At 38.4% G+C, this 57671-nt stretch carries 52 protein-coding genes, 1 pseudogene and 1 other annotated feature (2 of these 54 only partly in view); of the genes and pseudogenes, 7 read left to right on the top strand and 46 right to left on the bottom strand.

The window, feature by feature from the left end; all coding sequences use genetic code 11:
- From IGL80_RS02650 to efrA, 9 genes are all read right to left on the bottom strand, one after another.
- Nucleotides 1–778, bottom strand: partial view of a sensor histidine kinase gene (locus tag IGL80_RS02650; RefSeq protein ID WP_002365182.1) — the 5' portion only. The gene continues 326 nt to the left of window position 1, outside the view; the window shows 778 of its 1104 coding nt (coding positions 1–778); it begins with the start codon at nt 776–778; its stop codon lies beyond the left edge, outside the window.
- Nucleotides 775–1506: a cell wall-active antibiotics response protein LiaF gene (liaF, locus tag IGL80_RS02645; RefSeq protein WP_002381168.1), complete on the bottom strand. Its 732-nt coding sequence runs from the start codon at nt 1504–1506 to the stop codon at nt 775–777. Before liaF ends, IGL80_RS02650 begins: the two co-directional genes overlap by 4 nt.
- A gap of 150 nt (nt 1507–1656) precedes the next feature.
- A complete protein-coding gene (greA, locus tag IGL80_RS02640) occupies nt 1657–2136 on the bottom strand; it encodes a transcription elongation factor GreA (protein ID WP_002355133.1) in 480 nt (159 codons plus the stop codon).
- Nucleotides 2137–2396: 260 nt separating this feature from the next.
- Nucleotides 2397–3782 (bottom strand): endolytic transglycosylase MltG, encoded by a 1386-nt coding sequence (mltG, locus tag IGL80_RS02635; protein ID WP_002404387.1) that lies wholly within the window; start codon nt 3780–3782, stop codon nt 2397–2399.
- A 207-nt stretch (nt 3783–3989) separates the two neighbouring features.
- Nucleotides 3990–4667, bottom strand: coding sequence for an HAD family hydrolase (locus tag IGL80_RS02630; RefSeq protein WP_002386325.1), 678 nt, complete (start codon nt 4665–4667; stop codon nt 3990–3992).
- Between the two features lie 74 nt (nt 4668–4741).
- A complete protein-coding gene (gene wecB, locus IGL80_RS02625) occupies nt 4742–5893 on the bottom strand; it encodes a non-hydrolyzing UDP-N-acetylglucosamine 2-epimerase (protein WP_002404388.1) in 1152 nt (383 codons plus the stop codon).
- Nucleotides 5894–5906: 13 nt separating this feature from the next.
- Nucleotides 5907–6398: a gamma carbonic anhydrase family protein gene (locus IGL80_RS02620; protein WP_002355129.1), complete on the bottom strand. Its 492-nt coding sequence runs from the start codon at nt 6396–6398 to the stop codon at nt 5907–5909.
- Between the two features lie 97 nt (nt 6399–6495).
- Nucleotides 6496–8265 (bottom strand): multidrug efflux ABC transporter subunit EfrB, encoded by a 1770-nt coding sequence (gene efrB / locus IGL80_RS02615; RefSeq protein ID WP_002365186.1) that lies wholly within the window; start codon nt 8263–8265, stop codon nt 6496–6498.
- Nucleotides 8262–9989, bottom strand: coding sequence for a multidrug efflux ABC transporter subunit EfrA (efrA, locus tag IGL80_RS02610; RefSeq protein WP_010708444.1), 1728 nt, complete (start codon nt 9987–9989; stop codon nt 8262–8264). Before efrA ends, efrB begins: the two co-directional genes overlap by 4 nt.
- Nucleotides 9990–10217: 228 nt before the next feature.
- On the opposite strand from efrA, the gene IGL80_RS02605 reads away from it, so the two are divergent.
- The 3 genes from IGL80_RS02605 (at nt 10218) to rnjA (ending at nt 12810) form a co-directional block, all read left to right on the top strand.
- Nucleotides 10218–10604, top strand: coding sequence for a YbaN family protein (locus tag IGL80_RS02605; protein ID WP_002355126.1), 387 nt, complete (start codon nt 10218–10220; stop codon nt 10602–10604).
- Nucleotides 10605–10910: 306 nt separating this feature from the next.
- Nucleotides 10911–11123 carry a DNA-directed RNA polymerase subunit epsilon gene (locus tag IGL80_RS02600; RefSeq protein ID WP_002355123.1) on the top strand — a complete coding sequence of 71 codons (213 nt, stop codon included), beginning with the start codon at nt 10911–10913 and terminating at the stop codon, nt 11121–11123.
- Between the two features lies 1 nt (nt 11124).
- Nucleotides 11125–12810 (top strand): ribonuclease J1, encoded by a 1686-nt coding sequence (rnjA, locus tag IGL80_RS02595; RefSeq protein ID WP_002355122.1) that lies wholly within the window; start codon nt 11125–11127, stop codon nt 12808–12810.
- Between the two features lie 105 nt (nt 12811–12915).
- Here the strand turns inward: rnjA and IGL80_RS02590 are convergent, their stop codons facing one another.
- The 4 genes from IGL80_RS02590 to IGL80_RS02575 all read right to left on the bottom strand — a co-directional run bounded on the left by IGL80_RS02590 (nt 12916) and on the right by IGL80_RS02575 (nt 15989).
- Nucleotides 12916–13116 carry a cold-shock protein gene (locus IGL80_RS02590; protein WP_002355121.1) on the bottom strand — a complete coding sequence of 67 codons (201 nt, stop codon included), beginning with the start codon at nt 13114–13116 and terminating at the stop codon, nt 12916–12918.
- Between the two features lie 153 nt (nt 13117–13269).
- Nucleotides 13270–13968, bottom strand: a complete 699-nt coding sequence (radC, locus tag IGL80_RS02585) for a RadC family protein (RefSeq protein ID WP_010784349.1) — start codon at nt 13966–13968, stop codon at nt 13270–13272.
- 55 nt (nt 13969–14023) lie between these two features.
- Nucleotides 14024–14683, bottom strand: coding sequence for an HAD family hydrolase (locus IGL80_RS02580; RefSeq protein ID WP_002385286.1), 660 nt, complete (start codon nt 14681–14683; stop codon nt 14024–14026).
- The gene (locus IGL80_RS02575; RefSeq protein WP_002355117.1) at nt 14667–15989 is read right to left on the bottom strand and encodes a bifunctional folylpolyglutamate synthase/dihydrofolate synthase; all 1323 of its coding nucleotides are present in this window, start codon (nt 15987–15989) and stop codon (nt 14667–14669) included. The genes IGL80_RS02580 and IGL80_RS02575 overlap by 17 nt, the downstream gene beginning before the upstream one ends.
- A 248-nt stretch (nt 15990–16237) precedes the next feature.
- Here IGL80_RS02575 and IGL80_RS02570 point away from each other — a divergent pair, with 248 nt between their 5' ends.
- Entirely contained in the window at nt 16238–18802 is a 2565-nt protein-coding gene (locus tag IGL80_RS02570) for a YfhO family protein (protein ID WP_430598469.1), read from the top strand.
- Nucleotides 18795–19394: a TVP38/TMEM64 family protein gene (locus IGL80_RS02565; RefSeq protein ID WP_430598468.1), complete on the top strand. Its 600-nt coding sequence runs from the start codon at nt 18795–18797 to the stop codon at nt 19392–19394. Before IGL80_RS02570 ends, IGL80_RS02565 begins: the two co-directional genes overlap by 8 nt.
- Nucleotides 19395–19467: 73 nt before the next feature.
- Here the strand turns inward: IGL80_RS02565 and IGL80_RS02560 are convergent.
- The 8 genes and pseudogenes from IGL80_RS02560 to IGL80_RS02525 all read right to left on the bottom strand — a co-directional run bounded on the left by IGL80_RS02560 (nt 19468) and on the right by IGL80_RS02525 (nt 29505).
- Nucleotides 19468–20870, bottom strand: a pseudogene (locus tag IGL80_RS02560) (IS3 family transposase).
- A gap of 86 nt (nt 20871–20956) precedes the next feature.
- Nucleotides 20957–23599, bottom strand: coding sequence for a valine--tRNA ligase (locus IGL80_RS02555; protein WP_002359160.1), 2643 nt, complete (start codon nt 23597–23599; stop codon nt 20957–20959).
- Between the two features lie 102 nt (nt 23600–23701).
- Nucleotides 23702–23941 (bottom strand) — a binding site (T-box leader).
- Nucleotides 23942–23990: 49 nt separating this feature from the next.
- Entirely contained in the window at nt 23991–24479 is a 489-nt protein-coding gene (gene tpx, locus IGL80_RS02550) for a thiol peroxidase (RefSeq protein WP_002367321.1), read from the bottom strand.
- 63 nt (nt 24480–24542) lie between these two features.
- Nucleotides 24543–25190 carry a redox-sensing transcriptional repressor Rex gene (locus IGL80_RS02545; RefSeq protein WP_002365189.1) on the bottom strand — a complete coding sequence of 216 codons (648 nt, stop codon included), beginning with the start codon at nt 25188–25190 and terminating at the stop codon, nt 24543–24545.
- Nucleotides 25191–25319: 129 nt separating this feature from the next.
- Entirely contained in the window at nt 25320–26534 is a 1215-nt protein-coding gene (thiI, locus tag IGL80_RS02540) for a tRNA uracil 4-sulfurtransferase ThiI (RefSeq protein ID WP_002359156.1), read from the bottom strand.
- A 158-nt stretch (nt 26535–26692) separates the two neighbouring features.
- Nucleotides 26693–28006, bottom strand: a complete 1314-nt coding sequence (locus IGL80_RS02535; RefSeq protein WP_002355107.1) for an NCS2 family permease — start codon at nt 28004–28006, stop codon at nt 26693–26695.
- A gap of 180 nt (nt 28007–28186) precedes the next feature.
- Nucleotides 28187–28924: an SDR family oxidoreductase gene (locus tag IGL80_RS02530; RefSeq protein ID WP_002359155.1), complete on the bottom strand. Its 738-nt coding sequence runs from the start codon at nt 28922–28924 to the stop codon at nt 28187–28189.
- On the bottom strand, nt 28924–29505 hold the full coding sequence (locus IGL80_RS02525; RefSeq protein WP_002355105.1) for a DapH/DapD/GlmU-related protein: 582 nt from the start codon (nt 29503–29505) through the stop codon (nt 28924–28926). The genes IGL80_RS02530 and IGL80_RS02525 overlap by 1 nt, the downstream gene beginning before the upstream one ends.
- Nucleotides 29506–29612: 107 nt before the next feature.
- Between IGL80_RS02525 and IGL80_RS02520 the strand changes: the two genes are divergently transcribed.
- Nucleotides 29613–30497, top strand: coding sequence for a LysR family transcriptional regulator (locus IGL80_RS02520; RefSeq protein ID WP_002370030.1), 885 nt, complete (start codon nt 29613–29615; stop codon nt 30495–30497).
- Between the two features lie 19 nt (nt 30498–30516).
- Here the strand turns inward: IGL80_RS02520 and rbsU are convergent, their stop codons facing one another.
- From rbsU to rbsR, 4 genes are all read right to left on the bottom strand, one after another.
- The gene (gene rbsU, locus IGL80_RS02515; RefSeq protein ID WP_002359154.1) at nt 30517–31404 is read right to left on the bottom strand and encodes a ribose/proton symporter RbsU; all 888 of its coding nucleotides are present in this window, start codon (nt 31402–31404) and stop codon (nt 30517–30519) included.
- Between the two features lie 20 nt (nt 31405–31424).
- Nucleotides 31425–31820 carry a D-ribose pyranase gene (gene rbsD / locus IGL80_RS02510; RefSeq protein WP_002359153.1) on the bottom strand — a complete coding sequence of 132 codons (396 nt, stop codon included), beginning with the start codon at nt 31818–31820 and terminating at the stop codon, nt 31425–31427.
- Nucleotides 31821–31835: 15 nt separating this feature from the next.
- Nucleotides 31836–32753, bottom strand: coding sequence for a ribokinase (rbsK, locus tag IGL80_RS02505; protein ID WP_002404607.1), 918 nt, complete (start codon nt 32751–32753; stop codon nt 31836–31838).
- A gap of 91 nt (nt 32754–32844) precedes the next feature.
- Nucleotides 32845–33840: a ribose utilization transcriptional repressor RbsR gene (rbsR, locus tag IGL80_RS02500; protein ID WP_002359151.1), complete on the bottom strand. Its 996-nt coding sequence runs from the start codon at nt 33838–33840 to the stop codon at nt 32845–32847.
- Between the two features lie 211 nt (nt 33841–34051).
- Between rbsR and IGL80_RS02495 the strand changes: the two genes are divergently transcribed.
- Nucleotides 34052–35026 carry an alpha/beta hydrolase gene (locus IGL80_RS02495; RefSeq protein ID WP_002387320.1) on the top strand — a complete coding sequence of 325 codons (975 nt, stop codon included), beginning with the start codon at nt 34052–34054 and terminating at the stop codon, nt 35024–35026.
- 64 nt (nt 35027–35090) lie between these two features.
- Here the strand turns inward: IGL80_RS02495 and IGL80_RS02490 are convergent, their stop codons facing one another.
- The 21 genes from IGL80_RS02490 to IGL80_RS02390 all read right to left on the bottom strand — a co-directional run.
- Entirely contained in the window at nt 35091–36458 is a 1368-nt protein-coding gene (locus tag IGL80_RS02490; RefSeq protein ID WP_002355097.1) for a PTS ascorbate transporter subunit IIC, read from the bottom strand.
- Between the two features lie 14 nt (nt 36459–36472).
- Complete coding sequence (locus IGL80_RS02485) at nt 36473–36772, bottom strand: PTS sugar transporter subunit IIB (protein WP_002355095.1); 300 nt, start codon at nt 36770–36772, stop codon at nt 36473–36475.
- A gap of 1 nt (nt 36773) precedes the next feature.
- Complete coding sequence (locus tag IGL80_RS02480; RefSeq protein WP_002404606.1) at nt 36774–38783, bottom strand: BglG family transcription antiterminator; 2010 nt, start codon at nt 38781–38783, stop codon at nt 36774–36776.
- A gap of 165 nt (nt 38784–38948) precedes the next feature.
- Nucleotides 38949–39173 carry a hypothetical protein gene (locus IGL80_RS02475; RefSeq protein WP_002355093.1) on the bottom strand — a complete coding sequence of 75 codons (225 nt, stop codon included), beginning with the start codon at nt 39171–39173 and terminating at the stop codon, nt 38949–38951.
- Nucleotides 39174–39218: 45 nt separating this feature from the next.
- A complete protein-coding gene (locus tag IGL80_RS02470) occupies nt 39219–39620 on the bottom strand; it encodes an LPXTG cell wall anchor domain-containing protein (RefSeq protein ID WP_002359148.1) in 402 nt (133 codons plus the stop codon).
- Complete coding sequence (locus tag IGL80_RS02465) at nt 39601–40734, bottom strand: DUF916 and DUF3324 domain-containing protein (RefSeq protein ID WP_002385299.1); 1134 nt, start codon at nt 40732–40734, stop codon at nt 39601–39603. The genes IGL80_RS02470 and IGL80_RS02465 overlap by 20 nt, the downstream gene beginning before the upstream one ends.
- A gap of 87 nt (nt 40735–40821) precedes the next feature.
- Nucleotides 40822–41511 (bottom strand): WxL domain-containing protein, encoded by a 690-nt coding sequence (locus IGL80_RS02460; protein ID WP_002359146.1) that lies wholly within the window; start codon nt 41509–41511, stop codon nt 40822–40824.
- Nucleotides 41512–41936: 425 nt separating this feature from the next.
- Entirely contained in the window at nt 41937–42908 is a 972-nt protein-coding gene (locus IGL80_RS02455; RefSeq protein WP_085366661.1) for a dimethylarginine dimethylaminohydrolase family protein, read from the bottom strand.
- Between the two features lie 111 nt (nt 42909–43019).
- Nucleotides 43020–44465 carry an alkaline phosphatase gene (locus IGL80_RS02450; RefSeq protein WP_002396524.1) on the bottom strand — a complete coding sequence of 482 codons (1446 nt, stop codon included), beginning with the start codon at nt 44463–44465 and terminating at the stop codon, nt 43020–43022.
- A gap of 87 nt (nt 44466–44552) precedes the next feature.
- On the bottom strand, nt 44553–46466 hold the full coding sequence (locus tag IGL80_RS02445) for an endonuclease MutS2 (RefSeq protein WP_002359143.1): 1914 nt from the start codon (nt 46464–46466) through the stop codon (nt 44553–44555).
- A gap of 346 nt (nt 46467–46812) precedes the next feature.
- Nucleotides 46813–47556 (bottom strand): 2-dehydro-3-deoxy-phosphogluconate aldolase, encoded by a 744-nt coding sequence (gene dagF, locus IGL80_RS02440; protein ID WP_002378063.1) that lies wholly within the window; start codon nt 47554–47556, stop codon nt 46813–46815.
- 3 nt (nt 47557–47559) lie between these two features.
- Nucleotides 47560–48663, bottom strand: a complete 1104-nt coding sequence (locus IGL80_RS02435) for a DgaE family pyridoxal phosphate-dependent ammonia lyase (RefSeq protein WP_002370039.1) — start codon at nt 48661–48663, stop codon at nt 47560–47562.
- An 11-nt stretch (nt 48664–48674) separates the two neighbouring features.
- Nucleotides 48675–49526, bottom strand: coding sequence for a PTS system mannose/fructose/sorbose family transporter subunit IID (locus tag IGL80_RS02430; protein ID WP_173951691.1), 852 nt, complete (start codon nt 49524–49526; stop codon nt 48675–48677).
- Nucleotides 49526–50275: a PTS mannose/fructose/sorbose/N-acetylgalactosamine transporter subunit IIC gene (locus tag IGL80_RS02425; RefSeq protein WP_002355079.1), complete on the bottom strand. Its 750-nt coding sequence runs from the start codon at nt 50273–50275 to the stop codon at nt 49526–49528. Before IGL80_RS02425 ends, IGL80_RS02430 begins: the two co-directional genes overlap by 1 nt.
- A gap of 23 nt (nt 50276–50298) precedes the next feature.
- Nucleotides 50299–50793, bottom strand: a complete 495-nt coding sequence (locus tag IGL80_RS02420) for a PTS system mannose/fructose/N-acetylgalactosamine-transporter subunit IIB (RefSeq protein WP_002355078.1) — start codon at nt 50791–50793, stop codon at nt 50299–50301.
- A 19-nt stretch (nt 50794–50812) separates the two neighbouring features.
- Entirely contained in the window at nt 50813–51214 is a 402-nt protein-coding gene (locus IGL80_RS02415) for a PTS sugar transporter subunit IIA (protein ID WP_002365282.1), read from the bottom strand.
- 71 nt (nt 51215–51285) lie between these two features.
- On the bottom strand, nt 51286–54099 hold the full coding sequence (locus IGL80_RS02410; RefSeq protein ID WP_002359139.1) for a sigma 54-interacting transcriptional regulator: 2814 nt from the start codon (nt 54097–54099) through the stop codon (nt 51286–51288).
- A 121-nt stretch (nt 54100–54220) separates the two neighbouring features.
- A complete protein-coding gene (locus tag IGL80_RS02405) occupies nt 54221–54748 on the bottom strand; it encodes a histidine phosphatase family protein (RefSeq protein ID WP_002359138.1) in 528 nt (175 codons plus the stop codon).
- A 65-nt stretch (nt 54749–54813) separates the two neighbouring features.
- Nucleotides 54814–56262, bottom strand: coding sequence for an amidase (locus IGL80_RS02400; RefSeq protein WP_002359136.1), 1449 nt, complete (start codon nt 56260–56262; stop codon nt 54814–54816).
- 96 nt (nt 56263–56358) lie between these two features.
- Complete coding sequence (locus IGL80_RS02395; protein ID WP_002359135.1) at nt 56359–57024, bottom strand: helix-turn-helix domain-containing protein; 666 nt, start codon at nt 57022–57024, stop codon at nt 56359–56361.
- Between the two features lie 380 nt (nt 57025–57404).
- Nucleotides 57405–57671 carry the final stretch of an ABC transporter permease gene (locus IGL80_RS02390; RefSeq protein ID WP_002359134.1) on the bottom strand. Its footprint extends 942 nt past the window's final position, so the window shows 267 of its 1209 coding nt (coding positions 943–1209); its start codon lies beyond the right edge, outside the window; it ends in the stop codon at nt 57405–57407.

Genomic DNA, 57671 nt, shown 5'->3' with positions numbered 1-57671 from the left:
TGCTATTTAAATGAACATCTTCAACATCCCAAATCAATTCAATTTTAATTTTTGTTTGTAGTTCTTTCAGTAATTGTTCAATACCTTTACGCAAACTTTTTCCTTCTAGACTGATAGGACGCAAGTGCAATAGTAGCGCGCGCATTTCCGATTGGGAGGCATTAATGATTTCTGCCACCATGGCTAGTTGTTTACGATATGGTTCCGGGGTTTCTGTTCGTTGTGCTTGTTCATTTAATGCAGACAACATCATCATGGCTGCAAAAAGTTGTTGACTGACTGAATCATGCAACTCCCGCGCCAAACGATGCCGCTCGTTCTCTAAAATTTCTTCTTTTGTTTGCCCATCCATTAATTGCGGTCGACTGTTTAATAATTGCAATTCTTTAGACATCTCTAATAATTTATTTTTAATCGACCAAATATCTTGTTCGACTTCGGTTAGATAATGGTCTTGATTTTCACTGGTCGTTGGTTTGTTTAAGACTGGACTTTCATAATTACCGTTGGCCAATAACCGAAGTTTTTCTTCAATCCGTCCATATTGCCCTTTTTGAACCAATGAAATCAGTAAAAAGGTCAATAAGCCTATTAGTAAGGATATGAGAACAATGTGCACAATTAGTGGTAGATAAAAGACTTTTCTCTGAAGAAGCTCTAATAGCCACCGGTTTTGTTTAATCGAATGAAAATATGAAAACAATGTAATTAAGATAACAATAAAGGTGCTAAGGGACGCATATAATGAAATCATGCGTCTTGAAATCCGATCGGTCATACACGGATCACCTCAACATCTCCTACTAAAGTGTTCGTCATAATTTTCAAACGACGAAGATTGGTATCATAATCATTGCTGTAAATTTTTAATGATTCGTTTTTCAATTGATATTTTTCTTCTTCAAAACGTACCGTTCCGTAAAAAGTTGAATGTTCTAACAAAATAGCTACACCTAACGGCACTAGAATTCGCGTGCGGCCAAAACCTTTACGAATAATAATAATATTGTCTTCTTTCGGTAGTAGCGTATTACCTAAATCAATAATGGTGTCCCCAGAGATTAAATCAATATTGATATCGTCCCATTCATAGATATTGTTACCAATGCGTTCGTTGGCAAACCAGCGGCGTTTAAATCGTTTGCCATTTTTAGGTTCTTTTGCCGCCGTCTCCACCATAATCATTTGTTTTTTACGCCAAGGTGCTCGCTCAGCTATATCCACGCCTGAGATCTCAAAGCCTTTTAAGCCGATAAAGAGTACGCCAAAAATCAACATAAACCAAACAGCCGTGCTGTTCATTGCACCAATGACAATAAAAACAACGCCGAGGACGAATTGAAAGTTGTTAAAATGTGTTTTAGATGCTTTCCTGGAAACGTAGGCCACAAGTAAAACGCCAATTGTTAATAAAACAGCTAATCCAGGATTATGTACAATTTGCCATAACGCCAGAATAAAAAGTAATGCTTCTGCGACGATAAAAAAGCGCCAAGGGTTATTCATAGATTTGCCTCCTCCCTCTGTCATTTATTTTACTCGTTTATTTTATTTAATCATAGTGGTTTGCGCCTCAGGTTACCATAGGACTTTAGCCCTAAATGTCTTAGATTGCGAAAGGACAGGCCTTGGAAGCTGCCTGCCCTACTCAATTATTTAGTTTGCTTCAACTTTTGTAATTTTAACTGTCATGTCGCCACCAGGTGTTGCAATAATCACTTGGTCACCTAATTGTTTACCAATTAAGGCTTGCGCAATCGGTGAATCGTTAGAAATTTTACCAGAAAATGGATCGGCTTCGGCACTTCCTACGATTGTGTATTCCTCTTCTTCTCCATCAGGCAATTCTTGGAAAGTAACTGTTTTACCGATGGAAACTTCGTCTTGGTCCACGCCATCATTATCGATGATTTCTGCAAAACGAATCATATTTTCTAACGTTGTAATACGTCCTTCAACGAAAGCTTGTTCATCTTTAGCTGATTCATACTCTGAGTTCTCTGAAAGATCCCCAAAGCTACGAGCGATTTTAATACGCTCTACGATTTCTTTACGTTTAATTGTTTTTAATTCTTCTAGCTCTTGTTCTAATTTTTCTTTTCCTTCAAGAGTCATTGGATATACTTTTTCTACCATGTTAATTCTCCTTTTTCGCTTAACGATACGTAGTTCTTGGTTGGTTATTGAAAAAAATTCCGCTTTCAATCCACAAAAGAGTACCACGCTTTTTCTAAATTGTAAATATAATTATTGAATTTTTGTGATTTTGCTAAATTTTATTTATATAAATTTCTAGTTGCTACTCTTTCCCTCTGTTAAACAGATTACTTTTTGAGTATCTAAAAGCTTGGTGAATCATACAAAATTGATTCACCAAGCTCTTTTATGTTTTCATTTTATTCACTACTTGAATTATTGACATACTGATCTACTAATACTTGATGTTCTTCATATGTTTTTGAAAAGTATACTTTTCCTGTAGAAATATCTGCTACAAAGTATAAATAGTCACTTGGTGTCGGATTCAAGACTGCTTTAATTGACTCCTCACTTGGGCTATCTAATGGTCCTGGTCCATAACCAGTATTTTTATACAAGTTATAAGACGAGTCCACTTCCAAGTCAGCATACGTTACAGTTTCTTTGTGTTCTCCTAGAGCATACAAAATAGAAATATCTGATTGGATCGGCATATCGGCAGCCAAGCGGTTAAAGAATACTTGCGCAATTTGTTTGCGGTCTGCTTCTTTGACTCCTTCTTTTTCAACCAATGAAGCTAACGTTAAGACTTGCTGATTGGTTAAATTCTTTGCATGAATTGTCGGCGTATATTGTTCCATTACTGTGTTCATTTTAGCAATCATTTGTTCGACAAATTCAGGAAGTGTTGATTTTTTGTAGTAATCATAAGTTGCAGGGAACAAATAGCCTTCTAAGCGATAACGAACCCCTTCTGCAGTTGCAGCACTTTCAAGTAAATCAGGATACTTAGCTTTCATTTGATTGAAGAAGTCTTCGTTTTTCATTAATGCAATGAAATCTGCTTTCTTGAAATCTGTATTTTTTTCAATAGCTTCGCCAATTTTATCTATATCGTAGCCTTCAGGAATCGTTACTTTGCCATCTGCGATTTTAGTTGGTTCTGGCGTGCCTCCTTCTTTTAGCATTTCACCAATTTCATCGAGTGTCATGCTTGGAGACATTTGATAATAGCCCGCTTGAAAATCTGTTAAGTTTTTAAATTTTACGTAGTAGTTAAAAACCATTCCGCTTTTAATGACGTTGCTTTCTTCTAAAACCGCAGCAATTTGCTTATTAGAAGATCCTTCTGGGATATGCACTTGAACAAGCTTCTTATTGTTCTTGTCTAGTGGTTGTAGCCCAGCGTCTACATATTTATAAAAAGTAAACCCAAAGATTGCCATCATTAAAACCAATACAGAAACTACAATTAACACGATACGACCGACTAAACGATCTTCTTTTTTACGTGTTTGTTTTTTTGTATTTGTTGGCTTTTCGTCTGTTTCAATCGGGGTTGGCTCTTCGACTGTCTGTGTTGTCTTGTCTTTCCCACGTCTTCGAGCAGCTCTAGAACCTGCACGTGTTTGTGTTGTGCGGCTCGCTGTTTCTTGTGATTCATCATATGAAGGTTGGGGAGACCTATCATTTTTTTCAGAGGAATCAGGTTGATCGCCATCATTTCTACCTTTTAAAGACCCAGTTACTTGATCTCTAAGCGAAGATTTGGGATCTTGGTTATTTTGGTTATCATTAGCCAAAACTAACCCTCCTTACTATTCTATCGTTTATGACTGAAACTATTATACATGAAACCTCTTTAAAATTAAATGTTTTTAATAAAAAGACCGTCATTCCCCGATAAAAAATTCATCATTGACAACGTTTAAAGCCTATGATGGCGCTTTTCTATTGAAACGATAATAAATCTTAAAATCCTCCTAAATTTATCGAAAATCCATTTTCTATTAAGAATTTTGTAGCAAAATAGCACCTAAGTCTTTAGGCGATTGTACTAGGAATGTTGCTCCCGCCTCTTGTAATTCTGTTTCTTCACCAAATCCATACAAGACACCTATACTATCTAAGCCATTTTGTTGAGCACCAAGAATGTCATGATTACGATCACCAACCATGATAATCGCTTCTTTGGTTGGGTCTAATTGAGCTTCCGTTAATGCATACTGAATCACATCTGCTTTTTTAGAACGATGACCGTCCATGCTCGCTCCATAGATGCCTGTAAAATAACGATCTAAATCAAAATGAGTAATAATCTTTTTAGCAAATTCTTCTGGCTTGGAAGTCGCAATGTATAACTTTGCTCCCGCTTCCTTTAACCTTGTTAGTACCTCTGGGATCCCTGGATACACATGGTTTTCAAACATGCCTTTTCTCTGATAATACGCTCGATAATGACCCACGGCTTGTTGCGCTGCTTCAGCTGAAGGCGCCATGTGCAAAAACGACTCATATAAAGGCGGCCCTATGAAAGAACGTAACGTCTCCTCGCTAGGAGCTGGCCAGCCTAATTGTTCTGTTGCATATAAAATAGAACGCATAATGCCGCTACCAGAATCCGTAATTGTGCCATCTAAATCAAATAAAATCGTTTGATACATCTTCACTTCACTACTTTCTAGCATTTTTTGTCTAATTGATTCTTCAAAATAAGATACGCAAAAGAAGCACATTTTTCAGCGCTTCTCTGCCTTTTTATTTATTTTGCTGTAAACGTATCTGGTTTTTTATCTGATTGCTGCATTTCATAGGCAATGGCTTCAACGATTCGGCGGCTAGCTTGACCATCCCCATACGGATTTTGTGCATGCGCCATCGCGTGGTAAGCATCAGAATCAGTCAATAATGTTTTCGCCTCTTGATAGACTACTTGTTCGTCTGTACCAACCAATTTCAATGTTCCTGCCACTACGCCTTCTGGACGTTCCGTTGTATCTCGTAAAACTAAAACTGGCACCCCTAAGGAAGGAGCTTCTTCTTGCACACCGCCAGAATCAGTTAAAATTAAAGCACTTTTCGCTGCAAAATTTTGAAAATCTTTGACATCCAATGGTTCAATTAAATGCACACGAGCTAATTCACCTAAGTGTTCCGCTACTATTTCACGGACTTTGGGATTTTTGTGCATAGGGAAAATGACTTCAATTTCTGGATGTTCCATTACAAGTCGACGAACAGCTTTAAACACATTTGCCATTGGCAGGCCTAAATTTTCACGACGATGCATTGTGATTAGTACAATGCGTTGGTCTGTAGGGATTTTTTCCAATAAATCATTTTGATAGTGGGCATCAACGGTGTACGCCATCGCGTCAATCGCTGTATTGCCAGTCACATAAATATGTTCTTCTGGATGATTTTCTTTGATTAAATTGTCCTTACTTTGAGTGGTTGGGGCAAAATAAATATCCGTTAACACATCTACCAGTTGACGATTCATTTCTTCCGGAAACGGAGAATATTTTTGCCAGGTCCGTAATCCTGCTTCCACATGTCCCACCGGAATCTGTTGATAAAAAGCAGCCAATGCAGCCGCAAATGACGTGGTTGTATCGCCATGAACCAAGACAATATCCGGCTGTTCTGTCACAAGAACCTCAGTTAATAAATTCAAAACACGACTTGTAATATCTGTTAAGGTTTGCCCATCTTTCATGATATTTAAATCATGATTCGGTGTAATTTGAAAATCTTCTAACACTTGATCCAACATTTGGCGATGTTGCGCTGTTACGACTACTACAGAGTCAAATCCTTGACTTTGCTCTTCTAAAACTTTGATTAAGGGAGCCATTTTGATTGCTTCTGGCCGTGTTCCAAAAACCGTCATTACTTTAATTTTCTTCATCATTTTCCTCCTAATTCTATGTTAGTTTCGGGTATTTTTGTTGGCGAAATTCTTCTGCTCGTTGAATATAATGTAAGGCGTTCGTATGATTACTGGCTATTTCTGCTGCCGTTAACGGACGGATAACCTTCGCTGGTCGACCAAATGCTAAAACATTTGGCGGGATAATTTTGCCTTCTGTCACTAAAGAGCCCGCGCCAATCAGGCTGTTTTCTCCAATAATGGCGTTATTTAGAATCGTTGAACCCATGCCAATCAAAGCACCATCACCGATTTTACAACCGTGTAACATGCATTGATGGCCCACCGTTACATACTTGCCTACAATTGTCGGGGCATCTTCATCAACATGAATAATCGTGCCATCTTGAATATTACTACCTTCACCAATGGTAATTGTGTTACTGTCACCTCTTAAGACCGACTGAAACCAAATATTACTATCCTTCGCTAGTTGTACGTTTCCATAGACATCTGCACTAGCAGCAATAAAATACTCTTTTTTCAAACTCTGTCACCTCTTTTCATTAAGTATAGACAAGAATTCCTCACTTTCATAGTAAAAAAGACAAGAAAAACGACTGTCTTTTCAGACAGCCGTTTTTTTATTCCTCATAGTCGCCTTCTTCAGCAAATTGACTATTGTATAGTTTTTCATAGAAGCCACCTTGTTCCAGCAACTCATGATGCGTACCTTTTTCAATGATTTCTCCTTGTTTCATAACAAGAATTAAATCAGCTTCACGAATAGTTGATAGGCGGTGGGCAATAACGAAACTCGTTCGTCCTTCCATAACACGATCCATTGCTTTTTGAATTAAGGCTTCCAAGCGTGTATCGACTGAACTAGTCGCCTCATCTAAAATCAAAATTTTCGGATCAGAAATTACCGCTCGGGCAATGGTCAACAATTGTTTTTGACCAAGGGAAACGTTATCTCCCTCAGAATTGATTTCCATTTCATACCCGTCTGGCATTGTCCGAATGAAGTGATCCACATTGGCCGTTTTCGCTGCATCGACAACTTCATAATCCGTGGCATCTAACTTCCCAAAACGAATGTTATCTGCAATGGTACCTTTATACAACCAAGCATCTTGCAATACCATTCCAAATACAGATCGGACATCACTACGGTTCATTTTTTTCGTATCAATGCCATCAATTTTAATGGCGCCTTCTGTTACATCATAAAAACGCATCAGTAAGTTGATTAAGGTTGTTTTCCCAGCGCCAGTTGGTCCCACAATCGCAACCATTTGGCCCGCATCAACTTTAAAGTTCAAATTACGAATTAACGGTTTTTCTGGGTCATAACTAAAGCTGACATTTTCAAATTCAACAGAGCCTAAAATAGGTTCTGGCAAAGGAACATCTTGTTCGTTAAGTTCTTCTTCTGGCTCATCTAGGATTTCAAAAATCCGCATGGTCGAAGCTGAAGCGCTTTGTAAAGCTGCAGACAACTGCGTAATATTCCCCATTGGTTGGCTAATTTGCCAAATATATTGAATAAACGCTTGTAATTGCCCCACTACGATCACACCAGCAACCACATAGTAACTACCAAGGACAGCTACCCCGATATAGGTCCCATAAGCGGTCATCTGAACCAATGGCAACATTAATCCTGAGATAAAGGATGCTTTGAAACCAAAACCATTTAAACGATGATTAACTTGTTTAAAGCCTTCAAGGGTTTCTTTTTCCCGACCATATAGTTTTAAAACACTGAACCCAGTCATATTTTCTTGAACATAACCATTTAAGTCTCCTAAAGAATTTTGCATTCCTTGGAAATATTTCTGGGAGATTTTAACAATTGTTCTTGAAATAATCAGAGACAACGGAATCATAATTACTGAAAAAATCGCCATCAGCGGATTGATTAAGAACATCATCACTACCGCCATCACAATACCTAGGACTGCCGAAACAATATTAATAAAACTTTGTTGCATCGCATTGCTGACAGCATCCACATCGTTCGTCACCCGTGACAAAATATTTCCTTGTTGGTTCTTATCAAAATAAGAAACTGGCAAACGATTGATTTTTTCTTCAATATCGCGACGTAAATCGCGCATGGATTGTTGAACGACATTCGTCATTAAAAAGCCTGACAAAAATTGTGCCACACAATAACCTGTTCCCACAACTAAAATCCAAATTAAACATTGGATTACATAATCAAAATTAATGGATTCGCCAGCCGCAATATTACGGCTAATTTCTGTCGTTGGTAATCCAGTCAAATAAGGCAACGCTGCATTAAAGGCAACGGTTAATATTGTAAATAAAATAACTAAATAAAACGTCACTCGGTACGGTTTAATATAGCGACCGATTCGTTTCATAGAAGAAAAGGCGTGTTTCATGCTAATTCCTCCTCTGACAATTGAGAAGCCGCAATATCATAGTAAATTGGACAAGTCTCAAGTAATTCACGATGTGTGCCAATTCCGACCACGTCGCCTTCGTTTAAAACAACAATGCGGTCCGCATGCATAATTGTTCCAACACGTTGTGCCACAATTAAAACAGTGGATTCTGTTGTTTCTTTTTTCAGACGCGCTCGTAAATTTGCATCTGTTTGATAATCTAACGCAGAAAAACTATCATCAAATATATAAATTTCCGGATTGCGAATAATCGCCCGTGCGATAGCTAAACGTTGTTTTTGACCACCAGAAAAGTTCGTGCCACCTTCTGAAAGAGGTTCATCATAGCCTTGCGGTTTTTGTGAAACAAATTCTGTTGCTTGAGCAATGTCAATTGCTCGTTCCATTTCTTCTAACGTCGCATCTTCCTTACCGTAGCGAAGGTTATCAGCAATTGTACCAGTAAAAAGTAACGCTTTTTGTGGAATATAGCCAATCTTATTGCGTAATGCACTAAGTTTGTACTCTTTTACGTTCACTCCATCGATTAAAATTTCACCTTCTGATACATCATAAAACCGTGGAATCAATTGAATTAATGTTGATTTCCCACTACCTGTGCTCCCAATAAAGGCCACTGTTTCACCAGGTGACGCCTTAAAACTTACATTGCGGATGACTGGGCTTTCCGCATGTCCAGGATAGGCAAAGGTTACATTTTTAAACTCTAGATAGCCTTTAGTAGCTGTTTCTGTTACGCCTTCTTCTTCACGAATAGCTGGTTCCATGTCTAAGGCTTCTTGAATCCGCGAAGCCGAAACCGCAGCCCGAGGATACATCATAAAGACACTGGCAAATAACATAAACGAGAACAGCGCATGGAAAATATATTCAATAAAAGCTATTAAATTCCCAACTTCTAAATCCCCGTGGCTGATTTGAACAGTCCCGCTCCAAATGATTAAGACCATCACAATATTAAATAAGAAAAAGAAGCCTGGTTGGGCTGCTGCCATTAAACGAAACAGACTTTTTGAACTTTTAGTGTAAGTTTCATTGACTTTATTAAAACGAGATTCTTCAAATTTTTCATTAACAAATGCGCGTATTACCCGCAATCCAGAAAGATTTTCTCTTAAAATCCCATTGATTCCATCTAAGTTCTTTTGTTGCTTTTTAGATAACGGTTCTGACAAACGAGCAATTCCGACAACTGCTAGCAGCAGAAAAGGCAAGGCACCTAAAACGTACATTCCTAACGACGGACTCGTTCGCATCACCATGTAAAGACTGGCAATAAACATCACTGGCGTCATAAAGCCAAGACGTAAAATATTTCCCATGAAGAGCATAATTTGGTATGCATCATTGGTAGTTCGCGTAATTAAGGAAGAAACCCCAATACTTTCATATTCACTATGTGAGAAAGTTTGAATCTTTTCAAATAAATCATCACGAATATCACGAACAATATTTGTTGTAATTCTGGCACCAAAGTACCCCAGCAAAATATTCATTGCGACACCAATAATCGTAATTACAACCATCCAAATCCCTTGCTGATAAATATAGTCCATATCTTTAGGAATAATTCCTTTGTCAATCATTCGTGCTAAAATGGTCGGCAAGCCTAATTCAATTAAAATAAAACCAAACACACAAATAAAATCAGCGAAAAGTAATTTCTTATAACGCATTGTGTAACGCCACATTAACTTCAATTAATCATCTCCTTCTTATCTTACTTTAAATTTTCTAGTACTCCCACTGTATCAAAAAGAAATCGGTAATACAAGCTGTCTGGCTAGAAAAAACAGCCTTTCTCTTTCTATCCTTTCTCTTTTAGATTTTCTAAAAAATAGATAATTTTAATGATTTACTTATACGATTAAAATTGCTACTTCCTTTTGATTGTGCCATAATTGGGAAAAACTGAAAGGACCCTTTGAATGAAAAAATTATTCTTCATTTTTCTCGGTTCCTGTACGTTTGCTTTAGGCACGTTAGGAATCTTTTTGCCGCTTTTACCCACCACTGGTTTTTATTTATTAACGGCCTTTTTTTGGATGCGTAGTTCAGATAAACTTTATAACAAATTTTTAGCTTCTTCTTATTATCAAAAATATATCCAAGAAGCCTTCTTTGAGAAAAAAATTACTCGTAAAGGTAAATGGAAACTATTTATTTCCATGTTTCTTTTATTTGCCATTCCGTGTTTAATTGTCCGAAATACGTTGATGACTACGACTTTAGCGATTGTTTATTTAGCCCACGTGATCGGCTTAAGTTGGTATTGGCGTCCTAAAAAAAAGGCACTCGAACTTGATCAAGAATAAGGTGAAACAAGAAGTTTGTTTTTTTTAAAAGTCCAGTGAGTGTTTCTATACTTCCTTATCATTCTATGATAAAATAAGCTTAATTGTTGTTATTCACAACACACGGGACGGTTGAAAAAAGAACACATAAAATCAAATACCCAGAATGAAGCAAAGTCGAGGCTTCATTTCATCATTAACAGATGTTTTTGATGAGCATTCTTTTTTAGGTGATCAGCACCTCGTTTTGTTGTGTTTAATTTTCTGTCTTAAAATGAAAAAAACTATAAATTGCTACTATTTAGTAGCTGAAGGAGAAATGAATCGATGATTTACAAAGTATACTATCAAGAAACAAAAATCAGAAACCCAAAAAGAGAAGACACAAAATCTCTTTACATGGAAGCCGATAGCGATGTAATCGTGCGCCAATTAGTTGAAGAAAATACCCCATACAATATTGAATACGTTCAATTATTAGACGAAAAACATCTTGCTTACGAGCAAGAACATGCGGACTTCACTCTAACGGAGTTTTAACATGAAAGTAAACATAAAAAATAACGAAACTGGCGTTTTTGCAATCGGTGGTTTAGGCGAAATTGGAAAAAACACATATGGGGTACAATTCCAAGATGAAATTATCATTATTGATGCTGGGATCAAATTCCCAGAAGATGATTTACTTGGGATTGACTACGTGATTCCAGATTATAGCTACATCGTTCAAAATTTGCATAAAGTCAAAGCACTCGTTATTACCCACGGTCATGAAGACCATATTGGTGGCGTTCCTTATCTTTTACGTCAAGCGAATATCCCAATCTATGCGGGACCACTAGCCTTGGCTTTAATTACCAACAAACTAGATGAACATGGTTTATTGCGAGAAGCGGAATTACACGAAATTAATGAAGATACGGTGATTCGTTTTAGAAAAACAGCGATTAGTTTTTTCCGGACGACTCACAGTATTCCTGATGCCTTGGGCGTTGTGGTTAAAACGCCTTCTGGTAACATTGTCGCAACAGGTGACTTTAAGTTTGACTTTACACCCGTTGGTGAGCCAGCCAACTTACACAGAATGGCGAAATTAGGTGAAGAAGGCGTCCTTTGTCTTCTTTCAGACAGTACCAATGCTGAAATACCCACCTTTACAAAATCCGAAAAAACAATTGGGACCTCTATTTTAAAAATCTTTGAAAAAATTGATGGTCGGATTATCTTTGCCAGTTTTGCTTCAAACATTTTCCGTTTACAACAAGCTGCTGATGCAGCCGTGAAAACCGGTCGCAAAATTGCTGTTTTTGGTCGTAGCATGGAAAATGCCATTGTCAATGGCGAACGCTTAGGCTACATCAAAGTGCCAAAAGGAACGTTTGTCGATGCGGCGGAACTGAATCAATTGCCAGCAAATGAAACAATGATTTTATGTACTGGCTCTCAAGGAGAACCTATGGCCGCGCTTAGTCGGATTGCTAACGGTACACACCGCCAAATTAGTATTCAACCAGGCGATACGGTTGTTTTCTCAAGTTCACCAATTCCTGGGAATACGACAAGCGTTAACCGTTTAATCAACTTATTATCTGAAGCCGGTGCAGAAGTTATCCACGGAAAAATCAATAATATCCATACTTCTGGTCACGGTGGACAAGAAGAGCAAAAATTAATGCTTCGCTTGATGAAGCCTAAATATTTCATGCCTGTTCATGGTGAATTTAGAATGTTAAAAATCCATGCTTCGCTCGCTCAAGATACAGGGGTTCCTGAAGAAAATTGCTTTATCATGGGCAACGGCGATGTCTTAGCTTTAACGGCTGATAGCGCACGTCCTGCTGGTCACTTCAATGCTAATGACGTGTACGTTGATGGAAATGGTGTCGGCGATATCGGGAATGTTGTTTTACGGGATCGTCGTATCTTATCTGAAGAAGGTTTAGTTTTAGCGGTAGCAACGGTTGATATTAAAAATAAAGAAATTATGGCTGGTCCAGACATTCTTTCCCGTGGTTTTGTCTACATGCGTGAGTCTGGTGATATGATTCATGAAGGCCAACGTCTTTTATTCAATGCTCTACGTGAAGCAATGAAAGATAAAAACTGTACCGAAGCAAAATTAGGCGAAGCCATGACGACCGCTTTACAGCCTTTCTTGTTTGAACAAACAGAACGTCATCCAATGATTCTGCCAATGATTATGACTGCCACAGTTAGTGATCAATAAAGCTCTCATTTAATAGAGAAGAAAAATGCTTGTCCATTTTTCTTCTCTATTTTTTCTAACAAAAAAACACCTAACATGCGTTAGGTGTTTTTGGATTATTTTTTATTAGTTTTTTTCTACGTTAACTGCTTGAGGGCCACGGTCTGAATCTTCAACATCAAAAGTCACTGCTTGACCTTCTTCTAAAGTTTTGAAACCATCACCTTGGATAGCTGAGAAGTGTACGAATACGTCGCTTCCGTCTTCGCGTGAGATAAACCCAAAACCTTTTTCTGCGTTAAACCATTTTACTGTTCCTTGTTCCATTCTTTTGTTCCTCCTCGTGCATTTGCACATAAATAGTCGTAACTTTGCTCGCTTCCAATAGAATATTTAAAAAAATTTAAAAAGTCTACATAATTCCAAACAAGATTACCCTTTCATTTTACACGTGATAAAATATTTTTGCAAGAATTGTCCTCATTCTGAAGCAAAAAAATTCTCTTCTCTCAAACTAATGTATCCGCTATCACCAACAATAATATGATCCAACAATTGAATCCCCATCATTTCGCCACATTCTTCCATTCGTTTGGTAAATTGAATATCTTGTGGAGACGGTGTCGGATTGCCAGATGGATGATTATGAGCTAATAGTATGCGAGCAGAAGAATATTTAACCGCTTCCCGAAAAATTTCGCGTGGATGAGCAATACTTTGATTCAGTGATCCTTTGAAAATCGTTTTCTGTTGGATAATGTCATTCTTGGTATTCAAGTAAATACAAATTAAATGTTCTTGTTGCAGCCCCTTCATCTCTTGGAGTAATCGTTGAGCGACTTGTTGACTGGACGTAACTTTGCCAAATTTGATTTGACTACTTTGATAAATTCGACACCCTAATTCAATGGCCGCACGTAATTCAATGGCTTTCACTTGGCCAATGCCTTTAACAGCTATTAACTCGTTCAACGTGGCTTGCTGCAAATAAGAAAGTTGCTTAAACTGTTTTAACAGCGTTGCGGCAACAGTCATCACGTCTGCTTCTTTTGAGCCAGTTCGTAACAGAATCGCCAACAACTCTTGATTCGATAATGCTTTTTCTCCTATCGCTAAGAGCCGTTCTCGTGGTAAACAATCACTCGGCATCTCACGAATAAACAGATCCGATACTTGCATAAAAAAACCTCCTTTGCTAGTCATTAATAAACTACGCAAAGGAGTGTTGTTTTTATTATTTTAAATAATGTGGCGCTTGATGTAAACTCTCCAAGACATGTAATGTTTTCTCTTGGATAACTTCAGTTGGTTGCAATAAATCAGGTACCATGATCACTGGAATGCCCGCACTATGAGCCGCACTTACCCCATGAAATGAGTCTTCGAAAATCAAGGTTTTCGGGGCTTCTGTTCCTAAAAGTTGACGAGCTTTTTGAAAAATTTCTGGGTCTGGTTTTGCTCGTTTAACATCCTCTGCTGAAACAATTCCTACAAAACGATCCTGAATTCCAGCATGGCTTAATAACATTTCAATTGCTGGACGGACGTTACTTGAGGCAACTAATCGAGGAATTTTTTGATCATCTAAAAAGTCGAGGAATTCCACCACCCCTGGTTTTAAAGGTACGTTACCAGATCGAAACTCTTGCAGGGTATCATCATAAGAACGGCGGATAAATTCTTCCACTGTGTCATGACCATAGGATGCATAAATACGTCGGTAATTCTCTTGTACTTCTTCATCGGAAATCCCAACATAGTCTAAATAGACTTCTTTACTATATGGTAACCCCATTGCATCTGCTACTTTTTGAGTAGATGTATAGTAAATCAACTCCGTATCAAAAAGCAACCCATCCATATCAAAAATTACGCCATCAAATTTCTTCATCATTTCCTCCTATAGTTAAAAGTAATTCTCTTACTTGAGAAACAAAATATAATGAACCTGTTACTAATAATAAATCATCTGTCGACATTTTTTCTAAAATTTCGCCTAAGCCAAATTGCCATAAAGACACAATTTCTGTTAAATCGTCTTCATATTTTTCCATTTCTGTAAGTGCAATAGCTTTAGGGTAATCAAAGCTAGTTAAGTAAAGATGCGCATTCGGTACTTGCTTTAAGTCCTGAATCATCTCATCTACATCTTTAGTTGCTAAAGCTGAAAATAAAATATGAATCGTGTGTTGTGGAAACTCTTTGCGCAAGTTTTCAACTAAGCGTTTTACTGCATGATCATTGTGGGCACCATCTAAAACAATCAACGGTTCATCACTAAGACGTTCCATTCGAGCTGGCCATTGCGCTTTAGCTAACCCTTGAGTAATGTCTCGTTCTTTAAACGGCAAATGTTGTAGTTGGCAATACTTGTCAAATAATTGAATAGCTACCGCCGCGTTTTCTACTTGGTGACGCCCCAACAAGGGAACTTTAATTTTTGTCAGTTTGCCCATTTCTCCATAGAAATTAAATACTTCCCCCCATTGTGTATCAGGATGTAGATATTCCACTTGATACTCTTTGCCAAAACGAAAAATTGGACTCTGTTTTTCTTGTGCGACTTTTTCAATGACTGCTAGCGCATCAGCACAAATATTGCCTGTTACTACTGGGACTTTTTCTTTAATAATACCCGCTTTTTGATAGGCAATTTCAGCAATTGTTTCACCTAAAATTTCTGTGTGATCCTTCCCAATTGTCGTAATTCCCGTCAATAATGGCTTCACGACATTGGTGCTATCAAGTAATCCACCTAAGCCAACTTCAACAACGGCGATATCCACTTGTTCATTCACGAAATAGTCCAAGGCCATTCCTGTCAATGTTTCGAATTCTGTAATTCCAGCCACTTCAGTGATCTGGTCTAATTCTTTAATGATTGGTTGATACTTTTCCACATAGGTAATCAATTGTTCGTCTGAAATTGGTTGACCATTTATCGCAATTCTTTCATTAAATGATTCAATATAAGGAGAGGTAAAGGTTCCGACTTTCAAGCCCATTTCTTCTAATAGACAGCGTAAATATGTCACGGTTGAGCCTTTACCATTGGTTCCTGCGATATGAATCGTTGGCACTTTGTTTTCTGGATGATCAATTTTTTCTAATAACGCATTAATCCGATCCAAACCAGGTCTTGAACCAAAGGGTAACCGGCTATGAATCCATTCAATGGCTTCTTCTATTGTTAATTGCATCTTGTCCAACTCCTTGTCTTCTTCTACATTATAACTAAGTTAGGTGACTTTTTCACTAATAACCAATTGAAACTTTTTCTTGAAAACTTTTTGCATTTTTCATAATTTTGCGTTATTAGCGGATACATTAATGAACTTATGGTAAACTAACATTCTGGATGGTTCATTCCAGCCAGCCAATTAAAAACTATTTTTAGAGCGTTCAACACGCTTATTCATGATTTTTTTATAAAGGTGGACTTATTTTGATGAAAAACAAATCGAAGCTTTTATGGTTAGGAAGTTTTTTCTTGCCGTTTTTACTTCTGTTGCTTGTATGGATGACATTACAACTTGCGCCTTTTGGTGACAACAACTTATTAGTTAGTGATTTAGGCACACAATACATGCCTTTCTTGAGTTTTTTAAAACGCTCTTTTCACGAGGGAATAACTACATTCTACTCTTTTTCCAATGAGATTGGTGAGTCGATTGTTCCTTTGGCAGCCTATTACTTACTGAGCCCTTTTAATGTGTTGGCTTTCTTTTTTCCTTATGAACAATTACCTATAGCAATTTTATGGATTATTACCTTAAAACTTGCCTTGATGGGCACGACGATGTTTAGCTATTTAAAATACACCTATCAAAAAGTTGATGGCACCACGTTACTTTTTTCAACGTCCTATAGTTTCTGTGGCTTTGTCACCGTCTATAGCCAAAACTTTACGTGGTTGGATGCACTGATTCTATTCCCGCTTATCTTATTGGGACTCCAACGTTTATGGGATCAACGCAAATGGGGCTTATACAGTATAACCCTGTTTTTAGCGATTGTGACGAATTACTACATGGGTTATATGATTTGTCTCTTTGCTGTTTTGTACAGTATCTATTGGTTCTTTAAAAAGAATACCCAAGCCCATGCTATTCGGCAATTTTTTAAACAAAGTCCGTTATTCATCCTCGTTTCTTTTTTAACAGGAACCGCAACTAGCTTTTTATTATTACCTGCAGCAGAAGGGATGCTCTATACAAAAAAAGCAGACTTTGATGTCTCGACGTTCTTTTTAACGCCTAAGTTCAACACTTCGTTCTTCTCGCAATTAGGCTTAGGTTCTATTAATTATGAGTTGCGTTTAGACCATTTACCAACCGTTTTTGCTGGATTATTTGTGACACTCCTCTGTGTTGCCTATTTTCAAACGAAACAAATTGCGTTAAAAGAAAGAATAGCTTCAGCAATTCTTTTATTCATTCTTTTTTTAAGCTTTTGGTTAGAAGCCTTTAATACTGTCTGGCACATGTTTCAAAGCCCAGCTGGTTTCCCTTACCGAAATGTCTTTATTTTTAGCTTTTTATTGATTGTCTTTGCCTATGAAGTTTGGCTTAAAAAAGTGACCATTCCTTGGACCGCACCTATTATTTTTAGTCTGCTGTTAGTCATTGGCTACGGATCTTTGTATTATGGTCCACAAAAGAATCTCTTAATTTCGATCAATTATTTATGGCTAAGTTTACTTTTTATTTGGTTGATTTTCTTTTGCTTGCGTTTAGCGCACAAAAAGGCCTTAAGAAACTATGTAGTCGTGGCTTTATTCTTACTGGTCAGCACAGAATTAACAACGAATTTCTGGATTTCTTTTAAACATATGCCCTTTGGTAGCCAAGCAACATTTGCCCAAGATTACCGAAAACACAGCCAATTAATCGATGAAAAAATGGCCTCAGCACCAGAACTTTATCGCATGAAACAAGTCATTCCTTCCAAAGAAACAGGGTTCCGTGAAATCAATAACGGCTACAATAATCCTTTACTTTATGGCTATGCTGGCGTTTCTAGCTATACTTCGACTTTAACTGCCACTACCCAAGACACATTAAGTGCGCTAGGTTTATATCGAAAAAATGATCGCCGGATTGCCTATGTGGATAATTCACAACTAACCAATTTACTTTTAAATGTGAAATATGACTTTTTACCAATTGAAAAACCTACGAGTGAAAAATTGCTAAAAACAGTTGGTTCCACGAAAATCATGGAAAATGATGAAGCGATTGGTATGGGCTTTTTGGCGCCAACCGCATTAACCAAGTTAAAATTAGCAAAAAATAATCCTTTAGATGCCCAAGAAGAACTCCTGCAAACGCTCGTGCCGACGGATAAACCTTACTTTAAAACAGCTTCGTTGATAAATGAACCTCATCATACCAACGAAACAATTGAAGCAACCTTTAAAGTGAATAGCACTGGTGACTTGCATCTTTATATTCCGAATTTAAAATGGAAAAAAGTTACACAATTGAAGGTAAACCAACAAGTTATCTCGACGCCGATTTATATTGCAACCAATCAACTGTTCAATTTAGGGCATTTTGAAAAAGGAACTACCGTGACCCTGTCACTAACTGCTGAACAAGTGGTTGATTTAACCAATTGGCAACTTCAAACTTTAGACCAAACAGCCTTTAATCGTGCGGTTGACAAATTACGCCAACAAGCTCTTCACGTGAATGCAACTAAAAAAGGCCATTTAAATGGCGCATTGAATGTACCTGGAAATGACACTCAGTTACTGTATACGTCCATTCCTTATGACCAAGATTGGCAAGTCAAATCGTCGCTACAAAAAGAACCCTTAAAAACACAACGCATTCTAGGTGGCTTTTTAGCTGTTGAAGTCCCTGCTGGCAAACAGCAGTTAACCTTTGCCTATCATCCAAGAATGATTTATCTTGGCACTGCCGTCAGCGGAACGATTTTACTGGGAACGGCTGGTTATCTTGGCTTTAAAAAATACCGTCGAAAACGTCAGGAGGCCACTCATGACTAATCAGAAAAAATTTTTAAATGGACTCATTCGGTGGTTACCCCTAGTTGGACTGGTGCTTTTCTTCGGCTTAATTTTATGGGGATATTCCAGAGGAATTTTTCATTCTGTTGCTTCCTTGCAAGCTTTTATTAAACAGTTTGGTAACTATGCGGTTCTGTGTTTCATTCTTTTACAAATCGTCCAAGTGATTATCCCTATTCTACCTGGAGGAATCTCTTCTGTTGCAGGAATGTTGATGTTTGGCAATTTGCAAGGCCTTTTGTATAGCTATCTTGGGTTGATTATTGGTGAGTTTGTTGGCTTTTTACTAGTTCGTTACTATGGACGTAGCTTTGTAAAAATAATCCTTTCTCCCAATAAATACAAAAAATTTGAAGAGATTTTGGACAAAAATGAACACAATGTCAAAAAGCTCTTAATCTTTACTATGTTAGTCCCCTTCGCTCCAGATGATATTGTTTGTTTAGTGGCGGGAATTACAGATATTTCTTTAAAAGAATTCATGAAAATTGTTCTTTTATTGAAATTCTGGTCTGTGGCTACTTACAGCTATTTAATGTTGTATTTGTTTCAATTATTTGGCAAATTATAACAAAAAGACAACAAAACCTGTAGCGACCCCAAAAAGTTAGACTTTTTATAGAGTGGATTTTTCCACTCTATTTTTATGCAGTTTTTTGATTGAATTGTCGAAATTCTACTGGGCTTTTCCAGTTAAGTTTTTCCTTGATTCGGTGATGATTGTAATAATAAATGTAGTTCTCAATTGCTTCTATCAATTCATTCTGACTTTGATAGATTTTTCCATAATACACTTCTTGTTTTAGGATACTGAAGAAATTCTCCATAGGAGAATTATCTAAACAGGTTCCTTTTCGAGACATACTTTGAAAGATATTGTTGTCCTTTAATGTTTGTATATAGACATTCATTTGATAAGCCCAGCCTTGATCAGAGTGAAAGGTGCGCCGATAGGGACAATCATTTGTTTGAGAAATTGCTTCTTTCAGACCTTCCATAACTGTTTTACCATTTGGTTGAGTAGAAAGGCTATAGCTTAGAATTTCACTATTATACATATCCATAAATGGATCTAAGTATAGTTTTTTCTGACGAAAGATGCCTGCGTTATCTGCTTCAAAGTACTTAAATTCAGTTGTATCAGTTGTAATTTTTTGATGAGGAACAGAGGTTTTAAATCGGCGACGAATCAAATTTTTAGCGATTTTACCAACGATTCCTTTATAGGAATTATATTTTCTGGATTTCTTAGTAAAAGCTTTGACTTGTAACTTTAACTTTTGTATTAATCGCTGGACTTTCTTTTTATTCACTTGAAATCCACGTCGTTTCAATTCTTGGGTTATCCTTCTATAGCCATAATGTTGATGTTTTTTACGAATCGCTTGAATTTCTTCTTCAATGATTTGTGTTGAAGCTGTTCTGTCGAGGCGTTTTTGCCAGTACATGTAAGTAGATTTTGGAAACCTTAGGGTTTCCAAAATATCTTTTAATCGAAAGTGTCTTCGGAGACTGTGAATGATTCGTGCGATTCGTTCATTTTTTGTTCGTCCTCTAAACGCAGTCTCCTCAATTCTTTTAAATAGGCATTCTCAATTTTTAACATTCTATTTTCTTTTTCTAGTTTCTCTACTTGAGATCGTTCACTTGGTAGTGGTTGGGGTTCATTTCGTTTCTTTTTAGACATGGTAGGTGGACGTCCTTTCTGTTTAGAGAGTCCCTCTATACCAAACTTCTGATACGTTCTAAGCCAATTCGCAATCAATGATGGATTGTTCATTTTTAGAAGATTAGCTACTTCTTGATAGGACAACTCTGTTGTTAAATATAACTCTATCGCATCTAGCTTAAATTGAACAGAGTAATTCTTATTTTTTCGACTGCGAAGTAGGCCTTCTTCACCAAGTTCTTTATAGGCATTTATCCATTTGCTTATTTGAGAACTATCTTTAAACCCATACTTCTTTGCGAGAAACCTTAGACCTCCTTGACCAGATAAGTAGTCATGAACAAGTTTAAGTTTAAATTCAAAACTGTATTTTGCCATACAAAAAAACCTCCAAAAGTTAGATTTCTAGGTCTAACTTTTGGGGGTCGGCTCAACCAACGTTTGGTTTTGTTGTCTTTTCTTTTTTAGATTGAACGTAATTGGGCAATCCGTTCTTTGACAGCCTCTTGTTTTTCAAGGTAGTCTTTTTCTTTTGCACGTTCTGCTTCCACGACCTCATCTGGTGCATTTGACACAAAACGTTCATTTGAAAGTTTGCCTTGCACACGTTTGACTTCTTTTGTCCATTTGTCTAATTCTTTTTCTAAGCGAGCAATTTCTTCCTCGATATTAATCAACCCAGCTAATGGTAGGAATAGTTCTGCGCCTGTTAATACAGCGGACATGGCTAATTCTGGCGCTTCTATTTCACGACTGATGACTAATTCCTCTGGGTTACAGAAGCGTTCCAAGTAGCTAGTATTAGCTGTTAAAAATTCTTCTACTTCTGTATCGTTTGTTTTAATTAACAAAGTAATTGGTTTAGAAAGTGGTGTATTCACTTCTGCTCGAATATTCCGAACCGAACGAATAACTTCTTTCAGAACTTCCATTCCTCGAGCTGCTGCTTCATCGTTAAATTCTTCATGAACAACTGGGTACTCTGCCACAACCAATGACTCACCTTGATGCGGAATTTTTTCCCAAATTTCTTCTGTTACAAACGGCATAATTGGATGCAATAAGCGTAAGATTTGATCCAATGTGTACACCAAGATGCTCCGTGTTGTTTGTTTAGCTGCTTCATTTTCTCCGTAAAGGATTTCTTTACTCATTTCAATATACCAATCACAGAAATCATCCCAGATGAAGTTGTATAATTGGCGACCTGCTTCACCAAATTCAAAACGATCAAATAATTCTGTCACACGGGCGACTGTTTCGTTTAAGCGCGTTAAAATCCAACGATCAGCGACAGTCTTTTCACCACTAAAGTCAATATCTGCAGCAGTCATACCTTCTACATTCATGATAACGAAGCGACTTGCATTCCAGATCTTATTGATAAAGTTCCAAGAAGCATCCATTTTTTCATAACTAAAACGAACATCTTGACCTGGAGCTGAACCATTTGATAAGAACCAACGCAATGCATCTGCGCCATATTTTTCGATGACATCCATTGGATCAATCCCATTCCCCAATGATTTACTCATTTTGCGTCCTTGCTCATCACGAATTAAGCCGTGAATTAAGACATTTTGGAAGGGACGTTCACCTGTAAACTCTAAGCTTTGGAAAATCATACGACTTACCCAGAAGAAGATGATGTCATAGCCAGTAACTAATGTGCTTGTGGGGAAGTAACGTTGATAATCTTCGCTTGCTTCATCTGGCCAACCCATTGTTGAAAATGGCCATAAAGCAGAACTAAACCATGTATCTAAGACGTCACTATCTTGAACCCAGTTTTCACTGTCGGCTGGCGCTTCCATCCCAACATACATCTCGCCCGTTTCTTTGTGATACCAAGCAGGAATTTGATGGCCCCACCATAATTGTCGCGAAATAACCCAGTCATGTACATTTTCCATCCAACGTAAAAATGTTTGATTGAAGCGTGGTGGATAAAATTCAACAGCGTCTTCTGTTTCTTGATTTTCAATTGCTTTTTCAGCTAATGGTCCCATTTTTACAAACCATTGGGTCGATAAACGAGGTTCCACGACAACGCCTGTTCGTTCTGAATGGCCCACGCTGTGATTCATTGTTTCGATCTTAATTAAGCGACCTAATTCTTTCAAGTCAGAGACAATCGCTTTACGTGCAGCAAAACGATCCATTCCTTCGTATTTTCCAGCCAGTTCATTCATCGTGCCGTCTTCGTTCATAACATTTACTCGAGGTAAGTCATGACGATTACCGACTTCAAAGTCATTTGGATCATGGGCAGGTGTGATTTTTACAACCCCTGTTCCAAATTCCATATCTACATAGTCATCTGCAATAATTGGAATTTCTTTATCTACTAATGGCAAGACAACTGTCTTACCAATAAGTTCCTGATACCGTTCATCTTCTGGATGGACCGCAATCGCCGTATCTCCCAACATTGTTTCAGGACGCGTTGTCGCAATTTCAACAACGCCAGAACCATCTGATAATGGGTAGCTCATGTGGTAAAAAGCTCCTTCAATATCTTTATGGATTACTTCAATATCAGACAATGCTGTTTTCGCTTTTGGATCCCAGTTAATGATATATTCACCACGGTAAATCAAATCTTTCTCGTAAAGAGAGACAAACACTTTACGAACGGCCTCAGATAGCCCTTCATCTAAAGTAAAACGTTCACGGCTGTAATCTAAAGAAAGGCCCATTTTTGCCCACTGTTCACGAATGTGAGAAGCATATTCTTCTTTCCATTCCCACACTTGATCAACAAATTTTTCACGACCTAAGTCGTAACGTGAAATTCCTTGTTGTGCTAGTTTCTCTTCTACTTTTGCTTGCGTGGCAATTCCGGCATGGTCCATTCCTGGTAGCCATAACGTATCAAAGCCTTGCATTCTTTTTTGGCGGATAATCATATCTTGTAATGTTGTATCCCAAGCATGCCCTAAGTGTAGTTTTCCTGTTACATTGGGTGGTGGAATAACAATTGAATAGGGCTTCGCTTTTTTGTCGCCACTTGGTTTAAATAAATCTTGATCTAGCCATTTTTGATAACGGCCAGCTTCGATTTCTGTCGGTTGATATTTCGTTGGTAAGTTTTTTTCTTCTGACATTTTTTCCCCTTCTTTCTTAAAATACGCGATTTGGAGCGGTAATTATTTTACAAATGAGTTTTTTTGGCTAAACACTAAAATACGCCCTAAAATACTTTCGTATTTTAGGGCGTAGATTCATCTTATTTACGCGGTACCACCTAAATTGCATTTGAATTGAATTCATTCAAATGCCACTCATTCGTGAGATAACGTTCACGAAACGAATCGTTCTACTAACGTACTGTGTTCAAACCATTGACTCACAAGCTACCTTCTCACTGGTTGTGTAAAAGTCTTGCACCTGAACGACTTTTTCTCTAAAACGACACCAATGATACTCCTCTTGTTCGCTGTCTTTGCTTCATTCTACAATGAAGCGCAAGCAAAGTCAATTTGTAATCTAGAGGGATTACACTTTTTTTGCAGCTTCTAACGCTTGTTGATAATCGGGTTCCGACGAAACTTCTGAGACGATTTCTTCATAAACTAACGTTCCTTCTGGGTCAATCACAAAAATAGCACGTGCTAAACGGCCCATTTCTGGAATATACAAACCATAAGCTGCACCAAATGAGTCTTCAGTATCATGAAGCATTTCCATTTCGACACCCTCAGCGGCACACCAATTTGCTTGTTCTTCAACTGTGTTATTGGAAATCGTGATAATCTGAACACCGTCTAATTTCGCCGCTTCTTGATTGAAACGTTTCGTTTGCAGTGAACAAACACGTGTGTCGATATCAGGAACCACACTAATTAAAACCGTTTTACCTTTATAATCTGCCAAGTTGATTTCTTGGTTGTTTAAATTTTTCAAAGAAAAGACGGGGGCTTTTGTGCCAACTTCGGGCTGTTCACCTGTCAATTCTAATACGTGCCCTTTTCTTGTAACATTCATTCTGAAATCCTCCTTTTCCACTTTCAATAATAAGTATAGTAGAGGATTTTTATGAAGACAATTTTATTGCTTTGGGCTATTTGCTAGTGAAAAAGTTTCATTAAAATAAATCAGTGTTTGCAGTTCCGTTGTTAAATCAATATACTGCACACTAACGTTGGCTGGCACACTGACACGGTCTGGCGCAAAATTTAAAATCGCAGTCACACCCGCTTGAACAATTTTGTCGATGGCTTTTTGGGCATGGTGACTTGGTACTGTAGAAATGGCTACCGTGACCCCTTCTTGTCGAACGAATGCTTCTAACTCAGACATATCATGAACTAATAATCCATTAATCGTGGTGCCAACTAAAGCCGAATCATTATCAAAAGCACAGACAATATTCAAATTCTCGTTGCGTCTAAAATTATTTTTTAATAATGCCTTGCCTAAATTGCCACAACCAATCAGAGCAATTCTTTTTTCTTCTTGCGTATTTAAAATATTACTAAATACCTCAATTAAATACGGCACATCGTAACCATAACCGCTTCGGCCCAGTTCACCAACGTGGGAAAAATCACGCCGAATCGTTGCAGAAGGAATCTGGATCATTTCACTAAACTCTCGTGATTTAATGCGTTTAACACCAGAATCCCCTAACATTTTTAAATAACGTAAATAAACCGGCAAACGTTTTGCCGTTGCTTTAGGCATTTTTTTCTCCATCCTCTGTCCTCCTTGTTACCTACTTCACATATTCAGTTTATCACGGTTCCCCTCTCCGAGCAACTTGTTTGTGAAATAAGTACAAAATAAATACAGTGACGTCTAAGCGACCGTCACTGTATTTATTTCTTATAGGAAATCTGCAAATTCGTCTTCTTGTTTATCTTTCGCTGTTTCTGCTGAAATCTCTGTAATTTTGAGTCCTTCTAAGGCCCGAGCCATTAAACCTTCTAAGTCTAAGCGCGCTTCATAATCTTGCGCTTTATCCAAGCGAGGTCGTGTTTTCGGTTGCGGTGGCGCAAAAATTGTACAACAATCTTCGAAGGGTTGGATGGCTAATTCAAACGTGTCAATTTTTTCGGCAATTTCGATAATTTCTGTCTTATCCATTGAAACAACGGGTCGAATTATCGGTGTTGAAGTAACCTCATTAATTGCTACCATACTTTGAAGTGTTTGCGAAGCCACTTGTCCTAACGATTCACCATTAATAATGACTAAACCTTTCCGCATTTCACGAATTGCATCTGTTAAGCGTAACATTAAACGTCGTGTAATGGTCATTAAGTAGCCTTGGGGAACAACTCGTTTTATTTCTTCTTGAATTTCTGTAAAGGGCACTTCAATAAATTGAATAGTTCCTACATAAGGGACTAATTTTTCAGCTAAATCTTTAGCCTTTTGTAACGCTTGTTCACTTGTATAAGGTGGACTAGCAAAATGGACAGCTTCCACTTCCACGCCACGTTTCATAGCTAAATAACCAGCAACTGGTGAATCAATGCCTCCTGACAACATCAACATACCACGACCACTGGTGCCCACTGGCAATCCACCCGCACCGCGAATCGTTTCATAAGATAAATACGCCGCATCTTTACGAATTTCAATTCTTAAGTTGATATCAGGCTTTTTCATTTGTACTTGAATTTCCGGAATGGCTTCAATAACAGCCCCACCTAATTCTTGATTCAAGCCATTTGAATCAAGTTCAAATGAATGGTCCGAGCGTTTAGCAGTAATTTTAAACGTCTTACCTGGCGTATAAACTTCCCGAACAACCTCTTGAACCATTGCACGAATCGCTGGCATTTCTTTTTCAATACGAATACTTGGCGAAAAATTTTGAATTCCAAACACTTTACTTAGTTTCGGAATCACTTCTTCACTATCTTCCCCATTTAATAAAATATGCATTCTGTCTCGATCTGCATGGATTTTCAATGCTGGAAAATCAGCTAACGCACGTTTCACATTTTGTGCTAACTGCATGATAAACGTTTTACGATTTTTTCCTTTAGTTGATAATTCGCCATAGCGAACCATAATTTCTGTATACTTCACTCAATTAATTCCTCTCTGTTCCTGTATCTTCACAGGTCAATGTCTTTGCAAATTATACATCAAATAAGGGGCGTTTTTCTAGTGCTTAGTCGAAAAAAATAGTTGATTCATAAGTTCATTGTCTTATGAATCAACTATTTGATAACTTTCTCTCTTGCTTATTGCGCATTCAGGATCCACATGAATCCGACAAAAACAAAGAACAAGCCATACATAATTGGCGAAACTTCTTTCCCACGTTTTGCCGCAATCATTGTAATTGGATAGAAGATAAAGCCTAAGGCAATCCCATCTGAAATGCTGTATGTCAATGGCATTCCTAACAAGATTAAGAAGGAAGGAATCGCAATTTCCATCTCGTTCCATTTAATTTTGCTTAAGGATTGTGCCATCAAAACACCAACAATAATCAACGCTGGTGCTGTAACTTGCGAAGTGACAACTGCTAACAAAGGAGAAAATAGCAAACTGAAAATAAATAAAATCCCGGTTGTAATAGCTGTGATTCCTGAACGACCACCCACAGCAATCCCCGCAGATGATTCGACATATGCGCCAACTGGCGATGTCCCTAATAGAGAACCAGCTAACATCGCTGTTGAATCAGCGGCTAAAGCTTTCCCCACACGCGGCATTTTATTGTCCTTCATAAAACCTGCTTGATTGGCTAAGCCCACCAACGTACCAGCCGTATCAAAGAATGTTACTAATAGGAACGTTAAAACCACGACCCACATTTGAATCGTATTGATATCTTTCACATGTCCTAACGCCACTAAAAATGTTGGTTCTAAACTTGGCGCGCTTGAAATAATCTTATCAGGCATTGGAATAACGCCTGTCGCTAAACCAACAATCGTTGAAATCGCCATCCCAATAAAAATACCACCCGGTACTCGACGAACTAACAAAATTGCAGTTACGACTAAGCCGACAATGGTAACCCACGTTGAACCAACATTCAAAGGTCCTAAGCCAACGAGTGTCGCATCATTAGCCACAATTAAGCCACCTTGGCTTAAACCAAGAAAAGCAATAAACAACCCGATCCCACCTGAAATGGCAAATTTCAAGTCTGCAGGAATTGCATCAATAATTAGCTCGCGTAATTTAAAAATTGTAATTAAAATAAATATCAATGAAGCCACAAAAACGCCTGCTAATGTCGTTTGCCAAGGAATCCCCATACCAACAGAGACTGAATAAGCAAAGAATGCATTAATTCCTAAAGCTGGTGCTGTCGCAATCGGATATTTCGCCAACACACCCATTAAAATACAACCTAAGGCACTCGCTAAAGCGGTGGCAGTAAAAACAGCGCCTTCGTCCATGCCAGAAGCACCAAGTACGGTTGGATTAACGAACAAAATATACGCCATTGAGATAAACGTGGTGAAACCAGCTAACATTTCTCGTTTCATATTCGTATTCAATTGTTCAAGTTCAAAATATGAACTTATTTTTTCTTTCATGTTCCGTCCTCCTAAAATCTAAACATTTTACAATGTTCGTAAAATATTCAATTTATTAATGAAACAACGTGTTTAATCATATAATAAACCAACAAATAAGTAAATATCAAATTCTAAATTCTGTAAAAAACGAACAATCACGATTAAAAAAAGTATTCCTTTCTAGGAATACTTTTTAAATTAAATCGTTTGTGTGGTCGGGCGAACAACCATTTCACTGATTGACATACGATCTGGCGTGTCTATGGCAAAGACCACTGCTTGCGCAATGTCTTCCGCCTTTAAGCCCCAACTTAACTGTTCTAGATGTAACGTTTCAGCTACTACTCGATTAGAAATTGTTTGATAAAGTTCTGTTTGTACAGCACCTGGTGAAATAATCGTTGATTTAATGTTATTCTCTCTTTGTTCTTGTCGCAATCCTTCCATAATTGCTCGAACAGCAAACTTTGTTCCACAGTAGACAGCCGAATCTGGATAAACGACATGTCCTGCCACAGAATCAGTAGCAATAATCTGTCCTGATTTTTGTTCAACCATAATTGGAAGAACTGCCGCAATGCCATTTAAAACACCCATAATATTAATATCTAGCATTTGACGCCATTCTCCTTTTGGTGCTTCAATAAGAGGCGCCGTTGGCATAACTCCTGCATTGTTAAAAAGAACATCAATTCGTCCATATTTTTCCATTGTAAGCTTGATTACACGCTGAACTTCCTCTTCTTTCGTTACATCTGCTTGTTGCACGAGAATCGTTGCTTCAGGAAGTTCTTTTTTTATAGCAATTAAACGTTCTTGTCGACGTGCTGCAATGACTAACTTCGCTCCTTTTCTGGCAAGTAAACGGGCTGTTGCCTCACCGATGCCACTGGAAGCGCCCATGATAACAATAACTTTTTCTGATAATGATTTCATTATATTTCCTCCTTATCTTCCTGAATCCAACGAATAATTTTAGCTGGTGTTCCTGCAACAATAGCGTTAGCTGGCACATCTTTAGTTACAGTCGCATTAGCTGCTACGATAGCATTTTCACCAATCGTAATACCTGGTAAAACAGTGACACCCGCGCCTAACCACGCAAATTTTTTAATGGTAATTGGTGCTAGCAATACGCCTCGCCGTTTCATTGGCAGTTCCGGATGATTGACACTTAAGAGATTAACGCGCGGACCAATTAAAACATTGTCTTCAATTATAATGCCCCCTAAATCAACAAACATAGCTGCCCGATTAATAAAAATATTTTTACCAAAATGTATATTGCGTCCAAAATCTGTATAAAAAGGCAATAAAATCGTAACGGTTTCGTCAATTTTGTCTTGGATAATCGTGGCAAGAAGATTCCTTACTTCATTATGTGTATAGGCTTGTTGATTTAATTCTATTAAATAGCGACTATTTTCCTCTTGAATCTGATGAATAAGTTGAAATAGTGGTTCATCTTTATCAATGCTACCTGTTGCAATTAGTTCTTGGAGATTTTTTGTAAGCATTCCTAATCGCCTCCTTTTGCTAAATTTATCGTAATACGTGACAACTCCTCTGTCTAATACTTATAATAAATAGATAAGTATGCGTTTTAGTTATAGGAGGGAAAGTAATGGAATTACGAGTGATTCACTATTTCTTAGCAGTGGTCCAAGAAAAAACGATTAGTGGCGCAGCCAAACAATTGCATGTATCACAACCAACATTATCTAAGCAATTAAAAGAATTAGAGGAAGAATTAGGCGTGACATTATTTATACGAGGAAATCGACAAATACAATTAACACCTGAAGGAGAATATTTAGCTAAACAAGGGCAAGATATTTTAAGCTTAGCGAATAAAACAGTCACCAACTTGTCGCAAAATGAATTCATTAATGGCGAAATCACGATTGGTGGTGGCGAAACAAAAGCTATGTCTTTTTTAGCGAATGCACTACAACAAATAACAAGCCAGCACTCAGCTGATATTCACCTTCATTTATACAGCGGGAATGCAGATGATGTAATAGAACGGCTAGACAAAGGATTATTAGATTTTGGTTTAATTATTGAGCCTGCACCTAAACAAAAATATAGCTATTTAACATTACCAGTTGTAGATACATGGGGCTTAATCACTGTAAAGGACCATCCCTTAGCCACTAAAAATGTTATTACTGCAGCCGATTTAAAAGAAGAACCTTTATTTATTTCTCGACAAGCACAAGTTCCGAGCCAACTCTCTGATTGGCTCGAAGCAAGTCTAGATCAGTTCCGAATCGTTGGGACCTACAACTTACTTTACAACGCTTCACTGATGGTAGAAGCTGGGCTAGGTAGCGCCCTAAGCATTGATGGTATTCTAGAAACAAAGCAAACAAATTTACGTTTTATCCCGCTATATCCTGCTTTAACAGCCAAAATTAGTTTAATTTGGCGCAAAAATACGGTTCTTTCTACAGCTGCTGCATTATTTTTAGAACAAATAAAAAAAAGTATTCAACGCCCTGAATAATAGGTCGTTGAATACTTTTTTAAATCATCACTGTGATCGTAGCTGCTGCCAAAATCAAAACTAAGCCGATAATCGTTACGGTCATTTCCTTGGCTGTTTTCTTTTGACCTAAGAACCAAATACCTGTCAACGTTGCAAGCACAACTGATGTTTGGGATAGAATAAAGCCAGTTGCCAAGCCGTTCATATCTGGCTGCGCTGAAATTAAATAAGTTAACGCTGCAAAGGCGAAGAAAAAGCCTGAAAAAATTTGTTTGTAAGAAACAGCTTCTATAAATGGGGATGTTTCCCCACCCTTAATAGTGACAACTGCTGAGTAAATAACTGCCACAATTACCATGCCTATTGCTTGTGGTAAAAAGGCATGCATGCCATCAATTGCCGTCGCTTGGGGTGCTGCAGAGTACGCCCAATAGCCGATTTCACCAACGGCTAATAGAAGAACTGCTTTTTTCATAATCCCAGCACTCTCAGCGGACTCCGTTTCCGACCAGACCGTCATTTTGGCACCAATCATGATTAACACTAAGGCAAACGCGCCTAACAATTTGGCTGTCGCACCTGGCCAGTTTCCTAAGAAAAAGACACCCCAGAGAGAAGCACCTAAAAGTTGGAACGCGGTCGTTACTGGCATGGCACGTGATGAACCAATCATCGTGAAGCATTTAAACGTAATGATTTGCGCACAGGCCCAACCGACACCAGATAAAATTGAAAAGAATAAATCCATGCCCGTTGGAAAAGCTAAACCATTAATCATTGAAAAAATAGCGGCAAAAATTAATGTTCCTAAACTGGTACCAAGAATTTGATTCACTGGACGACCACCAATTTTGGAAGCGATTGTCGGGAAAAGCCCCCAACCTAGAAGCGGTCCTAAACCGATTAATAATGCAGTCGCATTCATCTCTATTTCCCCTCTCTCGTTTAAAAGACAACGTTACTTTCTAATAAAATATTTGCGTAAGGAGTCATTTCCCCTGTCCGAATAAATGCATGGCAGTTATTTAATTCTTGTTTCATCTCTGTATGAGGAATAAAACTGATGGGAGTTTCTGGTAAACGAGTTTCAATTGCTGCCAACATGTCAGGATTTTCTGTTTTAATTTCTTCTGCTAAATAAATTCGTTGAACTGCCAATTCCTCAAGGACATTGTTTAAAACTTCCATAAAACTAGGGACGCCATTGGTAACTGCTAAATCAATTTTTTCTGTAGTCCGAGGCACTGGCATGCCTGCATCACCAATACTTAATTTATCAAAATGACCCATTTGTGCGATGACGCGGGAAATATCTGAATTAATAACTTTTGTTTTTTTCATGTCGCTCGCTCCTTTTTATTTGTCTGCCAATTCGTGTTGATAAGGAATCGAAGGTTGGGCTCCAAAACGTTGAACAGTCAACGAGGACGCCTTGTTTCCATAGCGAATAGCTTCTTCCAAATTGCTAAAATCTTTTTCTAATATACTACTTAATGCGCCAATAAAAGTATCGCCAGCAGCCGTTGTATCAACCGCTTTCACTTTAAAAGCAGGCACAATACCACTTCGTCCATTGACGTCATAAAAGGCGCCTTTACTACCTACTGTAATAATTACTGCTTCAATCCCTAATTGATGAAGTGCTTCTGCGGCTTTACGCATACTCTCTTCATCTGTGATTTTAATGCCTGTTAAAATTTCTGTTTCTGTTTCATTTGGTACAATCATATCTGTCACGTTTAGTAATTCTTCAGGAACTTGTTCTAACGCAGGTGCGGGATTTAAAATCGTTTTGACGCCTGCTTTTTTAGCAATTTTAAACGCTGCAATCGTACTATCAATCGCACTTTCAAATTGGGCAATCACAAAATCACTTTTTTCAATAATTTCTTGATGTTCCTGTACTTGTTTTGGCGTAAAGGCGTTATTGGCTCCCGCGTAAATCATAATGCTATTTTCACCAGCGTTATCTACCATAATAAAAGCTTGGCCAGTAGCTGTTTTCTCTAAAGTGGTGACCCCAGTTAAATTAATTTCATCTTGACTCATTAAATCAGTCATCATAGCTCCAGCGCCATCATTTCCCACAGCACCAATAAAATATGTTTCTGCGCCTGAACGTTTCGCTGCGACTGCTTGGTTTGCTCCTTTACCACCACCCGCTGTAAAATGTTCAATGGCGTGAATTGTTTCGCCTGGTTTTGGCATTTCTTTGACTCTTAATGTTGTGTCTAAATTGATACTTCCGATAATTGTAACCGCGTTCATTTTCATCCACCTCAATAAAATTTATTTTTTCATTCTAATTAAAACGTTTTAGTAAAACGTTTTAATTCCACAACAAAAATATAGCACACCTTGAAAGCTATTTCAAGGGTGCTGTCGAAAATCGTTCAATCAGTTGGACAGGCAAGGTTTGCTCCTCCCAATCTTTTGCTGGCTGATGGATTCTTTCCAATAATAGAGTCGCCGTAGTTTGCCCCAATTGAAAAACAGGTTGAGCAATTGTTGTTAGCGGCGGCGAAACATACTCGCACATATCAACATTGTCATAACCAATAATACTATAATCCTCAGGAATTTTTTTGCCCGCTTCTGCTAATCCTCGGTATAAACCAAAAGCAATTTCATCATTGATAGCAAAAATTCCGGTGCTCTCTGTTTTTAAAATTTCGGGGACAGCTTGGTAGCCGCCGGTTTTTGATAATTCTGTTTCGATTAACTGGACCTTTTCCGTATAAACAGAACAAAAACCTTTTAATCGTTGCTGAATATTGACTGGCGCATGTGGTGGCATTACCACGACGACCTGTTCATGTCGTTGCTCTTGTAAATGCTTTGCTGCTAGTTGCCCACCTCTATAATCGTCTGTCAAAACAGCGTCGCTAAAGCCTTCTGCTTTTTTTTGGTCAAGTACAATAAATGGAATCTTTTTCGCACGTAGCGTTTCATTAATCGTTTGGTTGGAAATTTCAGAACTTGCAATCACAAAACCATCGACACTGCGACGAATCAACTCTGTTAAATATTCATGTTCTCTTGTAACATCTTGGTCCGCATTGCATAACATCAGTATAAAATTTTCTTTGTATAAAACACTTTCAATTCCTCGAATCAATTGCGCAAAAAATGGGTTGGTAATATCAGGTACGATTACGCCAATTGTCTTACTTTTTTTCATCACCATACGTTGCGCAAAATAGTCGGGCTGATAGTTTAATCGCTCTTTTGCAGCCAATACTTTTTCGACCGTTTTCCCACTAAACCGTGCCCCATTCCCGTTTAAAATTTGTGAAACGGTAGTAATGGAGACACCTGAGTCATTGGCAACATCTTTAATTGTAACCTTTTTATTTGTCATCCTACTTCTCTCCTTGCCGTGAACGCGCCCATTCACCGGACCTCTTAATCTCATTTAATTTACTACAATCATTTACTTTACGCAACCACAAATAAATACGTACATTCGTTTAAACCGTCCTTTCATCCCTTCAACAAATTTCGTTGTTCTACTTTTAAAATGTTATACTGTAGAAAAAATGATTTACTTTTTGCTGAATGGAGGGCCTTAATTGAAAAAGAAATCGATTGGTTTGTTGTTAGCTAGCGCATATTTGTTTCACGCACGTTCTCGTCAAAAATCCTTAAAAGCCTGTCTTTTTGAAGATTCTTTACGTCTTTCCCAAATTGCTCGCCTTGAACGAAATCCGAAAGTCACCAAGGCTTTTTATCATTGGCAACGATCACTAAATGAACAAGTAACTTTGCCAAAACATTTACGTCATCTTTTTCCTCTTCAAGAAATGACTCAATTTCCTACGATGTATCGCATGTCAAACTCCGTTATTGCGCCTACCAAGAAAGCTGTACTGTACCTGCATGGTGGGGGCTTTACATTGAATCTTGCCTATAGCCAATTAGACTTTAGTTATAAACTAATTGAAGATCTCCCTTTTGCAACAGATTATTTTATCCCTGTATATCCATTAGCACCAAATAAGTCTTTTGCTGATATTTATAATCATTGCTATGCTGCTTATCAAGAAATTTTACAGCATTATGATCCCGAAGATGTTATTTTATTAGGTGATTCTGCTGGTGGCACATTGGTTTTAAACGTATTGCAGAATTTAGCCACCGATTTCCCTGAACGCTTACCCAAAGCTGCTGTTTTAATTTCTCCTTGGTTAGATGGACATTTAGACATTCCTGTTGCCAAAAGTTATCAAAAAAAGGACAAAATGATTGGCATGAACTATTTACAATTAATTGCCCAAGAGATTGACGACACGGCCAATCACGCCACACTTTCTTTAAATTGCTTGTCCTTTGATTATCAAAAATTTCCGCCACTTTTTTTCGTGGGCGGCACACATGAAGTTTTTTGCCCTTCCTATCACCAATTTTTAAAACAATTAGGGCCACGACCACAAGATACTTGCCGATTGGTGCCTGGCATGCAACACGTTTTCGCAATGAAACAATACTTGCCAGAAGGACGACAAGCGCGGAAACAAATTGCACAGTTTATCCAAGAACAATGGTAAAAGGCAAATGGGACAGAAGTCAAAACGACTTCTGTCCCACTTGCCTTTTTTTAGAACAAAACACTTAGTTTTCTTCGGCGACTTTTTTCTCCCGCATAGTCAAAACAGCGCTAGCCAAAAGAACAACCACTACAAAAGCAATGATTCCCCCTACTAAAAGACTCGGACCTGCCTCACCTAATTTGCCTAAAAATAGGCCTGGGATTAAATAATCCGTATCCGCAAACGTTGAGGATGCTAACTGTAGATCACCCAAGACTGGTAAAATGAATAACGGTAACCAACTAATTAATAAGCCATTAAACGCAGCCCCTAAAATCGCTCCCCGACGTCCCCCTGTGGAATTTCCAAAAACGCCTGCCGCGGCACCACAGAAAAAGTGCCCGACAACGCCTGGTATAATCACGGTGGTATTCAGACCAACCATCGCTAACATTGAAATAGTTCCCACAATAAAGCTCACAAAGAACCCAATCAAGACAGCATTTGGCGCATAAGGAAAGATAATGGGAACATCAAGTGCTGGTTTAGAATTAGGCACTAATTTTTTAGCAATTCCTTGGAAAGCTGGCACAATTTCTCCTAAAACCATCCGCACACCCTGTAAAACCACAACGAAACCAGCCGTAAAGGTTCCTGCTTGAATTAATGAAAAGATGATCGCATTTTCGCCATTGCTTAACTCATGCTCGACATAGCCTGTCCCAGCCAGCAAAGCCAAAATCACATAGACAATCGACATCAAAATCATAATTGAGATGGTTGAGTCTCTTAAAAAACCAAAACTTTTAGGAATTTTAATATCTTCCGTTGACTTTTCTTTATTCCCAAAGACTTTTCCAATAAAGCCACTTGCCGCATAACCAATATTCCCTGTATGCCCCATTGCTACTTTATCATTTCCAGTAATTTGTTTCATAAAGGGCTGACAAAGAGCAGGTGTCACTGTTAATAAAGTTCCTTCAAATAAACCACCTAAAAGAATCATTGGCAAACTAACGCTAAAACCGGCCCCCACTAAAATAACGGCTGTCAAACACGAAACGTACATCATCGCTTGACCTGTCAAAAAGATATATTTAAAACGTGTAAAACGCGCCAACAGAATATTAACAACCATGCCCACCAACATAATCAGAGCAGTTGGTGTCCCATATTGTTGCAAGGCAATCGCTACAACTGCTTCATTACTAGGCACCACGCCTTGTGTATTTAACGCGGTTTGGAACATCTCCGCAAAGGGCGTTAACGAGTTCGCTAATAGCCCTGCGCCACCAATTAAAACTAAAAAGCCGACGAATGTTTTCAACGTTCCTTGAACAACATCAGAAAATTTCTTTTTCTGTAAAACTAATCCCAACAAAGCAATTAATGAAACCAGAATCGCTGGCTGGCTAACAATTGAAACAAATAAATTCAATAAAGTTTCCATGTTTTTCCTCCTTCTTATTGATGTGCAATGCCATTGTCATCTAAAACTTTCAAGACTTTCTCCTTCGTTTCATCGTAATCAATAATCGCATTTAAAGGAATGATTTTTTCATCAGGAATTGACCCTAAAGCATCTTGCAATGTTTTTTCGACAAAGAAGTAATCAGCCATATCGCCACTGGCACTCCCGACATCTGTGTGATCAATTTGAAAATTATCTGTATCAACACCGACTTCCTCTAAAATTTGTTGGATATTCATTTGCACCATAAAACTTGTTCCTAAACCACTTTGACAAACTGTAAAAATCTTCATCTTATTTCTCTCCTTCTTGGATAATTGATAGTATTTCTGGGACGGTTTCAGCCGCCACTAAGCGATGTAATGATTCTTTTTTTGATAGAATTTTTGTCAGACTAGATAAGGCCCGTAAATGTGTTTCGTTATCTGAAGCAGCTAAACAAATAAAAAGGTGAATTTCATGCTTAGGATCTTCTAATAAATCGACACTTTTTTGGATTTTTAGTAATGACATGCCTAACTGATTAACGCCATCTTCTGGTCGCGCATGAGGCAATGCTACGTCTGGACAGATATGGATAAATGGCCCAAACGATTCGACTTTTTGAATCATTGCATCAATGTACTTTTCCGTAATACTGCCATTTTTTAATAACGGCTTGGCAGCTTCTGTAATTCCCGCTCGCCAGTCTGCAACTTCAGGCAGGACTTGGACTGTTTCTGTTGTTAATAATTCCGATAACATTGGACGCAGATCCTCCTCTTTTTCTAAAATTTTGTTCATTTTACGATGCAAGACACGATATAACTGCGCTTCTGTGACTCCTTTTTTTAAGGAAATATAAGGTTTTAACGCATCTAAAATATCTTTAACATCTGGCATGGAAATACCTGGCAATAGCCAATCTGATTGAACTTGGTGCATCAATTGATTTTTCTCCAAAGAGCTCATAATGGGCTTGGTAAGATAAACCTTTTTGGCTGTTTCAATAGGGACCGTTGAGAAAATGATGTCATAGCTTTTTTCAGATACATTCTCTATTTCCCTCACCGCATTTGTTTCTTTAAATTCAATCATTGGAAATAGCCGACGCAATTCCGATTGCAAAATCAACGAAGAACTGATACCACTGGGACAAACAATTAGCGCTTTTAGCTTTTCTTGCCGCTGTTCATTTTTTTGGCCGAAAATTTCTCCACCAAATAATATGGTAAAAAAACCGATTTCCTCTGACGGGATTGACCGTTTCGTTAATTTTTCTAAAGGAGCTAACGCTTGTTCACAAAGATGATAAAGCGACCGATACGATTGTCGAATATCCTTGATTAAAACATTCGGCAAGTAAAAGCCATAGCTAATCCGAAAATAGGCAGGAACCAGATGATAATACACATTCATGAGCAATTCACGAGGCTGTTCAAATTGAACAACGGCCAACAATTCCATTTTCCGAATAATTTCACCAGAAATATCTAATAAAAACTCTAACTTCGTATCTCGCAATTCTCCTTGCAAGGCTGTCATTAAACAAATCGTGAAAAAAAGACTCTCAGTTTCTACATTCGCCACTGGCCCAACTAAATCACTTAAAATACGATGACTGACGGGATAAGCGCGTAAGGACTGAATTAACTGGTTCTCAGGCCAGACGACTGTTCCATATTTGCCTAATCTTTTTTGAGAAAAAGCAAGAAAGTAACTAATTTCATCCAATCTGCTGGGTACCAGTTGAAGCTGTGCTTCCTGGACGGCTAATTGAATGCCGTCACGTATTTTTGCGTATTGGCTCATTTGATGCTGACTGAGCCAGCAAAATAAAGCGAAGGTGCCCGACTTTTGTTGTAAGAGGCGGGCAAGCCAATTTTTCCCGAAACGACGAATCCGAAATTCATCTCCTTCTAGGTAAAACCCTCGTTTTCGTTCGTAGGATAAAGCAATGTTTTCAGTTGCTAGTTGGTGTCGTACTTTTTTGATGTCCGCTAAAATAGTGCCTTTCGAAACGTCTAAAAAATTTTGATAATGATACACCGATAGTTCTTCGATTTCTGAATAAGTGAGCAAAAAAATAAGTGCTTGTCTTTCTGTTTCGCTATAGATCACTTGACGTTGTTGAAAAAGTTGTTTTCCCCATTCATTTGCGGAAAGGTTTGGAATGCTGACGGTATTCTGTTGAACTTCTCCGCCTATTGTCGAAAGTTGCGTCACTAATTCTCGTTGCGAAAGATCGGTTATTTGTTGAGCCAAAGAGAGCGCAATTTTTTGCCCTGCATACTCGTCAAGGAGATAACTTATTTTATAATTCACAGCTGTGTCCTCCTCCTGTAATCATCATATAATGATAGCGCTTTATTTTCTATCTAAGTTGGGTACAAATGTCTACTGTACTTTTTTGATAAATTGTACCGTTCTTTATTTTAAAGTTAACAAAAACCCGTTGCAAGTTTCTTAAAAACTTACAACGGGTTTTCTTTATGTTAATTGTGTTTGTAATGCGATATTCAGCAAGATAGCCACCGCTACCCAGCCGCCACACATCACCAGAAGCAGCCAACTAAACATTGATTGTTTTACTAAAGACTGCTTAGGCTTTGCCAGATGTACAAAATTCATGCTATTTACTAAGAACAGTAAAAACAAAGCAAAACAAAGGACGGCCAAGCCAGCACAAATCCAAATCCACATCGTAATCTCCATCTATATTCCTCCTTCTACATTAACTCTATTTATAAAAACAGCACATTATTTTTCCTTTTTCCTTTTTTTATTCAAATAATAGAAACTTGTTAGTACTACGAGTAAACATGCAATACCAAGGCTGTAAAGCCACGTGCTATTTCGTTCACCTGTCCTTGGTAATGACGTCTGTGCATTAGTCGGATTCGTTTTAGCAGTGGTTTTTCTGCTCACTTTGTCTTGTTGTTGTGACTTTTTTTTATCTTTATCAGTGACTGGTTGCTCTGTTGGCTTAATGACACCTTCCGTTTTTAGTGGCTCTTTCCCTCCATAGAACGTTACACCGATATTCGTTTGCCCTACTTCTTCTGCAAAACTCTCAGAAGAAACAATTAGACTCGCAATGCCAACGGTTAAAAGTATTCCCAACGTCACCAGAAGTGACCCTTTACTTTTCATTGTCATCATAGCGTGCTCCTTGTCTATTTTTCAAGGCTGCCTGTTTTTCTTGTTGTAAATAGGCTTGTTGTTTCAGTGTTGCTTTCTGTTGCGTAAAACGCCAAATAGCTAGAATTAGACTCACAATTGTTGCAGCTAACAAGCCATAAAAAGCTTGATTCCACCAAGTCGGTAGGACCAATTTCACTACTGCTTCTTTATTTAATTTTTTGGCTTCTTGACTACTGATGGTAAATTCTTGCTTAAACGGCCACACTTGTTGTTCATCTTCTTTCAAGACCGCTTTTCCTTCAAAAATATAGGTTCCTGGACGAACATCTTCTTTCCCGAAATCTAAATGGAAGTTCATCGTCGAATTTGGCGCAAAACGAACACTTGGTAAAATCCGTTTGGCATATTCTTTCGTTTCGCCTTTTTTCGTTACTTTTCCTTCTAAACGTACTTCAGGAAAAATAGCGGATGTCGGATTCTGAATAACCGCTTGGACCGATTTATTTCCTAAAGCAATGGTCGGAACTAATTTAACTAATTGAAGAGTCTCTGCTAGATACATCGGTGTATCTTCTGACATTCGTAAAGCAATTGCTACATTAAATCCATATCGACTGGTTAAACCCGTTGATTTTCCTTTTTCTTCCTTTTCATCTTCTGCAAGCGAAGCATAAACACCACCCAAAACTAATCCTTGGAAACCATTCGCTGGAATTTCGACAGTCATTTTGGCTGTTACGGTTTTCTTAGCAGGAACTTTTACATGTTCCTCAGGTAATTTAATTAATGTTGTCAAGGGTACTTTTAAACTTGAATCTGGTTTTTTCTCGAAATCATTGTACACAATTAAACCATTGTCATTCGTCACAGCATTCGCCAAATTTAAATCAATCGTCAATTCTTCATCTGTTTTATTAATTAATGATAATTCGACTTCTTGTTTCTGTCCTGGTTTTACAATGAGATCGTAGTAGGATTGCGTATTTTTCGCTTGATTCTCAGGAATATTGGGTTTAACTGTAAATTTTGTATTCATGTTGTCATCCGCTTCTTCTGCTTGTACAGCAGAAGGGATGCTTAATGCCATCACACAAATAAAAACTGTGACGATTAGCCAGCGCATTGTCTTCATTATTTGTTCCTCCTATGTATCGAAAAGGAGCCGTGCACCACTGCGCAGCTCCTTTTCTAGTAATGCAGTATTCTCGTTAGTAACTTTTTATGGCGCAGCCACTAATGTCCAAGTTACGTTACCTGTATACGTACCATTTGTAATTTGTGAACTAGGTGTTGTAATGTTTAATTTTACATTTGATAATTCAGAATCCCATGTACCTTGACCTTTACCAACTGCTGCTGTAGCAATTGATACAGCTGCTCCACCTACTGGAATAGTTGTTCCAGCAAATTCAGGACTTCCTGGATCTGCTGCAAAGGCAGCCACATCACGTGAGTATGTTTTTGCTGTTTCATCGTATTTAGCTACTGCTCCTGTTTGCGCAAAGGTAATTGAACCTTCTAAAGTAGCAGTACCATTTTTCATTTCAGCAACGCCTGCAGTAACTGACCAACCCGCTTGTGTTCCACGAACATCCCCGACCGCATAACGTTTTGTTTGTGTACCATTTGCATCTAATGAAATCGCTGATAAATCAGAACTAACTTCTGTCGAAGCAAATTTGAATTCTGTTGGAACATATAACAAATCAAAGTTAGTATTCGTACCTGGTTCTGGTTCTTGGGTACTTCCATCTTCTCCATCACCATTACCACCTGGTAATGAACCACTCGTCATTTCTACGTTTGCTGGTGTTGTACCAGTCGTTGTTGCATGTGCTGCTGCAGGAGCGATGCTTGCCCCTAAAATTGCCGTTCCTGCAAATAAAGTTACCAATGTTTTTTTCTTCATTTTACTCTCTCCTTTATATCTTGGTTAATTAATGAATAAAAAAGTGAAAAACTTTTCTATCTCAGTAGAACGTAAACTAAGTATAGCGAAAAAAAGACTGCTTGTGATTTCAAATTTTAAACACCTCATGCAAAAAAAATGAATTTACTATAACAGCAAGGTTCCAACGACTTTTTGTGTCTTTGAAAACGTAATTTTCAAAAAATATATTGTTTTTTTTCACATATAAAGTAGTAATTTTATAAAAAAACAGCGAGAAAACGTCAAAACATTAGTAACAAACACTAACATTTTGACGTTTTCTCGCATTTATTAAATCGAAATTTCCTCAATATTTTTAAAAAAAATAGTGAAAACTAAAATTATATCGTTTTCATAGACAAAACGTACATTTTTTCTTACGAAAATTGATAATCACTCGCTGACTATTCTCTAATCAAAGCTTGCGTTGTACAGCGGAAGGAACCACCTAACATTCTAGAAACATGGTAATCAATTGCCTCAACTTTGATACCTTTTGCTTCTATTTGAGGAATTAAAGTTGTAAACGATTGGTCCGTTATATACGTTTCTTCGTTAAGCGGTAGACCATTTGTCACTAAATACGCTGCTTCTTGCAAAGTAACGTGAATTTTTTCCCAGTTTGCTAATTGCGCAGGAAGTCCATCCAAAAAGGCCTCTTCACAAACAATCATCCAGCCTTCTCTCAACAAGCTCAACGCACAATCTAAGTGGAGAATATGCGGATGTAACCGAACCGGCACCACTTCATAACCAAAATGACCAATCATATTGGCTAACCACTGAATTCCTGCTAGGTTACTTGCCAAGCCAGAGTAGCCCACAAAAATTGTTTTTCCTAGAACTAAAACATCGCCGCCTTCAATAAAGGGACCTGCTTCACTTAAAGCCCCTTCAGAAATGTCAGGTTGTGGCGCAGCAAAATAATAGCCTTCTGCTTCTTGTGTCCACTGCTGAATAATCGGACGAATTGGTAAAATTTCTTGTCGACGGTGTTGAAATCTTAAGTTTCCTTCTATTAAGAGATTGCCAATTGTAAAAAAAGGGTCTCGTGAAAAGAAGTTACTATATCCTACGCCCAATTCCTTGCCATGTTCTTTTTCATAGGTTGTCAATAAACGTGGACGAAATACTTCTACGCCATAAGATTCTAATACTCCTTGCATGACTTCTTTTTCTTTTTCCCAACGCACTTGTTGTTCTGGTGCAAAGTCTGCTAAATCACGCCCTTCATTATTCTGTGTTAAACGGGCATTTTCCTCTGTTAAAAAAGTCGTATCCGCTTCATCAAATTTATCTGGTAAACAAAATTGCGATTGTGCTAAAACAACTGAACGCAACGGTGCAAATTCACTTTCAACATGCATTTTTTTCATTATTTGACCTCACTTTTATCTGGTTACCTTCATTATAACAGAGATAAAATTTTTATGCCTTCAATGAAGAAAAAGCAGAACTTCTATACGTTCTGCTTTTTCTTCATTTTGTTATTTACCAATACCTTTATCTTTAATCTCAGCTTTTTGCCCGGTGCCATCTACTAAGCCAAAAATAATCTTCGCTTGGTCTGTATTATCAATTTGTCCTGAAAAAGCTTCTGCTTGTGGGCCATAAGCATAGACATTTACATCTTCTCCTGTGTGTCCGCCAGTAGTCCAACCAGTATTCGAGCGTTCATCAAAAATCTTTCTTAATGCCTGAGCGATTTTTTCAACATCTTTTGACTCCGCCGCTGTTTTCACTGCTTTCAATTCAGCCTCACTTAATTGAAAATCAATATACTCAGTCACTGTTTTTTCCACATTACCATTTTTAATAATTTCTTCTGCCATGAAATCAGGCGTGCGTTTTGCCGCATGTAAAGGCTCCGTCAACCAGTTGTATTGATCTCCTTTGCCTAAAGACAAGCCACCTGTTGAATGATCTGCAGTTGTAACCACCAATGTTTCACCATCTTTTTTGGCAAAATCGATGGCCTTTTCAAACGCCGCTTCGAAGTCTTGCATTTCGCTCATCGCGCCAACAATATCATTGCTATGCCCGGCCCAATCAATTTGACTACCTTCAACCATTAAAAAGAAACCTTTTTCATTTTTATCTAACCGTTGAAGAGCCGCTTCTGTCATATCAGCTAATGAAGGGACTTCTTCCGTTCGGTCAATCATTTTAGGTAGCCCGCCTGGTGCAAACAAGCCTAAAATTTTGTCGTCTTGGTTCTCTTTTAACGACTTTTTGTCTGTGACATGACCATAACCCGCTTGGGAAAATTCTTTGACTAAATCACGATCTTTCCGGGCAAATAATTCGGAGCCGCCGCCAAGTAACACATCGACTTTGTGTTGTCCGTCGATTTGATCATCAAAATAGTCATCGGCGATTTCTGCCATATTTTTGCGTGAAACATTATGTGCGCCATATGCAGCAGGGGTTGCATGTGTTATTTCAGATGTTGCTACAAGCCCCGTTGATTTCCCCACTTTTTTCGCACGTTCCAGCACTGTTTCTGTTTTGGACTTGTCATTATCGAGCGCAATAGCATTATTGTAGGTTTTCACTCCAGCAGCCATCGCTGTCGCTGCGGACGCTGAATCGGTGACATTCTCTTCTTCATCTTCTGGATAAGTGGCTTGTTGCCCAACTAAATAGGTATCAAAAGCTGTTTGGGGAACACGCTTGTCTGAGTGATTGGCTTTGAAATAGCGATAGCCCGTTGTATACGGATTCCCCATGCCATCTCCAATCATAAAAATAACATTTTTTACTGGTGCTTTTTCAGATTCAGTTGCCTTCGCTTCAGCAACCTCTGTTTGTTTTTCGCCGCTTTTTTGTTCAGATAAATTTGTACAACCCGCTAATGTTGTGAATGTTAATAAGGTAACCCCTAGCAAAGCTCTTTTCTTCATTTCCTTGTTTCCTCCTTCATATCTACCCATACATTGACTATAACAAGTCTTAGTTGATTTCTGATAAATAACAAGTAAACAAAGTGTTAAGTTGTTGTATTGCTTCTGTTAAGTTCCTTATTTGTCGCGTCTTGCTGCTCTTTTTTCGGCCTCTTTGCGTAATTGTTTCTGCGCTTTTTTTGAGCCGCGTTCAATATCTTTGAGTTTCTTTCGTTCATGGAAATCTGTAAATAAACTTTCTAAATCATAGTCTTGCGGATATAGATCTTGTGCTTTCGCTTGTAATTTCAACCGTCTTCGTGGTACATTTTCAATTTTATCATTCACAAATACTTGGATTTCTTGTTCACCCTCATCTGTAAAAACCAACCCAATTTGTTGTGTTTCTGTCAATAGGACACGATCACCTTTTTGATAACGGTCTGTTTCTTCTACAAACGTGGCAAAGGTCGTTTCTTTTGCTTTCAGGGGTTTAAATAGACTTCGATTAGTAGGGTATTCTTTCCGCTGAATATAATGAGCCGCCTTTTCAATGAGCTGTGGCTCCATCTTCATTTTACGTGCAATCCAAAGCGCCTGACTATCGCCAACTTCACCAATTTTCAATTGATATTTGGGCGTTAATGTTTCACGATCGAAGGCCATTGCGGCGGGCACAAAATCGTCATGCTCTTGGGCAAAACGTTTAATTTCACCATAATGGGTCGTTGCAACTACCAAGGCTCCCTTTTGATACATCGTTTCCATAATAGCAATCGCTAAGCCAGCTCCTTCGTTCGGCTCGGTGCCACTACCAATTTCATCTAATAAAACAAGCGTGTGTCGCTTAACATTACGCAACATTTCCGCAATATTTTTCATGTGCCCAGAAAAAGTGCTTAACGCATTTTCCAGATTTTGCTGATCACCAATATCGACAAAAATTTCATCTAATACTGGAATCTCTGTGCCCGCTTGTGCTGGAATTTGCAACCCAAATTGTGTCATGACAGTCAATAAGCCAACTGTTTTCAAGACAACCGTTTTACCACCAGCATTGGCACCTGTAATGACAAGTCCTCGATACTCTGCTCCTAAAGAAAACGTCAATGGTACTGCGTGTTCTAATAAAAGAGGGTGTTTTCCTTGAACAATGCGCAAGCGTTCTTCTTTGTTTACTTTTGGCGTAATCCCACCAATTTCGCGACTATACTTTCCTCGTGCAAAAATAATATCTAAGGTGGTCATTGTATCGACGGCTTGATCGACTAGTCGTTCTTGCTCATTGATTAACCCTGTTAGTTCTGCCAAAATTTGATATTCTTCCGCTGTTTCTTCCGCTTTTAAAAGTGTCAATTGTTCATTTAATTTACTAATTGCTACAGGTTCAATAAAGACCGTTTGTCCTTTATTGGATTGCTCAATGATTGTGCCTGAAACCTTATTTTTATAGCTAGCTTTGATTGGTACCGTGTAATGTTCCCCTTTTTTCACCATCATATTTTCTTGAATATACAGTTGATTATTTTTATTGCGTAAAAATTTGGTAACTTTTGTTTCAATTTCTTGTTGGCATTCATTGATTTGACGCCGGATTTTCCGAAGTTGTCGAGAAGCATCGGTGGCAACTTTTTGGTTATGGATTTTCGTATAAATTTGTTCTTCGATTGCTCTGAAATCAGCTAAGTGCTGACTGTAACTAAATAGGCGTGGTGTTTGGTATTGATTTTTTTCAAAAAACTTCTGGATTCGCTGACTACTTCTTAAAAAGTCAGCCACCTCAATCAATTCGTTTGGTGTAAGGATTAAGCCTTTTTTCACTTGGTGAAGCAAGCGGGTAATTTGGCTCAAGCCCATGAAAGGGACGTGTTGTCCGCTATCAATAATTAAGCGGGCCTCGGTTGTTTCCGTTAAGCGGGACTGCACTGTTTCTAAACGTGTTGCAGGGACCATTTTCGCCAACCGTTCTTTACTATACTCGCCAATCGCACGTGTTTGAACTTCTTTAAGAATTGTTGTAAATTGTAATTTTTGAATGGTTTCATGATTCATTTGTTTTTTCTTCCTTTCTATCATGAAAAGAATACCTGGCGCCTTTAAATAAAAACCAGTTTCTATAGAAAAAAGAGGACAGCGTTCTACCGCTGTCCTCTTTATCATTGGATAAAGGTTACTAAAGAAACCTCTTTTAAAGGAGGCATTTAGTAAATGAGATGACTGACAGGTATCACTTTCTAAGCACACCAAATAAACCTTGCTTGGTTCACTGGTTATTCAACTTATCAATTAGATACCTACGACACTCACCAAAATACCCCACATTCATTTGTTGGTTTTTATTTATTCTCCACTTGAGAGTAGCAAATCTGGTGGAGAAAGTCAACTAAAGATTGGCCCTTTACTTATTCAATGTCTTTTTCATCATGGTTAGTAACGTTTTCACGTCTTCTGTTCTAGTGTCCCCTGTTTCTTGATCGATAATTGAGCTGTAGACATGAGGAATGATTTTTTTAACGCCGGCATCCACCGCAATTTGAACAATTTCTTCAAAGTTTTCTAAATCAATGCCCCCTGTTGGCTCTAAATAAAAGTCATACTTGGCACAAGCTGCTGCTACTGCTTGGTATTCTTCTTTGTGAGCCAAGCCTTTCATCGGGAAATATTTAATGGAACTGCCTCCCATGTCTTTCAACAATTTGATGGCAGTTTCGATAGGCACTTCCGCCGCTGGCGCACCAGAGCTTAACGGACCTGTCGCAATGTTGACATAGCCAACTTTGCCTGTGGGTGAAACCAAGCCATTAATCACTGTTTCGTCTTGACGAAGTAAGGCCCGCGAAGCGCCGACACCTGTGAAGACTTGGTTCACGTGTTGCGGTTGTAGAACTTCTGATAAGCGAGCCACCATTTGACTTTGATTAGGATCGCCAGCCCCTAAGCCGACAGATAAAGCGTTGTTGGTTGCTGCTTGGTATTTTTTCATATCGTCAATGGCTGCTTCATCGGTTTCATAGTTTTTTGAAAGGACGCCTAACACAACATGCCCTTCTGCTGCTTCATAACAGGCTTGGGCATTTTCTACTGAATTGGCTAAAACGTTTAAACAAATGCGTTCTTCTAAATAATTAGGTTTTAATGACATGGCTTATTTCTCCTTTGTGTCCATAATTTCTTGTAATCGTTGCACGATTTTGTTCATTTCTTCTTGATTGACAGAACGAATGTCAAATTCAATGATGCCATTGTTGGCTTGATATTCTCGCGTATAAATGGCTGGACTTTCTGCTTTTAACGCTTGGATGACTTCCTTGGCGGTTTTTCTGCCGTCCACTTTGACACTGGCGCGATAAATGTCTCGGCCAGCGCCATCTTGGACAATTTTGGCGGTTAAATCTGACAGGTTGTTGATGGCTTCAACAAACGGTTTTAAGCGCTCTTGCATCGAAGCCCCTGATTCACTGCCATGCGCCAAGTATTCTTCCACTGCTTGCGTAAAGCCTAGGATATTGTCTTTGCCAATTTTCATTGCTCGACCAATGCCTTTGCCTTGTAGGCGCACCCAGTCAATGTATTCTTTTTTCCCGACCACTAAACCGGCACTTGGCCCTTCAATGGCTTTGGCGCCGCTGTAAATCACCAAATCAGCGCCTGCTTCAGTGTATTTGAAAAGATCTTCTTCTGCTGCCGCGTCAACAATTAGCGGCACCTTGTGGCGTTGCGCCACTTTGGCCGCTTCGGCTACCGTCAGCATACTTTTTTGCACGGTATGATGGCTTTTGATGTATAGAATGGCCGCTGTTTTTTCAGAAATCATCATTTCCACGTGTTCTGGACTGCACATGTTGGCGTAGCCAGCTTCCACCACTTGGCCGCCGCCTTGCGCTACCATAACTTCTACAGGCGTGCCGTAGTCCACGTTGTGCCCTTTAGGTAAAACAATCTCCCGCTGTTCGATCTTTTCTGAATAGGGATGATACGCGTGGTACAAGCTGCCTTTTCCAATCAAGGCAGCCACCGATTGGGCAATCCCCGCCGAAGCCGAGGAAACGATTTGGGCATCTTCTACCTTCAACAAGTCGGCTAAAAAGGCCCCTGTTTGCACACTAAGTTCACTCATTTCAAAGAAATGTTCGCCGCCGAATCGTTGAGCCGCGAGGACTGCCTCCGAAACTTTGGAGACACCTAGAATGGTCATCTTGCCAGAAGCATTAATGACTTCTTTTAAGTGGAATTTTTCGTAACTATTCATTATTTTCTCCTTTATAACAAACCAAAGAATGAAGTGACCAAACTAACTAAGACAATCGTGCCGATAATGATACCGTAACGTGGGCCTTTTTTTACCATGAAGAAATAAATAGCCATGACTGCTGCTAAAGGAAGTAACCCTTTCATAATTTGATCTAGGATATCTTGTAAAACAATCGTGGCACCGCCAGTAACTTTAAACGTCATCGGGCTAGCAATTTTAACATAACTCGCACTTAAAGCGCCCATCATCATCATTCCTAAAACATTTGCTGAATAAATGACTTGCTTAATTTTGCCGTCTTTTAACAAACTTAAGATTGAATTACGCCCTAATGTATAGGACTTATTTACTAACGTCCAACTGATGTATAACGTAATGGCTGTGTACAGAACCAACGGATCGATACTTCCAATCACGTTACCTCCTTTAGCCATTGGAATAAAAATGGAAATGATTAACGGCATTAATGCTGCCCAAATAATCGAATCGCCAATCCCAGCCAGCGGACCCATCAGCCCAGTTTTAATCGATGTGATCGCCGTATCAGAGATCGCTGCGCCATTGGATTTTTCTTCCTCCATAGCAATTGCAATCCCTTGAATGGAAGCCCCTACTGTTCCTTCAGTATTAAAAAAATTCAAATGACGTTTCAGAGCTTCTCTTTGTTGTTCTTCATCGTCTGCGTAAAGTTTTTTAATTGCTGGAATCATCGATGCACAAAAAACTAAACTTTGAAGACGTTCATAAGAATTTGATAATTCACAGCCTAGTTGATAAATCCAAAAGGCTTTGGATAATTCTTTTTTAGTAATTTTTTTCTGTTCCAATTGTTGTTCATTTGCTTGTGTCATTTGTTCCATTATGCTGCCTCCTCACTCAATGCCTTGTTTCTAACTAAAAAGGCAATACAGATTCCTAAAATAGCGACGGCCATAACTTCTGCGCCAAAATATACTACTGCAACAAAACCGATTAAAAAATAAGGAATCAAATTTTTCTTGCCAATTACCATAATTGTTAAGGCGAATCCTAACGCTGGTAAAATACCACCCATTACTTCAAAGCCGTGCATCAACCATGCTGGGATAACTTCTAAGACTTTATTCACCACAGATTGACCAAAAAAGTTCGCCGCAAAAACCAAAGGAAAGCGAATTAAAAATCCCGCTAAAGCTGGATAAACAAACGCAGCTCGGTAAATCCCCCCATAATTTAACTCTTCTGCATATTTATCAGCCATATGCACCCAAGTCGCATTGATGGTCCGCCGTAATTGATCCATAAAGACGCCTAACACACCAAAAGGAACAGCTAGTGCAACAGCCGCCTCGGCATTCATTCCCACACCTAAAGCAATCGGAATCGCGATTGCTGAAGCTAAAGCCGGATCACTAGGCACATTGCCACCCGGTGTGGAGGTGACTCCGAGATAAACAAGTTGAATCCCCGCCCCCACAACCATTGCTTCACTAAGTTTTCCTGTTGCTAAACCAGCCACCAACGCTGCGCCTAATGGCTGAGACAGCATGCCTGAAAATGTGTACCCAAAACGCAAACGTGCAAACCAATAATAAAGTCCCATAATAATTGAAACACCTAAAACGCCCATATGATTCTCTCCTTTTTCTCTGATTATAGTGATTGATATTTTTCAATTAATTTTTGAATTGGTAGGGGATTTTCTTCGGGAATCGCTTGGAAGAAAACATGGATGCCCTTCGTTAAAAGTTCAGTCAAAATTGCAACATCTTCTTCAGATAAATTGATATTTTTTAAAACATTTTTCCGATTTGGTCCGCCACCTAAGCCACCAACTTGAATCTCCTCTTTAATAATTTCTTGGTCCACCATCGCTTTTAAGGTCGTTAAATCTGGCACTAAAAATAACACCTTTTTCTCTTCCTTTTCTTGCGATTCCCAATATTCTTTGGCACTTTCAATCCCTTTAATTACTACAGAAACCCCTGGAGGCGCCGCCATTAAATAAATACTTTGTAAAAATTCATCTTGCTCTAGTTCATCACTCACTACCAAAATTTCATTTGCACCTGATTGTTGTAACCATTTAGTCACTACTTGTCCATGGATTAAACGACTATCGACTCTTGTTAATACGATTTTTGACATTCTGTTCACCTGTACTTTCTTATTTTGGAATTTCTAAAATTTGACAACTGTCTACTGCTGCTTGTTGAATCATCTCTGCATCTTGTAAACGAAATCCAGGACCACTTTGTTTCATGACGGATTCTAATAATAACGATGTGCATAATCCTGACACAATCAGGAGGTCATAATCTTTTGATAAACGCAATGCAACATTACTAGGTGTGCCACCTTTAACATCTGTTAAAATTAGCAACTGGTTGTGCCACGTTAACTGGTCAATTTTTTCTGTGACTCGTTCTAAATAATCCCCCAGTGAATCCTCTGCTTGTAATGCTACTTCATGTACATTTGTGACTTCTCCTACAATCATCTGGACGCTTTTGACTAATTCCAAGCCCCAACCATTGTGTGTTAAAAGTAAAATTGGTTCATTTTCCATAAACAAACTCCTTTGCTAATTAATCATTTTATTAAAAGCAATAAGTGTGCCAACTTTCATTTCCGTTTGAATTAAGCCTTTTCAAAGAGCAATTCATAAATATAGCGCACTTCCAAAGGTGGAATCAACAGATTATAGGACACTTCAAGCGGTCGAAACGCCATTTTTATGACAGATACTGCTTCTGGCAACTCTCGGTATGACATTTCATAAGCTGTCGGGTCATATTCTGGATTTAGCAATTGCCGTTCTAACATACAAGCACAATGAATGATAAAACGAAGTAAAATCTTTTCGTCACTTTTTATTTTAGTTTGTAAGCAAATATCTGAATAAATCTTAGCTAATTCGATCGAAATGGTTGTAGGATTCAAAACCGTTAGTAAGTCTGTAATAGCTTCGATTGATAATCCTTGAATATATTTAGCTGAAACTTTTTTTAGTAACTCTTGGTTTTGTTTTTCTTCTAAATGATGGCCTAATAATTCGAAAACTAGCTGAATGCCCCGCTTCGATAGTAAATCTTGTAAAGAAATAAACGGAATATCTGGCACTTCTGTCTTTACGGTGCCAATGATGCCAACGATTTTCTCTTCTTTTCGAACAAAAGAATGCAAACGATCAATGTCTTCCACTTCTCTTTTCTCTAAAGTAATGATGCGTACATTCGTTAGTAATTCATTAGGAAAAGTTTTTAGTAACAACTGTTCAATTTTAATAGCAGTCCCCATGCCAGTTAGACAGGAAATAATGAGAACTTTTGCCTCGTTGAAGCGACCTTTACTGCAAATCAAGGCGCGATGATTTTTTTCTTTTAAGACTGGTAATAGATACTCAAACGCCGTCGATTCATAAATGACTTCTCGGGCCACTTCTAGCAATGTTAAGAGATTGATATTGCTAATTAGCAGCACTTCCATTTGAAACGTTTGACTGATAGCATTACCAAAGTAAACCAGGGAACCGATGTCCACCATTAAAATAATTTTTTTATACTGATTTTGCTTTACAATTGTACGGACTTTTTCTAATGTTTCTTCCACTGATTGATTAATCGGCATATCAACTGCACGCATGACCGTTGTTGAGAACAGAAGGTTGGTGTACTCAACCATGCTGCTAGCCGTCGCGGCACCATGTGCAACGACGATAACGCCACAGTTTTCTTCAACTGAGTGCGCTCTTTTTTTAGCTGTGACTTTACGAATAAATAGATCAAAAAAGAGGATTTCCGTATCAGCAAAAGAAATCCCAAACAACGTTTGTAGAAAGTCCACCATGGTCTTAGCAGCTTGATACTGGGTTACTTTGCCAGAATAGATATTTTTGGTATCTGAATAAAACGTTTCATTCATTTGTGCAGAATAAAAAACAGCAGAATAAAGGTGGACAATTAAAATATTCTGGAAATCCTCTGTCAATTTTTCTTGGATTAATTGTTCAAAAAAGACAATGGCTTCTTGAATTTTTGGCTGCAATGTTTCGTCAATGGCCTCTATGGCTAGCGGTTCTTGAGCAAAAATATCCATATCATAAAGTTGCTCGACTTTGTTTTGCATGATTGCTAGCGCATCCTCTGTCGAAAGAGTTAATTTTTTCAAATCCGCATATTCTTTCAATAGAAAATTATAAAAACGATCATTTTTCAGACTTTCTGATTTAAGTAACTCTTGACTGCTTAAATAAAAATGGTTGTATTGAATCGTGAGGCCATCGTTAGGTATCCACTCATTAAAAGCCAGCAGACTTTCTACATCAGGTTGCTCTTTGACTGTCCCCTCGTTTGCTTCAATGCAAATAGTTTCCGTTAATTGATCGAACACTTCTAAATAGGCTTGTGCGCTCAGAAATTGAATCGCCGCTTTCAATTCACCAACGTTGGCTTCAAAATGAGTAAACGTTAATTGTTTCAACGCCTCATAACGAATGTGGATATTCTTTTGAATCCGTTGACTTTCTTCTAAGAAAAAGGACAAAATCAATTGAATTTTTTCTTTCAAAGAGCGCTCGGCTAAAGCTGGAATGGCTAATGTCACAGGGATCCTTCTTAAAAACGTTTTCAAAAAATGTTGATTGACGGCTTCGGTTGTTGCAAAAATAAATTTTATCGATACATTTCTTTGTTTTTCGGCTTCACCCATCCGTGTAAAATACCCTTTATCCAAAACTGTAAACAATTTTTCTTGGCCTTCGCTCGTTAATCGATGGACTTCATCTAAAAATAAAAAACCGCCATCTGCCAACTCCACTAAACCTTTTTGGTCATTGACGGCACCAGTGAAACTGCCTTTTTTATAGCCAAACAGATGCGAAGTTAATAATTCTGGATTGTTGAAATATTCTGCACAATTAAAATAAATAAACGGAACTTCTTGGTTCATTTTAACTTGATAAAATTGGTGTAATTGTTCTGCAATTAAGGTTTTCCCCACCCCAGATTCTCCAGTAAGTAAAATATTCAAGCCATTAGGCGGATATAAAATAGCGGCTTTCAACTTCTTGATGGCGTCTGCTAAGCTCCCATCAAAACCAATTACGTTCGCAAATGGATTCATTTTCAGTAGCTGCTTTTTCTTATGTATCTGTTCTGTCTGTTGATAAATGTCCTCTTGCAGCGAAGCGAGGGAATCGTAGCACGTGCTACTTTTAAAAAAAGGAAACTGTTCCTCTAAGTAGTCTTTATCAAAAAATAACACTGGTCTAGATTTAACTTTAACGACTTGGTCTTTTCTTACTAATTCTGAAAGCTCTTCACTAACAGCGGTTCGGGTATAGCCAGAGGTCTGACTTAATTGCGAAGCCGTTGCGGGCAACAAGATTTCTTTGCTACTTGGATTTTGTACGTGAAACTGTTTTAACGCTTGATGAATATTATCAATTCTCATAGTCTTTTCCCCATTTCTTTTTTGATCCAAAAGTTAATTTATTATACATTAAAACGGAAGCGGTTTCTTATTTACCATAAAAAAAATCAAGTCTTTAACCAAAAGATTAAAGACTTGATTTTTATTCTCCGTATTGTACAAGTTGTGTATTTTCACAATGAAAGTCCAAGAAATCTTGGATTTTTTTACCATTGAAGTAGTTATCAATGACTCGCATAACCGCATTGTGGCAAACAAATAGGTAAGTTTCCTCTGAAGCCAAGGCTTCCTCAATCAGGGGATAAATTCGACCTGCGACATCTAGGACTGATTCCCCTTCTGGAAACGGCAAGGAAATCTCAGAACGATTTTCTTGGAAAGCCGTTGTTTCAATCGGTTCACCATCATAAATGCCAAAATTCATCTCAATTAAACGAGGTTCTGTTTCAATCGTCAATTGATTTCGTTCTGCAATTTTACGTGCTGTTTCTTGCGCCCGTTTTAAAGGGGACGCCAGTAAACGGTCGATTTGAATTCCTTGTTTGGCAATTTTTTCAGCTACCAATTCCGCTTGTTGATAGCCTTTTTCGGTCAATTGCGCTTCCGCATGACCACAAATTCTACGGGCCACATTATAATCTGTTTCACCATGTCTCACTACGTACAGCATTTTTCCACCTCAGTTTTTTGTCTTGTGTCTATTTTATCTGAAATTTGGTCACAATAACACCCTATTTAGCGGTAACTTTCTGGTAATTTAAATTTACCTTCTTGCTCAAACTGTTCGCCTACTTGGAATAAGAGATCTTCACGTCCACGAGCAGCCAGCAATTGAATGCCTAAGGGTAACCCAGCTGCCGTAATATGTGTGGGCAAGCTGATAGCTGGTTGTCCTGTCAGGTTCGCTAATTGAGTATAAGGTGTTAGCTGTAAACTTTTATCAAAATAATCATAGATTAATTCAGCCAACTCTGCTTCTGTTAATTCTGCTGCTTGCGCCATTCGTTGACGAATGTGCTCACTTTGCAAATCTTCGTTAATTTTTGGTGCTGAAAAAGCCGTTGTTGGTGATAAAAACAGATCAAATTTTTGAAAAAGTTCTTCCATCGTTACTGCTGCTTGATCCCACAACTGTAATGAATGAACATAGGTGGCTGCTGGAATCTTTTGGCCGAATTGATGCATGGTCCATGAAAAAGGTTCGATTTCTTCTTTACGAATTGGGCGCCCGAGCCCCTGTTGAATGCTGTTCATCATCGCTGTAGTTTCTGCGCCGTTCATTTGATAATAGGAGCGAATCAGCGCTGCACCATCGACTGGATAAGGAATTTCAATGATTTCATGGCCAGCGGCTGCCAGAAAATCAGCCGCTTGTTTCGCCGCTAGTGTTGCTTCTGGCGAAATCATTGAGCCGATAGGCGAAGCGGTACACAGAGCAATTTTTAGCCGTTGTTTTTTAGGGTGTGTTTGCCATTCTGCCAAGGGCGCTTGGTAGGGGGCGCCACTGTGGCTACCACGTAGGCCATAGAATAACGCTTTGGTGTCTCTCATAGAAATAGTCAACGCAAAGTCAATCGAGGCACCTTGCCAGCCTCGCCAGCCTTCAGGGCCGACAGGCATGGAGCCACGGCTAGGTTTTAAGCCAATTAAGCCACTAAAAGAGGCGGGAATTCGGATGGAGCCACCGCCATCGCTAGCGCCGGCTATAGGAACAATCCCGCTAGCGACAACTGCGGCAGCGCCGCCACTGGAACCGCCTGGCGAATGTTCCAGGTTCCAAGGATTGCGGGCTGGCCCGTAAAGCGCAGGGTCCGTAATATTTTTAAAGCCAAACTCTGGAGCGTTGGTTTGTCCTAAAGGCATCAAACCAATCGTTTCTGCTTGTTTGACAAAGTTAGAGGTCGTTGTTGCAGTACTATTTTTAAAAAGTTGCGAGCCGGCCGTTGCTGACCACCCCGCTTTTTCTTGGCCTAACATTTTCAATGGAAATGGCAAACCAGCAAATAGTGTGTCCTGCTGTTTATTTTTTTGATAAGTTGCTTCTGCTTCTTGGCTATCAAAAGTTACAAAGCCATTGATCTTTGGATTTAACTTTTGGACTTTTTTCTCAATATCCTTTAAGAGTTCTGTGCGACTTACTTTCTGTTCTTTTAATTGTTGTACCCAATATAGTCCGTCTTTCATACAGACCCACCTCCTATACTATTCCGTATTAGTATAGCATGGTTTTTAGAGGTCATCCTGTGATGGTGATTTTCATTCGTCAAGTGCTTCTCTATTTTAAGTAAATAATTCGCCAATGTAAGGAAGCAACTGCGGATGCAGTTTGTAGCCTTTATACCGTGTATTTTGGATACCTTGTTTTTTAAAGCCCCCTACTTGAATTTTTTTATTTAATTTTGTCAGCTGTTTGGTCATTTTTTTTCGATTATTGGCTGTTTCTTCTGTGTCATATATTAATTTACACAGGCGCTCCATTGGTAAGTGTTCTTTTGGCGTACTATACAAGACAGCCAGTAGTGCACGTTCTGCGGCTGTTAGCTTTATCCCTTCTACATCTAACTTTTCATCTTCTCGTTGGATGGGTTTATTTAATTCTGCCAAAAGGAGATTTTCTCTTAATGTATCCAAAGTCGCATCCAATCGTAACCAATTGAGAATGCCATATTGATAGCTAATGCTCAATTCTTCCGAGGTAGGAATGTCTTCCGAGCGAAGAAACAACGGCGTTTTAACTCTGGCTAATTCCTTTAGATATAAATATTGTTCTTTGCGAGGAATCGTTTCGCTGAGAATGATTGCATCAAATTTTCGATAAAACAAATGACTTTCCTTAATTTCACCAATCAGACACGTCGTACAAAAAACTTGGTGATCTAAATGCTGTAAGCGGTTTTGAAAAGCAGTTTCTGATAAAATATTTTTTGTGATGACCATTATTTTCATTCTTGATTCCTCCTTAATTCTTTTTTAGTTCAAAATTTTCTCAATTTTCGTGTTTTGTTTTGATATATTTAGTATACTGGAATTTTTTCGAATTAAAATTTAGAAATTTACAAGCAAATCAGTCATTAACAGTCATTCCCGTAATCCCAGATTTATAAAGGATTTCCAATAGTCTTATTTAAAAAATATTTGTTATTTAATCCTCAACGTGCTATTTTTTTAATTTTTTCTTTTTTTATTTAGCTGACAAACGTCAAAAGGTTGGTATTAGCTACCAACCTTTTGACGTTTGTTAGCTATTTTCTCTTGAAATCTTTGGATTTTTTTCTACTTTCACTAAAAAAAACAGCCAAAAGTGGCTGTTTTTTTGCTGTTTATATTTATTTCATAATATCGATCAAGTCTTTTTTCGAAGCTGCCGAGGCAGGGAAATAGCTAAATACAACCCCGATAAAGACAGAAATCCCAATGGCTAATGAAACGGTCATTAAATCTGGTCGAACAGAAAACGGTAGTGCCATTGAGGCTAAGTAGGCAATAATCATTCCTAAAAGATAACCAGTAATTCCGCCGATTAAGGTCAAGGCAATCCCTTCTGTTAAGAATTGCTTTTTAATATCACTAGCTGTCCCGCCCAATGCACGTCG

Origin of the sequence: Enterococcus sp. DIV2467a (assembly GCF_050532945.1) — a bacterium.
In the GTDB taxonomy this organism is placed as follows: Bacteria; Bacillota; Bacilli; order Lactobacillales; family Enterococcaceae; genus Enterococcus; species Enterococcus faecalis.
Note: the sequence above shows the minus strand (reverse complement) of the source record. Positions and strands in the feature narration are given on the sequence as shown.

Bases quoted from the DNA above. Each gene is read 5' to 3' on its own strand.
- IGL80_RS02485 (WP_002355095.1), bottom strand. From the start codon at position 36,772: ATGAAGATTTTTACAGTTTGTCAAAGTGGTTTAGGAACAAGTTTTATG.
- IGL80_RS02410 (WP_002359139.1), bottom strand. From the start codon at position 54,099: ATGAGAATTGATAATATTCATCAAGCGTTAAAACAGTTTCACGTACAA.
- greA (WP_002355133.1), bottom strand. From the start codon at position 2,136: ATGGTAGAAAAAGTATATCCAATGACTCTTGAAGGAAAAGAAAAATTA.
- IGL80_RS02600 (WP_002355123.1), top strand. From the start codon at position 10,911: ATGATTTACAAAGTATACTATCAAGAAACAAAAATCAGAAACCCAAAA.
- IGL80_RS02415 (WP_002365282.1), bottom strand. From the start codon at position 51,214: ATGGAAAATGAACCAATTTTACTTTTAACACACAATGGTTGGGGCTTG.
- efrB (WP_002365186.1), bottom strand. From the start codon at position 8,265: ATGAAACACGCCTTTTCTTCTATGAAACGAATCGGTCGCTATATTAAA.
- IGL80_RS02580 (WP_002385286.1), bottom strand. From the start codon at position 14,683: ATGATGAAGAAATTTGATGGCGTAATTTTTGATATGGATGGGTTGCTT.
- IGL80_RS02630 (WP_002386325.1), bottom strand. From the start codon at position 4,667: ATGCTAGAAAGTAGTGAAGTGAAGATGTATCAAACGATTTTATTTGAT.
- IGL80_RS02530 (WP_002359155.1), bottom strand. From the start codon at position 28,924: ATGAAATCATTATCAGAAAAAGTTATTGTTATCATGGGCGCTTCCAGT.
- rbsU (WP_002359154.1), bottom strand. From the start codon at position 31,404: ATGAATGCGACTGCATTATTAATCGGTTTAGGACCGCTTCTAGGTTGG.
- wecB (WP_002404388.1), bottom strand. From the start codon at position 5,893: ATGATGAAGAAAATTAAAGTAATGACGGTTTTTGGAACACGGCCAGAA.
- IGL80_RS02400 (WP_002359136.1), bottom strand. From the start codon at position 56,262: ATGAAAGACGGACTATATTGGGTACAACAATTAAAAGAACAGAAAGTA.
- IGL80_RS02525 (WP_002355105.1), bottom strand. From the start codon at position 29,505: ATGCTTACAAAAAATCTCCAAGAACTAATTGCAACAGGTAGCATTGAT.
- IGL80_RS02455 (WP_085366661.1), bottom strand. From the start codon at position 42,908: ATGAAAAAAATGCATGTTGAAAGTGAATTTGCACCGTTGCGTTCAGTT.
- IGL80_RS02475 (WP_002355093.1), bottom strand. From the start codon at position 39,173: ATGGAGATTACGATGTGGATTTGGATTTGTGCTGGCTTGGCCGTCCTT.
- IGL80_RS02430 (WP_173951691.1), bottom strand. From the start codon at position 49,526: ATGGAACAAATGACACAAGCAAATGAACAACAATTGGAACAGAAAAAA.
- IGL80_RS02450 (WP_002396524.1), bottom strand. From the start codon at position 44,465: ATGGGTAGATATGAAGGAGGAAACAAGGAAATGAAGAAAAGAGCTTTG.
- IGL80_RS02395 (WP_002359135.1), bottom strand. From the start codon at position 57,024: ATGAAAATAATGGTCATCACAAAAAATATTTTATCAGAAACTGCTTTT.
- IGL80_RS02405 (WP_002359138.1), bottom strand. From the start codon at position 54,748: ATGCTGTACGTAGTGAGACATGGTGAAACAGATTATAATGTGGCCCGT.
- IGL80_RS02590 (WP_002355121.1), bottom strand. From the start codon at position 13,116: ATGGAACAAGGAACAGTAAAATGGTTTAACGCAGAAAAAGGTTTTGGG.
- tpx (WP_002367321.1), bottom strand. From the start codon at position 24,479: ATGAATGTTACAAGAAAAGGGCACGTATTAGAATTGACAGGTGAACAG.
- IGL80_RS02605 (WP_002355126.1), top strand. From the start codon at position 10,218: ATGAAAAAATTATTCTTCATTTTTCTCGGTTCCTGTACGTTTGCTTTA.
- IGL80_RS02575 (WP_002355117.1), bottom strand. From the start codon at position 15,989: ATGCAATTAACAATAGAAGAAGCCATTGAATGGATTCATAGCCGGTTA.
- IGL80_RS02565 (WP_430598468.1), top strand. From the start codon at position 18,795: ATGACTAATCAGAAAAAATTTTTAAATGGACTCATTCGGTGGTTACCC.
- IGL80_RS02535 (WP_002355107.1), bottom strand. From the start codon at position 28,006: ATGAAAGAAAAAATAAGTTCATATTTTGAACTTGAACAATTGAATACG.
- rbsD (WP_002359153.1), bottom strand. From the start codon at position 31,820: ATGAAAAAAACAAAAGTTATTAATTCAGATATTTCCCGCGTCATCGCA.
- IGL80_RS02445 (WP_002359143.1), bottom strand. From the start codon at position 46,466: ATGAATCATGAAACCATTCAAAAATTACAATTTACAACAATTCTTAAA.
- rnjA (WP_002355122.1), top strand. From the start codon at position 11,125: ATGAAAGTAAACATAAAAAATAACGAAACTGGCGTTTTTGCAATCGGT.
- IGL80_RS02490 (WP_002355097.1), bottom strand. From the start codon at position 36,458: ATGGAAACTTTATTGAATTTATTTGTTTCAATTGTTAGCCAGCCAGCG.
- IGL80_RS02425 (WP_002355079.1), bottom strand. From the start codon at position 50,275: ATGGGCGTTTTAGGTGTTTCAATTATTATGGGACTTTATTATTGGTTT.
- IGL80_RS02520 (WP_002370030.1), top strand. From the start codon at position 29,613: ATGGAATTACGAGTGATTCACTATTTCTTAGCAGTGGTCCAAGAAAAA.
- dagF (WP_002378063.1), bottom strand. From the start codon at position 47,556: ATGTCATTAAAACCTAATTATTTAGAAGAACGCATTTGTTTAAACGTT.
- radC (WP_010784349.1), bottom strand. From the start codon at position 13,968: ATGCAAGTATCGGATCTGTTTATTCGTGAGATGCCGAGTGATTGTTTA.
- IGL80_RS02435 (WP_002370039.1), bottom strand. From the start codon at position 48,663: ATGAATAGTTACGAAAAATTCCACTTAAAAGAAGTCATTAATGCTTCT.
- IGL80_RS02470 (WP_002359148.1), bottom strand. From the start codon at position 39,620: ATGATGACAATGAAAAGTAAAGGGTCACTTCTGGTGACGTTGGGAATA.
- IGL80_RS02545 (WP_002365189.1), bottom strand. From the start codon at position 25,190: ATGGAGAAAAAAATGCCTAAAGCAACGGCAAAACGTTTGCCGGTTTAT.
- liaF (WP_002381168.1), bottom strand. From the start codon at position 1,506: ATGAATAACCCTTGGCGCTTTTTTATCGTCGCAGAAGCATTACTTTTT.
- rbsK (WP_002404607.1), bottom strand. From the start codon at position 32,753: ATGAAAATGAACGCGGTTACAATTATCGGAAGTATCAATTTAGACACA.
- IGL80_RS02420 (WP_002355078.1), bottom strand. From the start codon at position 50,793: ATGTCAAAAATCGTATTAACAAGAGTCGATAGTCGTTTAATCCATGGA.
- rbsR (WP_002359151.1), bottom strand. From the start codon at position 33,840: ATGACAAATAAAAAGGTTACAATTAAAGATGTTGCCAATGACTCAGGT.
- IGL80_RS02555 (WP_002359160.1), bottom strand. From the start codon at position 23,599: ATGTCAGAAGAAAAAAACTTACCAACGAAATATCAACCGACAGAAATC.
- IGL80_RS02570 (WP_430598469.1), top strand. From the start codon at position 16,238: ATGAAAAACAAATCGAAGCTTTTATGGTTAGGAAGTTTTTTCTTGCCG.
- IGL80_RS02465 (WP_002385299.1), bottom strand. From the start codon at position 40,734: ATGAAGACAATGCGCTGGCTAATCGTCACAGTTTTTATTTGTGTGATG.
- IGL80_RS02460 (WP_002359146.1), bottom strand. From the start codon at position 41,511: ATGAAGAAAAAAACATTGGTAACTTTATTTGCAGGAACGGCAATTTTA.